General features: G+C 66.1%; 50 protein-coding genes, 3 tRNA genes and 1 riboswitch (1 of these 54 cut by a window edge). Of the genes, 33 read left to right on the top strand and 20 right to left on the bottom strand.

The window, feature by feature from the left end; translation table 11 throughout:
- The 9 genes in view from AC56LR_RS08375 to AC56LR_RS08335 are tightly spaced (at most 30 nt apart) and all read left to right on the top strand, a layout consistent with a single transcriptional unit that may run on beyond the window.
- A protein-coding gene (locus AC56LR_RS08375) for a PulJ/GspJ family protein (protein ID WP_497129403.1) crosses the window boundary here: on the top strand, positions 1–438 show its 3' portion. The gene continues 201 nt to the left of window position 1, outside the view; 438 of the gene's 639 nt are visible here — the last part of the coding sequence; its start codon lies beyond the left edge, outside the window; it ends in the stop codon at positions 436–438.
- Between the two features lie 11 nt (positions 439–449).
- On the top strand, positions 450–1,433 hold the full coding sequence (gene gspK, locus AC56LR_RS08370; protein ID WP_497129401.1) for a type II secretion system minor pseudopilin GspK: 984 nt from the start codon (positions 450–452) through the stop codon (positions 1,431–1,433).
- Positions 1,434–1,449: 16 nt separating this feature from the next.
- The gene (gene gspL / locus AC56LR_RS08365; RefSeq protein ID WP_497129400.1) at positions 1,450–2,670 is read left to right on the top strand and encodes a type II secretion system protein GspL; all 1,221 of its coding nucleotides are present in this window, start codon (positions 1,450–1,452) and stop codon (positions 2,668–2,670) included.
- On the top strand, positions 2,667–3,197 hold the full coding sequence (locus AC56LR_RS08360) for a type II secretion system protein M (RefSeq protein WP_497129398.1): 531 nt from the start codon (positions 2,667–2,669) through the stop codon (positions 3,195–3,197). Before gspL ends, AC56LR_RS08360 begins: the two co-directional genes overlap by 4 nt.
- Positions 3,194–3,967: a type II secretion system protein N gene (gene gspN / locus AC56LR_RS08355; protein ID WP_497129396.1), complete on the top strand. Its 774-nt coding sequence runs from the start codon at positions 3,194–3,196 to the stop codon at positions 3,965–3,967. Before AC56LR_RS08360 ends, gspN begins: the two co-directional genes overlap by 4 nt.
- Positions 3,967–6,288, top strand: coding sequence for a type II secretion system secretin GspD (gene gspD / locus AC56LR_RS08350; protein ID WP_497129394.1), 2,322 nt, complete (start codon positions 3,967–3,969; stop codon positions 6,286–6,288). The genes gspN and gspD overlap by 1 nt, the downstream gene beginning before the upstream one ends.
- A gap of 7 nt (positions 6,289–6,295) precedes the next feature.
- The gene (gene gspE, locus AC56LR_RS08345) at positions 6,296–7,717 is read left to right on the top strand and encodes a type II secretion system ATPase GspE (RefSeq protein ID WP_497129392.1); all 1,422 of its coding nucleotides are present in this window, start codon (positions 6,296–6,298) and stop codon (positions 7,715–7,717) included.
- 3 nt (positions 7,718–7,720) lie between these two features.
- Entirely contained in the window at positions 7,721–8,941 is a 1,221-nt protein-coding gene (gene gspF, locus AC56LR_RS08340; protein WP_497129390.1) for a type II secretion system inner membrane protein GspF, read from the top strand.
- 30 nt (positions 8,942–8,971) lie between these two features.
- Entirely contained in the window at positions 8,972–9,688 is a 717-nt protein-coding gene (locus AC56LR_RS08335; protein ID WP_497129388.1) for a hypothetical protein, read from the top strand.
- A gap of 31 nt (positions 9,689–9,719) precedes the next feature.
- Here the strand turns inward: AC56LR_RS08335 and AC56LR_RS08330 are convergent, their stop codons facing one another.
- The 11 genes from AC56LR_RS08330 to AC56LR_RS08280 form a co-directional block, all read right to left on the bottom strand.
- Positions 9,720–10,454, bottom strand: coding sequence for a helix-turn-helix domain-containing protein (locus tag AC56LR_RS08330; protein WP_497129386.1), 735 nt, complete (start codon positions 10,452–10,454; stop codon positions 9,720–9,722).
- A 207-nt stretch (positions 10,455–10,661) separates the two neighbouring features.
- Positions 10,662–10,862, bottom strand: coding sequence for a hypothetical protein (locus tag AC56LR_RS08325; RefSeq protein WP_497129384.1), 201 nt, complete (start codon positions 10,860–10,862; stop codon positions 10,662–10,664).
- A 20-nt stretch (positions 10,863–10,882) separates the two neighbouring features.
- Complete coding sequence (gene hslU / locus AC56LR_RS08320; RefSeq protein ID WP_497129707.1) at positions 10,883–12,223, bottom strand: ATP-dependent protease ATPase subunit HslU; 1,341 nt, start codon at positions 12,221–12,223, stop codon at positions 10,883–10,885.
- A gap of 14 nt (positions 12,224–12,237) precedes the next feature.
- Positions 12,238–12,774: an ATP-dependent protease subunit HslV gene (gene hslV / locus AC56LR_RS08315; RefSeq protein ID WP_497129382.1), complete on the bottom strand. Its 537-nt coding sequence runs from the start codon at positions 12,772–12,774 to the stop codon at positions 12,238–12,240.
- Between the two features lie 111 nt (positions 12,775–12,885).
- Complete coding sequence (locus tag AC56LR_RS08310; protein WP_497129380.1) at positions 12,886–14,157, bottom strand: STAS domain-containing protein; 1,272 nt, start codon at positions 14,155–14,157, stop codon at positions 12,886–12,888.
- Positions 14,158–14,367: 210 nt separating this feature from the next.
- Positions 14,368–14,820: an RNA polymerase-binding protein DksA gene (gene dksA / locus AC56LR_RS08305; protein WP_259210780.1), complete on the bottom strand. Its 453-nt coding sequence runs from the start codon at positions 14,818–14,820 to the stop codon at positions 14,368–14,370.
- Between the two features lie 220 nt (positions 14,821–15,040).
- Positions 15,041–16,099: a CobW family GTP-binding protein gene (locus AC56LR_RS08300; protein WP_497129378.1), complete on the bottom strand. Its 1,059-nt coding sequence runs from the start codon at positions 16,097–16,099 to the stop codon at positions 15,041–15,043.
- Positions 16,100–16,240: 141 nt separating this feature from the next.
- Complete coding sequence (gene xerC, locus AC56LR_RS08295; protein WP_497129376.1) at positions 16,241–17,188, bottom strand: tyrosine recombinase XerC; 948 nt, start codon at positions 17,186–17,188, stop codon at positions 16,241–16,243.
- 4 nt (positions 17,189–17,192) lie between these two features.
- Positions 17,193–17,858 (bottom strand): DUF484 family protein, encoded by a 666-nt coding sequence (locus AC56LR_RS08290; protein ID WP_497129374.1) that lies wholly within the window; start codon positions 17,856–17,858, stop codon positions 17,193–17,195.
- A gap of 113 nt (positions 17,859–17,971) precedes the next feature.
- Positions 17,972–19,249 carry a porin gene (locus AC56LR_RS08285; protein ID WP_497129372.1) on the bottom strand — a complete coding sequence of 426 codons (1,278 nt, stop codon included), beginning with the start codon at positions 19,247–19,249 and terminating at the stop codon, positions 17,972–17,974.
- A gap of 220 nt (positions 19,250–19,469) precedes the next feature.
- Positions 19,470–20,519, bottom strand: a complete 1,050-nt coding sequence (locus AC56LR_RS08280) for a porin (protein ID WP_497129370.1) — start codon at positions 20,517–20,519, stop codon at positions 19,470–19,472.
- Between the two features lie 269 nt (positions 20,520–20,788).
- Here AC56LR_RS08280 and AC56LR_RS08275 point away from each other — a divergent pair, with 269 nt between their 5' ends.
- Together AC56LR_RS08275 and AC56LR_RS08270 are read left to right on the top strand one after the other, a co-directional pair.
- The gene (locus AC56LR_RS08275) at positions 20,789–20,956 is read left to right on the top strand and encodes a hypothetical protein (RefSeq protein WP_497129368.1); all 168 of its coding nucleotides are present in this window, start codon (positions 20,789–20,791) and stop codon (positions 20,954–20,956) included.
- Between the two features lie 9 nt (positions 20,957–20,965).
- On the top strand, positions 20,966–22,588 hold the full coding sequence (locus tag AC56LR_RS08270; protein WP_497129366.1) for a tetratricopeptide repeat protein: 1,623 nt from the start codon (positions 20,966–20,968) through the stop codon (positions 22,586–22,588).
- An 18-nt stretch (positions 22,589–22,606) separates the two neighbouring features.
- Here AC56LR_RS08270 and dapF read toward each other — a convergent pair whose 3' ends face one another.
- Genes dapF through AC56LR_RS08255 form a run of 3 tightly spaced genes read right to left on the bottom strand, consistent with a single transcriptional unit; the run spans position 22,607 to position 25,228 of the window.
- Entirely contained in the window at positions 22,607–23,467 is an 861-nt protein-coding gene (gene dapF / locus AC56LR_RS08265) for a diaminopimelate epimerase (protein ID WP_497129364.1), read from the bottom strand.
- 55 nt (positions 23,468–23,522) lie between these two features.
- Positions 23,523–24,386 carry an LpxL/LpxP family acyltransferase gene (locus AC56LR_RS08260; protein WP_497129362.1) on the bottom strand — a complete coding sequence of 288 codons (864 nt, stop codon included), beginning with the start codon at positions 24,384–24,386 and terminating at the stop codon, positions 23,523–23,525.
- Complete coding sequence (locus tag AC56LR_RS08255) at positions 24,383–25,228, bottom strand: lysophospholipid acyltransferase family protein (RefSeq protein ID WP_497129360.1); 846 nt, start codon at positions 25,226–25,228, stop codon at positions 24,383–24,385. Before AC56LR_RS08255 ends, AC56LR_RS08260 begins: the two co-directional genes overlap by 4 nt.
- Before the next feature lie 191 nt (positions 25,229–25,419).
- On the opposite strand from AC56LR_RS08255, the gene metK reads away from it, so the two are divergent.
- From metK to metF, 5 genes are all read left to right on the top strand, one after another.
- On the top strand, positions 25,420–26,586 hold the full coding sequence (metK, locus tag AC56LR_RS08250) for a methionine adenosyltransferase (RefSeq protein WP_489875165.1): 1,167 nt from the start codon (positions 25,420–25,422) through the stop codon (positions 26,584–26,586).
- 212 nt (positions 26,587–26,798) lie between these two features.
- The gene (locus tag AC56LR_RS08245) at positions 26,799–28,169 is read left to right on the top strand and encodes an ATP-binding protein (protein WP_497129358.1); all 1,371 of its coding nucleotides are present in this window, start codon (positions 26,799–26,801) and stop codon (positions 28,167–28,169) included.
- A 17-nt stretch (positions 28,170–28,186) separates the two neighbouring features.
- Positions 28,187–28,258, top strand: a riboswitch (S-adenosyl-L-homocysteine riboswitch).
- Positions 28,259–28,287: 29 nt separating this feature from the next.
- On the top strand, positions 28,288–29,700 hold the full coding sequence (gene ahcY, locus AC56LR_RS08240; RefSeq protein ID WP_497129357.1) for an adenosylhomocysteinase: 1,413 nt from the start codon (positions 28,288–28,290) through the stop codon (positions 29,698–29,700).
- 71 nt (positions 29,701–29,771) lie between these two features.
- Positions 29,772–30,128, top strand: coding sequence for a phage holin family protein (locus tag AC56LR_RS08235; protein ID WP_489875162.1), 357 nt, complete (start codon positions 29,772–29,774; stop codon positions 30,126–30,128).
- Positions 30,115–30,945: a methylenetetrahydrofolate reductase [NAD(P)H] gene (gene metF, locus AC56LR_RS08230; RefSeq protein WP_497129356.1), complete on the top strand. Its 831-nt coding sequence runs from the start codon at positions 30,115–30,117 to the stop codon at positions 30,943–30,945. The genes AC56LR_RS08235 and metF overlap by 14 nt, the downstream gene beginning before the upstream one ends.
- A gap of 38 nt (positions 30,946–30,983) precedes the next feature.
- On the opposite strand, the gene AC56LR_RS08225 is transcribed toward metF, so the two are convergent.
- A complete protein-coding gene (locus AC56LR_RS08225) occupies positions 30,984–31,583 on the bottom strand; it encodes a 5-formyltetrahydrofolate cyclo-ligase (protein WP_497129355.1) in 600 nt (199 codons plus the stop codon).
- Positions 31,584–31,615: 32 nt separating this feature from the next.
- Between AC56LR_RS08225 and AC56LR_RS08220 the strand changes: the two genes are divergently transcribed.
- From AC56LR_RS08220 to AC56LR_RS08195, 6 genes are all read left to right on the top strand, one after another.
- Complete coding sequence (locus tag AC56LR_RS08220; protein WP_497129354.1) at positions 31,616–33,604, top strand: lytic transglycosylase domain-containing protein; 1,989 nt, start codon at positions 31,616–31,618, stop codon at positions 33,602–33,604.
- Positions 33,605–33,614: 10 nt separating this feature from the next.
- Positions 33,615–34,577 carry a complex I NDUFA9 subunit family protein gene (locus AC56LR_RS08215; RefSeq protein WP_497129353.1) on the top strand — a complete coding sequence of 321 codons (963 nt, stop codon included), beginning with the start codon at positions 33,615–33,617 and terminating at the stop codon, positions 34,575–34,577.
- Between the two features lie 43 nt (positions 34,578–34,620).
- The gene (locus AC56LR_RS08210; RefSeq protein WP_497129352.1) at positions 34,621–35,340 is read left to right on the top strand and encodes a glutathione S-transferase family protein; all 720 of its coding nucleotides are present in this window, start codon (positions 34,621–34,623) and stop codon (positions 35,338–35,340) included.
- Between the two features lie 2 nt (positions 35,341–35,342).
- Positions 35,343–36,530 (top strand): multifunctional CCA addition/repair protein, encoded by a 1,188-nt coding sequence (locus AC56LR_RS08205; protein WP_497129351.1) that lies wholly within the window; start codon positions 35,343–35,345, stop codon positions 36,528–36,530.
- A 76-nt stretch (positions 36,531–36,606) separates the two neighbouring features.
- Positions 36,607–38,139 carry a DAHL domain-containing protein gene (locus AC56LR_RS08200; RefSeq protein WP_497129350.1) on the top strand — a complete coding sequence of 511 codons (1,533 nt, stop codon included), beginning with the start codon at positions 36,607–36,609 and terminating at the stop codon, positions 38,137–38,139.
- Positions 38,140–38,213: 74 nt separating this feature from the next.
- A complete protein-coding gene (locus tag AC56LR_RS08195; RefSeq protein WP_497129349.1) occupies positions 38,214–38,858 on the top strand; it encodes a GNAT family N-acetyltransferase in 645 nt (214 codons plus the stop codon).
- A gap of 108 nt (positions 38,859–38,966) precedes the next feature.
- Here AC56LR_RS08195 and AC56LR_RS08190 read toward each other — a convergent pair whose 3' ends face one another.
- Positions 38,967–39,482, bottom strand: a complete 516-nt coding sequence (locus tag AC56LR_RS08190; protein WP_497129348.1) for an Lrp/AsnC family transcriptional regulator — start codon at positions 39,480–39,482, stop codon at positions 38,967–38,969.
- 212 nt (positions 39,483–39,694) lie between these two features.
- Between AC56LR_RS08190 and AC56LR_RS08185 the strand changes: the two genes are divergently transcribed.
- The 3 genes from AC56LR_RS08185 (at position 39,695) to AC56LR_RS08175 (ending at position 46,889) form a co-directional block, all read left to right on the top strand.
- Complete coding sequence (locus tag AC56LR_RS08185; protein ID WP_497129347.1) at positions 39,695–43,258, top strand: indolepyruvate ferredoxin oxidoreductase family protein; 3,564 nt, start codon at positions 39,695–39,697, stop codon at positions 43,256–43,258.
- Positions 43,259–43,401: 143 nt separating this feature from the next.
- On the top strand, positions 43,402–45,012 hold the full coding sequence (locus tag AC56LR_RS08180) for a S41 family peptidase (protein ID WP_497129346.1): 1,611 nt from the start codon (positions 43,402–43,404) through the stop codon (positions 45,010–45,012).
- A gap of 116 nt (positions 45,013–45,128) precedes the next feature.
- Positions 45,129–46,889, top strand: a complete 1,761-nt coding sequence (locus AC56LR_RS08175) for a M14 family metallopeptidase (protein WP_497129345.1) — start codon at positions 45,129–45,131, stop codon at positions 46,887–46,889.
- 9 nt (positions 46,890–46,898) lie between these two features.
- Here the strand turns inward: AC56LR_RS08175 and AC56LR_RS08170 are convergent, their stop codons facing one another.
- The 4 genes from AC56LR_RS08170 to AC56LR_RS08155 form a co-directional block, all read right to left on the bottom strand.
- On the bottom strand, positions 46,899–47,399 hold the full coding sequence (locus tag AC56LR_RS08170) for a SixA phosphatase family protein (RefSeq protein WP_497129344.1): 501 nt from the start codon (positions 47,397–47,399) through the stop codon (positions 46,899–46,901).
- A gap of 82 nt (positions 47,400–47,481) precedes the next feature.
- Entirely contained in the window at positions 47,482–48,399 is a 918-nt protein-coding gene (gene ttcA, locus AC56LR_RS08165) for a tRNA 2-thiocytidine(32) synthetase TtcA (protein ID WP_497129343.1), read from the bottom strand.
- Entirely contained in the window at positions 48,396–48,794 is a 399-nt protein-coding gene (locus AC56LR_RS08160; protein WP_489875145.1) for a dihydroneopterin aldolase, read from the bottom strand. The genes ttcA and AC56LR_RS08160 overlap by 4 nt, the downstream gene beginning before the upstream one ends.
- 13 nt (positions 48,795–48,807) lie before the next feature.
- Complete coding sequence (locus AC56LR_RS08155; RefSeq protein WP_497129342.1) at positions 48,808–49,602, bottom strand: SDR family oxidoreductase; 795 nt, start codon at positions 49,600–49,602, stop codon at positions 48,808–48,810.
- Positions 49,603–49,660: 58 nt separating this feature from the next.
- Here AC56LR_RS08155 and AC56LR_RS08150 point away from each other — a divergent pair, with 58 nt between their 5' ends.
- The 8 genes from AC56LR_RS08150 to AC56LR_RS08115 all read left to right on the top strand — a co-directional run.
- Positions 49,661–50,809, top strand: a complete 1,149-nt coding sequence (locus tag AC56LR_RS08150; RefSeq protein ID WP_497129341.1) for a class I SAM-dependent methyltransferase — start codon at positions 49,661–49,663, stop codon at positions 50,807–50,809.
- Positions 50,810–50,925: 116 nt separating this feature from the next.
- The gene (locus AC56LR_RS08145) at positions 50,926–51,906 is read left to right on the top strand and encodes a J domain-containing protein (RefSeq protein ID WP_497129340.1); all 981 of its coding nucleotides are present in this window, start codon (positions 50,926–50,928) and stop codon (positions 51,904–51,906) included.
- A 163-nt stretch (positions 51,907–52,069) separates the two neighbouring features.
- Positions 52,070–53,728: a response regulator gene (locus AC56LR_RS08140; RefSeq protein WP_497129339.1), complete on the top strand. Its 1,659-nt coding sequence runs from the start codon at positions 52,070–52,072 to the stop codon at positions 53,726–53,728.
- 3 nt (positions 53,729–53,731) lie between these two features.
- On the top strand, positions 53,732–55,273 hold the full coding sequence (locus tag AC56LR_RS08135) for an HDOD domain-containing protein (protein ID WP_497129338.1): 1,542 nt from the start codon (positions 53,732–53,734) through the stop codon (positions 55,271–55,273).
- Positions 55,274–55,476: 203 nt separating this feature from the next.
- A tRNA-Tyr gene (locus AC56LR_RS08130) sits at positions 55,477–55,561 on the top strand.
- A gap of 38 nt (positions 55,562–55,599) precedes the next feature.
- Positions 55,600–55,673: transfer RNA gene (locus AC56LR_RS08125), tRNA-Gly, on the top strand.
- 35 nt (positions 55,674–55,708) lie between these two features.
- Positions 55,709–55,783 (top strand) — tRNA-Thr (locus AC56LR_RS08120).
- Positions 55,784–55,861: 78 nt separating this feature from the next.
- The coding region (locus AC56LR_RS08115; protein ID WP_497129337.1) for an elongation factor Tu at positions 55,862–56,572 on the top strand (711 nt) is incomplete at its 3' end.

The raw sequence follows: 56,572 nt of genomic DNA, 5'->3' as shown, positions 1-56,572 counted from the left end.
AGCGACGGCGAACACCTGGCCGAACGCGCCATCGTCGGCCGCCGCCCCAACTTGCAATGGGAAGACAACCGGCTCACGCTGGTGCGCAAGGTCTACAACGAGAACGAGCCCTCGCAGCTGGCCGTGGTGTCCTACCGCATCGTCAACGGCGCCCTGGTGCGGCGCGAATCGCGCGGCACGCGCGACCTGTCCCAGCTCGACGCGCTGTGGCAGGCCGCCGCCAGCGATGCGCCTTCCGAATCGGCGCCGCCGGTCACGCTGCAGACCGGCCTGGCCGCGATGCAGGTCCAGTCCTGGCAGAACAATGCCTGGCACAAGGAGCCGGTGCCGGTGACCGAAGGCGCCCAGCTCGAGGACGCGCGCGGCATCCAGGTCGCGCTCACTTCGCAGGGGCTGGCCGGGCCGATGGTCAAGTACTTCCTGCTCGGGGGCACCTGATGGCGCGCCCGATGCCTCCTTCGCTGCGCCAGCGCGGCGTCGCCGTGGTCACCGCCTTGCTGCTGACCACGCTGGCCATCTCGATCGTCGCCAGCCTGTTCTGGCAGCAGCAGGTGCAAGTGCGCTCGATGGAAAACCAGCGCCTGCAACTGCAGACCCAGTGGATCCTGCGCGGCGCGCTCGACTGGGCCAGCCTGGTGCTGCGCCAGGACAGCTATACCTCCACCTACACCTCGCTCGACCAGGTCTGGGCCACGCCGCTGGCCGAAACCCGGCTCGACCAGTACATCGAACGCGAACGGGTCGAAGGAGAGAGCTTCGATGCCTCGCTGTCGGGTAATATCGTTGATGCCACGTCGCGTTACAATCTGGCCAACCTGGCGCAGAACCGGCAGCGCGTGAAGGCGCAGGAAGATATTTTCAAGCGGCTGCTGACGCAATTGCGCCTGGATGCGCGGCTGGCCGAGCGTATCGGGATTTTTGTTGCACAGGGGCAGCAGGTGCCAATGCAAGACCAGCCGCCGCCAACGCCGGAGACGGGCACGCCGCTGGTGGTGCCGCCGGCCAGCGGCGTGCCGATCCCGGTGCTGCAGGTGGACGACCTGCTCGCGGTGCAGGGCGTCACGCCGGAAGTGCTGGCAACGCTGCGGCCCTATCTGATCGTGCTGCCGTCGGCGCCGACGTCGCTGAACGTGAATACGGTGCCTGCCGAGCTGCTGGCGGCGCTGGTGCCGAACATGTCGCTATCCGAGGCCAACAGGCTGGTCGAGGGCCGCAAGCGACTACCCTGGAACCAGCTGGCGCTGTTCAAGTCGCAGGTCAAGCTCGCGGAGGACTTGCCGGACGAGCTTGCCAGCGTAAAAAGTAACTGGTTCCTGGTGCAGAGCCGGATCCGCCTGGATCGCGCCGCCCTGAACGCCGAGTCGCTCATCGAGCGCAAAGAAGGCGTGATCGGCGGCGGCGGCACCAATGTAATCTGGACCCGCCAAAACTAGAAGAAAGCGAGACAGTTTGACTACACTTTATATCCGGCACCCGGCGCGGGCCGCAGGCGAGGGCGCACTGTGCCGCTTCGCCCTGGTATCCGACACCGGCGCCATCGAGCAGCAGGGCGAAGGCGCGCTGCACAACCTGGGCGACGTGATCGCGGCCTGCCGCCGCGTCGTGCTGTTGCTGGCCGGCGCCGACGTCACCATGCTCGCGGTCCAGGCCCCACCCCTGAGCGCCGCACGCCTGCGCGCGGCGCTGCCGGGCCTGGTCGAAGAACAGATCCTGGGCGATCCGCTCGACTGCGTGCTGGTCGCCGGTCCTGCCTTGCCCGACGGCCGCCGCGCGGTCGGCGTGGTCCACCGCAGCTGGCTCGAGCAGATGGTGAAAGCCCTGCTCGGCATGGGCGCGCGCGCCGTCGCCGCCATCCCGTCGCAGCTGTGCCTGCCGTTGCTGCCGGGCAGCGTCAGTGCTGCCATCGGCCATGGCGAATTGCTGCTGCGCCAGGGCCAGTACGAAGGCATCGGACTGGAGCTCGACGGCAACCCTCAAATGGCGCTACAGACGGCGCGCGCACTGTCGGGCGACGCGCCGATGGTGTTGTACGTGCCGCCTGAGCAGCTGGGGGAATACCAGGCGCTGCTGCTCGAGGCCGGTCCTGGCGTCACGCTGGAGGCCGATGCGTGGGAGCACTGGATCGCCGGATCAAAAACCTCGACCCTCGATCTGGTGCCGGGCCTGGGCACCGCCGGCGTCGCCCAGCGCGACTGGAGCCGCTGGCGCTGGCCGATCCGCCTGGCGCTGGCCGCGGTCGTGGTCAATATCATCGGGGTCAACATCGAATGGCTGCGCCTGAAGCGCGAAGCCGATGCGGTGCGCCAGGAAATGGCCCAGACCTTCCGCAGCGCCTATCCGAACCAGCCGGTCATCGATCCGGTGGCGCAGATGCGCCAGAACATTGCACGCGCCAAGCTGGCCGGTGGCCAGATCGGCCCCGACGAGTTCGGCTGGATCGCGGGCGTGTTCGGCGAAGCGGTACGCGGTCTTGGTCGCCCGCCCGGCATTGCGTCAATGGAGTTCCGGGAACGCGCGCTGACCGTGCGCGTCAAACCCGAAACGGTTGATCCTGCCTCAAGTGGGCAGTTGCGCGCAGCGCTCGGGGCGCGCAATATGACTCTGGAAGAGACCGCACCCGCAACCTGGGTGATCCGCAGTACGGCACCGGTTACAGGAGGTCCGCAATGAAGGCTGCAGCAAACATCGGCGCCAAATTTGGCGCCGTGCGCGAACGCGCGCTGACCTACTGGCTGGCCCGCACCGAACAAGAGCGCAAGTTCCTGGCGATCGGCGCCGCCGTCGTCCTGGTCGCGCTGGTCTATGCGCTGCTGCTGGCCCCGGCCATCGAAGGGCGCGACACCCTGCGCCGCTCGCTGCCGGCGCTGCGCCAGCAGGCCGCCCAGCTGCAGACCCTGGCCGCCGAAGCCTCCACCGTGGCCGCCAACCCGGCGCCGCCCGCGCCACCCATGACGCGCGAAGCCCTGCTCGCCAGCATGGGCCAGCGCGGCCTCACGGCCGGCTCCATCACCATGACCGGCGAATATGCCAAGGTCCAGTTCAATGGCGTGTCCTTCGCCAACCTGGTGTCCTGGTTGGATGCCCAGCGGCGCGAGAACCGGGTGCAGGTGCAGGATGGCGCCTTCACGGCCCTGGCTGCCGTGGGGCAGGTCGATGCCACGCTGACGCTACGCCAGAACAATGGCGCAGCCCAATGAAGCGTTTCTTCCTGTGGCTGGTGCCGACGGCGCTGGCCGTGCTGGTCACGGTGCTCGCCTTCCTCCCCGCCTCGTGGCTGGGGCCGGTCGTCGAACAGCAGACCGGCGGCCGTTTGACTCTGGGAGATGCGCAAGGTACGCTCTGGAACGGCTCGGCTTTCGTGGGCGGGGCGCCGGGCCAGGGCGGGGCGGTTACGCCGCTGCTGCCGGGACGCTTTGCCTGGACCCTGTCGCCGCTGGTGCTGTTCGGCCAGGTCAGCATGACACTGGAAAACCCGCAGGCGCTGGTGCGCCCGGTACGCATCGAAGGCAGCTGGTCGCAATGGCAGGTGAGCAGCGGTGAATTGCTGCTGCCGGCCGAAGGCCTGGCCGGGCTCGGGGCGCCGCTCAATACGCTGGCGCTCTCCGGCACCATCCGGCTGGTATGGAATACGCTCGACCTGCTGCGCCAGGGCAATGCGGTGGCGATCCAGGGCCGCACCGTGCTGACCCTGTCGGACATGGGCTCGCGCATGTCGTCGGTCAAGCCGCTGGGCAGCTATGAAATGGCATTCAACTGGCGCGGCAATGCAGCCGACCTGAATTTGCGTACCGTGCGCGGTGCGCTTTTACTGTCGGGCTCCGGTATGCTGCAAAACGGCCGCCTGCGCTTTTCCGGCCAGGCCTCGGCCGCCGAAGGATACGAAGCGACGCTGGGCAATATGCTCAACCTGCTGGGCCAGCGTCGTATGGTGAACGGTAAAAATATAATCGCACTCGAGTTCAGATAATGAAAACAACTATCCGCACCACCTTCCGTTTCCCTGCGCTGCGCCGCCTGGCAGCCGGCGCCATGTTGTGCTGCGCCTCGGCTGCCGTGCTGCCGCCGGCGCCGGCCTGGGCACAGGAGAGTGCGAACGCCGCGGCGCTGAGCTTCGTCAACGCCGACATCGAATCGGTGATCAAGGCCATCGGCCACTACACCGGCATGACCTTCATCATCGACCCGCGCGTGAAGGGCACGATCACCCTGGTGTCGGAAAAATCGCTCAGTAAAACCCAGGCCTTCGGCCTGCTGACCTCGACGCTGCGCCTGCAGGGCTTTGCCGTGGTCACCAGCGGCGACGGCTATGCCAAGGTGGTGCCTGAAGCCGAAGCCAAGGCCCAGTCCTCGCCGACCCAGGTCGGCGGCGTGCGCGCCAGCAAGGCAACCGGCGACCAGATCGCGACCCAGGTGTTCTACCTGTCGTACGAGTCGGCCGCCAACCTGACCGCCGTGCTGCGCCCGCTGATTTCGCCCAACAATTCCATCATGGCGAACCCGGGCAACAACACCCTGGTCATCACCGACTACGCCGACAACCTGCGTCGCCTGGCCAAGATCATCGGCGCGCTCGACACCCCGGTGGCGGCCGACCTCGACGTCATCCCGATCCGCAATGCGATTGCCAGCGACATCGCCGCGCTCGTCACCCGCCTGATGGAACCGGCGGCCGGCGGCGATTCGGGGCGCGTAAGCGTGCTGGCCGATCCGCGCACCAATTCGGTGGTGGTGCGTGCGCCTTCGCAGGCGCGCGCCAACCTGGCCAAGGCCCTGATCGCCCGCCTCGATGCGCAAACCTCGTCGCAAGGCAACATCCACGTCGTCTACCTGAAGAACGCCGAAGCCAGCCGCGTCGCGCAGACCCTGCGCGCCGTCGTGTCGCAGGATACCTCGGCCTTGCCGCAGCAACAGCAGGGCACATCGGGCGGCTCGATCCAGGCCGGCAGCACCACCGGCGGCCAGGGCGGACAGGGCGGCCTCGGCGGCCAGCAGGGCCAGCAGAGCAGCGCCGGCATGGGCGGCAGCGGCAACAGCTTCGGCCAGCAGGGCCAGCAGACCGCGGGCGGCGCCGGCGGGGCCCAGGGCTCGGGCTTCATCCAGGCCGATGTCTCGACCAACAGCCTGATCATCACCGCGCCGGACGCGATCTACCGCAACCTGCGCAGCGTGATCGACATGCTCGACGTGCGCCGCGCCCAGGTCTACATCGAGGCGCTGGTGGTCGAGGTCACCTCCAACAAGGCCTCCGAATTCGGCGTGCAGTGGGTCGGCGCCAGCGGCGACTCCGACAGCAAATACCGCATCGGCGGCCTGCAGTCCTTCGCCACCAACGGCAACAGCAACATCGTCAACCTGGCCGCGGCCGCCACCACCGGCCTGTCCGGCGACTCGATCCCGAGCCTGCCGGGCGGCCTGTCGATCGGCCTGTTCCGCCAGGTGGCCGGCAACCTCGGCCTGGGCGCGGTGGCGCGCTTCCTCGAGAACGACGGCAATGCCAACATCCTGTCGACGCCGAACATGATCACGCTCGACAACGAACTGGCGACCATCAAGGTCGGCCAGAACGTGCCGATCATCACCGGCTCGTTCACCACCGGCACCAGCGGCAGCTCGAATCCCTTCCAGACCATCGACCGCAAGGACGTCGGCCTGCTGCTCAAGGTGCGCCCGCAGATCTCGGAAGGGGGTACCATCAAGATGGCGATCTACCACGAGAATTCGAGCGTCGACACGTCCACCCGCACCCTGGCCTCGGGCGTGACCACCAACGTGCGTGCGATCGAAACCAATGTGCTGGCCGACGATGGCCAGATCGTCGTGCTCGGCGGCCTCATCGAAGACACCGAGGGCGATGGCGAAGAGAAAGTGCGCGGGCTGGGCGACATCCCGATCCTGGGCAATTTGTTCAAGTACCGCAGCCGCAACCGGACCAAGACCAACCTGATGGTGTTCCTGCGTCCTGTGGTGGTGCGCAGCAAGGAAGCCTCGGCTTCCCTGGCAATGGACCGTTACGAATACATGCGCGGCGTCGGCGCCGCCGGCCAGACGCAACAGGAATCGGTCCTGATGCGCGACCTCGGCGCGCCGCTGCTGCCGCCGCTGACCAATGGCCAGCCGCCGACCGGCGGCGCGATGGCGACCACGCCGGTGCAGACCGCCCCGGCGGTGGGTAGCGCGCCGGGTGCGGCCAGCGGCCAGCCGGTTCCGCAGGGCCAGCAGGCACAGCCGCAGCAACAGCAGCGTCCTGGCTCGCAGTTCCGTCCGGTCACGCCATCGAACCAGAAATAAAGCGACCATGAACAATCTGTTGCCTTACGCCTTTGCCCGTGACCACGGCGTGCTGGCGCGCAGCGGCGACGACGCAGGCCAGGCCATCGAAGTGCTGGTCTCCGGCGCCACCGCCCCCGCCGCCATTGCGGAGGTCTCGCGCCGCTTTGGGCGCATCGCCCTGCGCCGCCTCGACCGCGACGAGCTCGACGACGCCATCGCCAAGGCCTATGCCGGCGCCGGCGGCGACGCCTCGCAGGTGGCGGACGAGTTCGATGCCGACCTCGACCTCACCAAACTGCTGCAGGACGTTCCCGCCATCGAAGACCTGCTCGAATCCTCCGACGACGCGCCCGTGATCCGCATGATCAATGCGCTGCTCACCCAGTCGCTGCGCGAAGGCGCGTCCGACATCCACATCGAGCCCTTCGAGCAGACCTCGGTCGTGCGCTTTCGCGTCGACGGTGCGCTGCGCGACATCGTGCGCCCGAAGAAAGCCATCCACGCCTCGCTCATTTCGCGTATCAAGATCATGTCGCAGCTCGACATCGCCGAGAAGCGCCTGCCGCAGGACGGCCGCATCACGCTGCGCATCGGCGGTAAACCGGTCGACGTGCGCGTCTCGACCCTGCCGACCGGCCACGGCGAGCGCGCCGTGCTGCGTCTGCTGGATAAAGAAGCCGGGCGCCTCGATTTAAGCCACCTCGGCATGGCGCCGGACATGCTGCCGCAGTTCGACCGCCTGATCAACCAGCCGCACGGCATCGTGCTGGTCACCGGCCCGACCGGTTCGGGCAAGACCACCACGCTGTACGCCGCGCTGTCGCGCCTGAACGCCGCGACCACCAACATCATGACGGTGGAAGACCCGATCGAGTACGACCTAAACGGCGTCGGCCAGACCCAGGTCAATGCCCGCATCGACATGACCTTCGCCAAGGCGCTGCGCGCGATCCTGCGCCAGGACCCGGACGTGATCATGATCGGCGAGATCCGCGACCTGGAAACCGCCCAGATCGCGGTGCAGGCTTCGCTCACCGGCCACCTGGTGCTGGCGACCCTGCACACGAACGATGCCGCCTCGGCAGTCACCCGCCTGCTGGACATGGGCATCGAACCCTTCCTGCTGTCCTCGTCCCTGCTCGGCGTGATGGCCCAGCGCCTGGTGCGCAAACTCTGCTCGCAGTGCAAGGTGCAGGATGCGACCGGCTGGCATGCGGTCGGGTGCGAGCGCTGCGGCCACACCGGCTACCACGGCCGGGTCGGCGTCTACGAGCTGCTGGAGACCACCGAAGAAATCCGCGCACAGATCCACAACCAGGCTTCCGAAGCCGACATCCGCGCCGCCGCCCAGAAGACCGGCATGAAGATGATGCGCGAGGATGGCGAGCGCTGGCTGGCGGACGGCACCACGACACGCGCCGAGCTGGTGCGCGTGACCAAGGACTGACGGATGCCCGCCTTCCGCTACGAGGCCGTCGATGCCGCCGGCAGCACCCGCAAGGGCGTGGTCAACGCCGACAACCCGCGCTCGGCGCGCTCTGACCTGCGCACGCAAGGCCTCACACCCCTGAGCGTCGAGCAGATCGCCGCCCAGCTCGACGATGCCGGCGTGGCCAAGTCGCGCGGCTTCGGCGAGCGCCTGTCGCAGGTCGAGCTGGCGCTGTTCACGCGCCAGCTGGCCAGCCTGCTCGAAGCCGGCCTGCCGCTGGAACAGGCGTTTACCGCCCTGCTGGAGCAGGCCGAGCGTCCGTATGTGCGCGACCTGATCGCCTCGATCCGCTCCGAAGTCATCGGCGGCTCGGCCTTCTCCAGCGCACTGTCGCGCCACCCGCGCGACTTCGCCGAAATCTACCGCGCGCTGGTGTCGTCGGGCGAGCAGATCGGCCAGCTCTCGCGCGTGCTCTCGCGCCTGGCCGACTACATCGAGCGCCGCAACGCGCTGGTGCAGAAGGTGCGCCTGGCCTTCACCTATCCGGCCATCGTCACCGTGGTGGCCTTTGCCATCGTCATCTTCCTGCTCACCTATGTGGTGCCGCAGATCGTTTCGGTGTTCGCCAACACCAAGCAAAAGCTGCCGCTTCTCACCACGATGATGCTGGCGGTGTCGGACTTCGTGCGCGACTATGGCATCTATGTCGGCATCCTGCTGGTGGGCGCGTTCTGGATGTGGCGGCGCGCGCTGCGCAACCCCGACCTGAAGCGCCGCTGGCATACCTGGCTGCTCACCGCGCCCGTCTATGGCAAGTTCGAGCGCAGCCTGAACACCGCGCGTTTTGCCAGCACCCTGGCGATCACCACCGGCTCGGGCGTGCCGATCCTGCGCGCGCTGGAAACCAGCCGCGACACGCTCTCGAACGTGGCGATGGCCGAACTGGTCGAGCAGGCGACGGCCAGCGTGCGCGAAGGCGTGAGCCTGGCGCGCGCCCTGTCGGCCCAGAAGCTGTTCCCGCCGATGCTGGTGCACATGATCCGCGCCGGCGAAATCACCGGCGAGCTGCCGGCCATGCTCGAGCGCGCGGCCAATTCGCAGCAGGCCGACCTCGAGCGCCGCACCCTGACCATTGCCGGCCTGCTGGAGCCGGTGCTGATCCTGGCGATGGGCCTGGTGGTGCTGCTGATCGTGCTGGCGGTGCTGATGCCGATCATCGAAATCAATCAATTGGTCCAATAGGCTGAGCCGGAAAAACAAGCAAGGAACCTGATGAACAAGCGTTTGCCCTTACTCTTTACCCTGCTCGCGCTGATCCTGCTGGCGGTGTCGATCGCCTACTGGTTCCTGCAGCTGTACAAGCCTGCACAGCGCCCGCTGGCCCCGCCACCTGTGGTGGCCCAGGCCGAGCCGAGCCCGGACGCGGCCGCCACCCTGTTTGGCGGCCAGCCGACCGTGGTGGCCGTGTCCAGCTACCAGCTGACCGGCGTCGTCTCGGCCGGGCGCGACAGCGCCGTGATCCTGGTGGCCGAGGGCTCGCCGCCGAAAGCCGTGCGCATCGGCCGCGAAATCGTACCGGGCGTGACGGTGGCGGAAGTGCATCCGCGCTATGTGATGCTGTCCGAAGGCGGCATCATGAAGCGCGTCGAGCTGGCCCAGGCCGCCGGCGCCTCGCAAGGCGGCGGCGCCATCATGCCGCCCCCGCAGCAGCCGGTGGCGGTGGCGCCGCCCCCGGGCGTCGAGCCGCAAACCTCGCCGGGCGCCGTGTCCGCGCCGCCGGGCATGGCAGCCGGAGCGCCGGTCGGCCGCGGCGCCGGTCCACCGCTGCCCGACACCCCCGCGCCACCCGATCCTGCCGACTCGGCCAACGCCACTCCCGATGCCCCGCCCCAGGGCGCGCAGCAGCCGCCGCCACCGAACCAGGTGCAGATGCCGCCGCCGACCCGCTCGGTCAACAGCCCGGTGGGACAGCCCTCGCAGGTGCAGTAAATGCCAACGCCGCAGGCAATGGCTGAACAGCTTACCCGCGCCGCAGCGCTGTAAAGGCCGCGAATTCCCAGGACCTGAAACCCAGCAGCAGCGTGAACCCCTCGCGCTCGCCAGGCGGCAGGCGCCGGTCGTTGCGATGCAGGCGCGCCAGTTCCCCGGCCAGCTGTTCGATCTTCTGCCCCAGCTCCTGGGCGCTCGCCGCCGACAGCCGCGCCGGCAGGCACATCAGGGCTTCGCCGGGCCGGTCGAACCTGCCCGCGAAATAATCTTCCACCACATGCTCGCGGAAATAACGCTGCACCGGCCCGTCCGGCAGCCAACGGAAGGCGTTCGAGACGCGCAGGCTGTAGCGGTTCAGGGGTTTCAGTTCGATCAGCCCGAGGCGGTCGAGCTGGGTCAGCAGCGTGATGCATTCCGGCTCGGTCAGGCGGTAGGTTTCGATCACCTGTTCCAGGCTCCAGTGCCCGAGGCAGCAGATCGCCATGAGCAGCAGGCGCGGGTTGGCCACCAGCGAGGTCTCCTGCGGCAGGGTGAGGGCGTCCGCCTGCGACCGCGCATCGGCCGCGCGCCGCAGCACGTCTTCCAGCGCGATGCCGGTCACCTGGCAGATCTGCGCCAGCCGCGACAAGGCCATGTCCTTCTGCCCGAACAGGCGCTTGACGCTCGATTCGCTCACGCCGATGCGGGTGGCCAGTTCCTTGTACGTGATGCTGGCCGCGCGCAGTTCCGCGCGCAGCACGTCGAGTACCAGCTCGGGTGAACTCATGGCTGTCCTGTAATGGATGGGTGACGGCTGACTGTAACCGCGAATTGTGCGCCAGGCAATACCGTAAGGTAGTCAGATTCCGCCCACGCGTCGCAGGGTCATCCCGCCCGCACCCTGCAACAGCAAAAAACAAAACCGGAGACATAAAAAAGGCGGGCACGCATGCGCGGCCCGCCAAGGGGAATCAGTCAGCAGGGAGGATGCGGGTCAGTCGTCGTCCGCCACCAGCTTGGCCTGCTTGAGCGCGCGCTTGGCCTGCTGGCGCTCGCTCGACAGGGGCTTGGCGTGCGCACCGGCCGACCTGGCCTTGGCCAGCGCCGCGATCGGGTTGCGCGGCTTGAGTGCTTGTTGGGAAGGCTCGATCCGCAGCCGCATCTTCTGCCGCGTCGCCAATGCCTTGTTTGCCATCGCCGTCTCCTCTCCTGAAATTACAGCACGTAGCGCGACAGGTCCTCGTTCACCGCGAGCTTGTCGAGCCGGTCGTTGACATAGGCCGCGTCGATCGTCACCAGCTGCGCCTGTTCGGCGCCGGCACTGAACGAGACTTCCTCGAGCAGCTTTTCCATCACCGTGTACAGGCGGCGCGCGCCGATGTTCTCGGTGCGTTCGTTGACCGAGAACGCGATCTCGGCCAGGCGGTGGATGCCCTCGCTCGTGAAGTCGACCGTCACGCCTTCGGTGGCCAGCAGCGCCTCGTACTGCTTGGTCAGGCTGGCATCGGTCGAGGTCAGGATGCTCTTGAAGTCTTCGATCGACAGCGATTCGAGTTCGACCCGGATCGGGAAGCGGCCCTGCAGTTCCGGGATCAGGTCGGACGGCTTGGCCAGGTGGAAGGCGCCCGAGGCGATGAACAGGATGTGGTCGGTCTTGATCATGCCGTACTTGGTGTTCACCGTGGTGCCCTCGACCAGCGGCAGCAGGTCGCGCTGCACGCCGGCGCGCGAGACGTCGGCGCCGCCGTGTTCGGAACGAGTGGCGATCTTGTCGATCTCGTCGAGGAAGACGATGCCGTTCTGCTCGACATTGGCGATCGCCTTCTGCTTGAGCTCATCCTCGTTGACCAGCTTGGCGGCTTCTTCATCCACCAGCAGCTTCATCGCATCCTTGATCTTCATCTTGCGCGGCTTCTTGCGGGCGCTGCCCACGCCCGCGAACATCGACTTGATCTGCTCGGTCATTTCTTCCATGCCCGGCGGCGCCATGATTTCCATCTGCGGCGCCACCTCGGCCACGTCGATCTCGATCTCGCGGTCGTCGAGCGAGCCTTCGCGCAGGCGCTTGCGGAAGGTCTGGCGGGTGGTGTCGCCTTCCTTGCCGTCGGTGCCCGGGGCAGGCGTGTTGAAACCGAAGTCGCGCGCCGGCGGCACCAGGATGTCGATCACGCGGTCTTCGGCGGCGTCTTCGGCGCGCTGGCGCACCTTCTTCTGCTCGCTGGCGCGGGTCTGCTTGACGCCGATGTCGATCAGGTCGCGGATGATGGTGTCGACGTCGCGGCCGACATAGCCGACCTCGGTGAACTTGGTGGCCTCGATCTTGATGAAGGGCGCGTCGGCCAGCTTGGCCAGGCGGCGCGCGATCTCGGTCTTGCCCACGCCGGTCGGGCCGATCATGAGGATGTTCTTCGGCGTGATCTCGTGGCGCAGCGGCTCGGCCACCTGCTGGCGGCGCCAGCGGTTACGCAGCGCGATCGCGACCGCGCGCTTGGCCTTGCCCTGGCCGACCACGTGCTTGTCCAGTTCCGAGACGATCTCGGGTGGCGTCATGTTCATGATGGGGGACTGGTTCATTCCAGGGTCTCGATGATGTGGGACATGTTGGTGTAGATGCACAGCTCACCGGCAATGGTCAGCGCTTTCTTCACGACCTCGCCCGGCGGCATGTCGGTATTCTCGAACAAGGCTTTGGCGGCGGACTGGGCGTACACGCCGCCCGAACCGATCGCGCCGAGGCCGTCTTCGGGCTCGAGCACGTCGCCATTGCCGGTAATGATCAGGGTGACTTCGCGGTCGGCCACCAGCAGCATTGCTTCCAACTTGCTCAGCATGCGGTCAGTGCGCCAGTCCTTGGCCAGTTCGACCGAGGCGCGCAGCAGGTTGCCCTGGTGCTTTTCCAGCTTGCCTTCGAAGCGGTCGAGCAGGGTGAAGGCGTCGGCGGTGGCGCCGGCGAAGCCACACAAGACCTTGCCCTGATAGAGCGTACGCACCTTGCGCGCCGAGCCCTTCATGACGACGCTGCCCAGCGTGACCTGGCCATCGCCGCCGAGCGCGACCTGGCTGCCGCGCCGTACGCTGACGATGGTGGTGCCGTGAAATTGTTCCATTTTTAGCCTCGTGGTTGTCTAGCATCCCGCAGATGGGGTGGCTGCATAAAATTGCAAGACAATCGCCGTCCAAAAACTGTCGGGCAGGAAAAACGGTGCGGTAAAAATTGCTCAGTAGCGGTGCGGATACAGCCGGATACCACCGCTGTCGCCATAGCCGAGCAGGCGCAGCAGGGCAGCCGCCAGGTGGTTCAGTTCGCGCAGTTCGACGCGGCGGCCTTGCACGGTGTGGGGGCGCAGGCGGCCCTGCAGCGCGGTTGCGCAGGCGTAATCCATGCGCGCCAGCCGCGAGCAGTCCAGCACCAGCAGCTCGCGCCCCTCGGCATAGGCGTCGATCGCCTCGAACAGGGGCGCGCAATTGCCGGCGGCGAGCGGCGGCAGCAGGAAGCGGTCGCCGGCCGCCGGCGCCGGGGCGGCGGTGGTCACGTGTTGCGGCGTCTCAAAGGAGGGCGGCGACACCTCGAAGGTGACGCAATAATCCATCGCCGATTCCTCGAAATCCTTTTCGCGCCCCAGAAGCAGGAGCAGCTCGAGCAGCAGCAGCCAGGGTGCTTCGCCCGCGCTGCGCTCGCCGACGGCCAGCATCGGACGCAGCACCGCCAGCAGGGTGTCGGCGCCGGCCAGCACCAGCTCGCGTCCATTCCGGCGCAGCGTTTGCAGGGCCGCCAGCAGCAGGGCGCAGCCTTCGGCATCGCTGCTGCGCACGGCGCCGACGTCGATGCGCACCAGCGGCGAGTTCGACGCGAGCAGGCGTTGCAGGCGCGGGTCGATGCTGCCGTCGAGCACGGGGCCGAAGGATTCCGAGGCGGCGATGCCCGCCACCTGGGCCGGGATGGAGGCCGGCGTCAAGGGCTGCCAGGCCGGAGGCGAGGTCTCGAAATGGCTGGCGTAGTCGATGGCGATGCTCTCGAACTCGGCTTCGCGCCCGGTCGCCTGGTAGAGGTCGAACAGCATCCACCAGGGCAGGCGTTCGGTTTGCCCGAAGCCTTCCAGGCTCTCGCGCAGCACTTGTTCGGCGAGCGCAGCCTGGCCGTTGGCATACAGGATGGCGCTTTCCTCGACGGCGGGCGCGCTGGCCGGCAGGGCCGCGGCCTCGGGCGCCTCGTCGGCCGTGGCCGGCTCCGGCGTGTCGGGGGAAGCGGCGGCCGGACGGCGCACGGCGCTGCCCCAGGCCGGCTCGTCATTGAAGATGTCGGAGGCCATCGCCAGCTCGATCTCGTCGATCTTGGCGGCGGTGGCGCGCGCGATCTCGCGCTGGCGTTCGCGCTCGGCTTCGCTGTGCAGGCGCGAGGGCTCGCCGGCACGCAGGCGCGTATCGGGTGTGGCAAGGAAGCCCTCGCCAGGCGCGTCGTTCTTTTTCTTCAGGAAGGAGAACAGGCCCATCGGATCGCCAGTGGTTAAATGAACAAGTCCAGAACGTGCATGACGGTAGCACGGCTGCGCCCGGCGTGTGCTGTGCGCACGCTGCGTTGGACCCTACGCACGCTAGTGTATCCGATGGGAAATGTAAATGAAGCACCCGAGACCCGGGTCACATAAAAGAAAAAAGCATGCGCCTTGCGGAGCATGCTTTTTCGGTAGGGAAGGGGCGGATCAGTCGCCGTAGAGCTTTTGCTTGAGTTCGCGGCGCTGCTGGGCTTCCAGCGACAGCGTCGCGGTCGGGCGGGCGATCAGGCGCGGGATGCCGATCGGTTCGCCGGTTTCTTCGCACCAGCCGTATTCGCCCGAGTCGATCGATTGCAGCGACTGCTGGACCTTCTTGAGCAGCTTGCGCTCGCGGTCGCGGGTACGCAGTTCGAGTGCGTGCTCTTCTTCGATGGTCGCACGGTCGGCCGGGTCGGGGACCAGGACGGTTTCGCGCAGGTGCTCGGTGGTTTCTCCGGCGTTTTTCAGCAGTTCCTTTTCCAGCTCCTGGAGCCGGTTGCGGAAGAACGCCAGCTGGGCCGGATTCATGTAGTCGTCGTCGCCCATCGCCCGAATTTCATCTTCCGTCAGAAGGCGTTCTTCGAGCTGCGCGGCGGTATTCGGTTTCGTTGTTTTAGTCATGATGCCTTCGATACGACAGAGGTTTTCATTTTAGCAGCAAACTCAGCATTAACACCTTGCAACACGGTGACCGTGAGGCTGCTGCCCGGACGGCGACCGCCGTCCTTCGCTGCCTGTCCCGACCCTGAAATAGTGAGGATGGGACGGATGCCCGGCCTGCCAGACATCGTCGTGGCAGGTCGCCAGGCGGGCCCGGGCCTGCCCGCAAAACTGATGTAGTTTATACCAAACACTGTTCGAGTCCGCGGATAAATACGTCTTTTGGTAAATTTTTACCAATAAATACCATTTTGCTGCAACGGGTTTCATCCTCGCCCCACTTTGCGCCGAGGTCACTGCCCATGATTTGATGCACGCCTTGGAAAACCACCTTGCGCTCGGCGCCGGCCATCGACAGCACGCCCTTGTAGCGCAGCATTTGCGGGCCGAAGACCTGCACCATGCTGCCCAAGAATTGATCAAGGCGCTCCGGGTCGAAGGCGCGCTCGTTCTTGAACACGAAGGCGGCGATGTCGTCGGTATGGTGGCTGTGATGATGGTCTTGGGTCGCGCAGGCGTCGCTGTGGACGTGATCGTGGCCGCAGGCTTCGCCGTGCTCATGGTCGTGATCATGCGCGTCTTCCGTGCGCAGGAAGTCCGGATCCAGTTCGAGCTTGTCGTTCAGGTTGAAGCCGCGCAGGTCGAGCACGTCCGCAATCGGCGCACGGCCGAAGTCGCTCGTCGTGATCGGCGCGCGCGGGTTGATGCGGCGCAGGCGGGCTTTTAACGCATCGACCGCGGCGGCATCGACCAGGTCTGTTTTCGAGAGCAGGATCTTGTCGGCAAAACCGACCTGGCGCTGCGCTTCTTCGTGCTGGTCGAGCTGATCCATCGCATGGCGCGCGTCGACCACGGTGACCACGGCATCCAGCATGTAGTTAGCGCCCACTTCTTCGTCCACGAAGAAGGTCTGCGCCACCGGCCCCGGGTTGGCCAGGCCGGTGGTTTCGATTACCACGCGGTCGAAACTGATCTCGCCCGCGGCGCGTTTCTGCGCCAGATTGTTCAGCGCCACGATCAGGTCGCCGCGCACGGTGCAGCAGATGCAGCCATTGTTCATCTCGACGATCTGCTCGCCGGTGTCGCGCACCAGGATTTCGTTGTCGATGTTTTCCTGGCCGAATTCGTTTTCGATGACGGCGATGCGCAGGCCATGGTCCTCGTGCAGGATGCGGTTGAGGAGGGTGGTCTTGCCGGCGCCGAGGAAGCCGGTGAGGATGGTGCTGGGAATCGGTTCCATGTTTGCCACATATCTGGTTGGGCCCGCATCGGGGCCGAGAATCGGGCGATTATGCCGGATTTCGTGTCACATCACCATCAACCGTGCTGCGTCTTGACGCAGCTCATATCGAAACGCCGAAGCTGAACAGTTCGGTGAAGCTTATTTGCTTTTTGCACGCGGATGGGCGCGGTCGTACACGGCGGCCAGGTGCTGGAAGTCGAGCGAGGTATACACCTGGGTCGAGGTGATGCTGGCGTGCCCGAGCAGTTCTTGCACCGCGCGCAGGTCGCCCGATGATTGCAACAGGTGCGAGGCGAACGAATGGCGCAGTACGTGCGGATGGACGTTCACCGGCGTGCCGGCGCGCAGGGCATGCCCCTTCAGGCGGTTCTGCACCACGCGCGGCGTGATGCGGCTTGCGCGCGCGGACAGGAAGAGCGCGGCGCTGCCGTCGCGCGCGGCGGGACGCACCGCCAGCCAGGCCGCCAGCGCAGCACGCGCCTGGGCGCCGACCGGCACCCGCCGCATGCGGCGGCCCTTGCCGGTGACCACGACTTCGCCGGCCGCCAGGTCGAGCCAGCCGAGCGAGGCGGGCTCGCCGTTGCCGCCTTCCTGATAGACCATGTCGAGGCTGGCAAGTTCCGACACGCGCAGGCCGCTCGAATACAGCAGTTCGAACATGGCGCGGTCGCACAGTTCGGCCGGCTCGGGATGGCCGTGGGCGTTGGCTTCCATCAGTTGCACGGCATCGTCGACCGACAGTGCCTTGGGCAGGGTCTTCGGGCGGCGCGGCGCGCGCACGCCGTCGACCGGGTTGGCCGCCAGTGCAAGCTGGCGCGCCAGCCATTCATAAAAGCCGCGCCAGCCGGAGAGCTTGCGCGCGATCGAGCGCGCCGACTGGCCGCCGGCATGCAGTTTGGCGGCGAAGCGGCGGATGTCGTGGTGGGTCAGGCGCGGCCAGTCGTGGTGGCCGGCAAGGGTGGCGAGCTCGAGCAGGTCGCGCCGGTAGGCGGCGACCGTGTGCGGCGAGAGCTGGCGCTGGGTGGCCAGCTCGCCCAGGTAGCGGGCTGGCCAGTCGTTCGGCGACTGCTCTGGCGCCGCAGTCATGGCGTCAGGCGCGCAGCGGCGCCAGCGCGGTGCTGGCGGTAGCGGCGATGTGGGCCAGGAAATCGGTCGCCATGGTCGCGGTGAAGCGGTCGGCGTCGGGGGCGCCCAGCACCAGCAGGCCGAAGCACTTGCCGCCGGTGCTCAGGGGCAGCAGCACGGTCGAGCGCACGGCAAGCGGGTCGTCGAGCCAGCGCACCGCTTCGAAGTCGTTGTTCAGGCCGCAGTAGGGCGCGCGCAGGCCGGCGGAGAACAGGCGTGCATCGCTCGATACGCCCTGGGCGAACCAGGCGTCGGCATGCTCGGGCGCCAGGTCCCACAGGCGCAGGGTGACTTGCGGCACCATGAATTCGGTGCGCAGCGCGTCGGCCAGGTCGCGCGCCATCGCGGCGCCGCCATCCGAACCCAGCAGGGCCTGGTTCCAGGCGTGAAAGCGGTTGGCGATCGCATGGTTTTCTTCGGCGTGGCGGGTCAGCTCGGCCAGGCGCAGTTCCAGCACGCGGTATTTGCCGCGCATGACTTCCATCTGGCGCTCCTGCAGCGACACGGCGCGGCCGGTCAGCGGACTCGACAGTTTGACTTCGCCCAGCAGGCCGGCATGCTCCTCGAAGAACTGCGGATGATCGAGCAGGTATTGGACAACGGCGTTGGCGTCGAGCGTGTCAGTGGTCATGAATGAGGTCGAAGGTAAAGGAATCCGGCGGTCATTTTACCTGAGGCCAGGGAGCCGACGGACATAAAAAAAGACGCCCCGGGGGGCGTCCTTTTTGCCAAGAGTAAAAACTCTTAGAAGCGGTGGCGGATGCCGATCTGCAGGGCGCGGCCGTCTTCGCCAGGACGCTTGGTGAAGCCGCCCGGATTGCCCGAGGTGCCCGGCGAGTACTGGCCGTCGTTCTGGTTGCGGATGACGGCGGCGACGGTGTACAGGTCGGTGCGCTTCGACAGGAAGTGGTCGTAGCCCAGTGCGAACAGGTCGGCGTCGCTGTTCGAGGCCAGGCGGTCGTTCTGGTGCGCGTACGATGCCATGATGCGGCCGCCGCCCAGGTTGTAGTGCGCGCCGATCTGGTAGCTCTTGGCGTCGATCTGGGTGTTGCGGGTGATGTTGGTGACGAAGATGTTGCGCAGCGCCGCCTGGTTAGCCGCCGGTACGCCTTGCTGGGTCAGGACCGGGGTCACGCCGGCATCCCAGCCGCCGATGTAGTCGGCCAGCAGGGCCGAGTTGGTGTTGCGCTGGCTGTGGAAACCGGCGAAGAACTTGAACTGGTTCATCGTGTACGAACCGCCCACGGTGGTGGTGCGCAGGCTCGGACGGTTTTGCTGGTCGTAGCCGTGGTTGTAGCCGACGCCGACGTCGAAGCCGTTGGCCTGGTAGGTCAGCGCGCCGGCGCGGAACTTGTTGTAGCGGCCGAGGTAGCCCGAACCCTTCGGACCGTACATCAGCGAGCCGCCGATGCCGTTCGGCAGGGCGATGCGGTACTGGACCGCTTCCTGCGAGCGGATGTCGGCGCCCAGCGCGGTGAAGCCGGCGGTGCCGCCGGTGATGTGGCCCCAGGTGCCGGCGGTGCCGGACTCGAAGGCGTCAGCCTTGTTGAAGACTTCGTAGCCAGGGGTGTACATGCGGCCGAGCAGGACTGCGCCGACCGGGGTGATCAGGCCAACCATCGCGGTACGGTCGAACAGTGCGCGTTCCTGGTTGACGGCAGGGCCACCTGCCGGCTGGAGCAGCGACTGCAGGCGCGAGCGGATCGTGACCGGGATCGCATCCATGCCCTTGAGCAGGTAGACGCCAGGATTGTCGTTCATCAGGGTCGGCTGCTGGGTGCCGGTGTCGAGTTCGACGCGCGCTTCCAGGTTGAAGATGGCCTTGTAGCCGTTGCCGATGTCTTCGGTGCCCTTGAAACCAATGCGCGAGCCGTCGGCGCCGCCGCTAAAGATCTTGGTCGGTCCGCCCTTCTGGAACATCACGCCTGCGTCGGCGATGCCGTAGATTTGCACGCTGGACTGCGCGAATGCCGAGGTTGCGAAACAGGTGCCGAGCAGCGCGGCCAGAATACTCTTCTTCATTGCATCTCCAATGTTATTTTGCGAACGAGCGTTTAGTTACTCGCCTTGGCAATATGCCATTGCTACGGCGCACTGTACAGACTCAGGGCACAGGTCATGCATGCGCAGTTGCTGGCGTTGCTTAAAAACTACAAATTTGCTGTATTTCCCGCTGATGTGACAGGGGCGGGCATGGTTGCCCATGTCCGCCCCGTGATTCCGGGCCGTAGCCCGATTCAGCTTAGAACGAGTGGTTCACGCCGACGTCGTAGTGGTTGACGGTCGACTGCACGGCACTGATGCCCTTCTTGCGCGACGCGTCCACGTACAGATAGGTGCGCTTCGACAGGCTGTACTCGTAGCCCAGCGACAGCTGCTTGACCTTCTGCAGGCCGTCGGTGTCCTTCTGGCCATAGCCAGCCAGCACCTTGCCCGGGCCCATCGTGTAGTTCGCGCCCAGCACCCACGCCTTGGTATTGGCGTTGGCGATGCGGTTGTGCTCCTGGTCCTGCTTGGAATAGGTGCCCATCAGCTTGAGTTCCGGGGTGGCGGCGAACGACGCGCCGACCGACCAGACCTTCGATTCGATGGCGTTGCGCTCGTAGCCGGCCATGAAGGCGGCCGGACCGTTGTTGTAGGTGCCGCTGATCGAGAACGGGTTGGCCGATGCTTCGGCGCCGACCGGGTATTGCGGGTTGGTCGCGGTGCCGCGGCCGACGACGGCCGGGCCGCCGCCGCTTTCCTTGGTGGCGATCGCGGTGTTCAGCTGGAAGCCGCTGATGATCGGCGAGTTGTACCAGGCCGCGTTCGAGAAGCGGTTGTTCGAATAGCCGACGACGTCGAGTGGCTGCGAGGTGTAGCCGGCGACGGTGAGGTCGGTCCAGAAACCGGCCGGGCTCGGCGACGCGTGGTACGGATCGAAGGCGCCGATGGTTTCGTGGTACGGGGTCAGGCCGCGGCCGATACGGACGATACCGAAGTCGCCCTGCAGGCCGACGCGGGACTGGCCCTGGAACAGCGGACGCTGGGTGCCGTTGCCGCCGATTTCAATGGTGCCGGTGTCCGGCTCGTAACGCATTTCCAGTTGGAACAGTGCCTTGAGGCCATTGCCCAGATCTTCGGTCCCTTTGAAGCCGAGGGTATTGGAAGCACGCTTGCCGATGTTCAGGGTCTGGCCGCTACGCTTGATGACGCCAGCGTCGACGGTGCCGTAGATCTGGACAGCGGTTTGTGCGTGTGCCGCGCCGGCGAATGCGCCGAACAGTGCGACGGCCATGAGGGAGTGCTTCATTGTTTCAATTCCTTTTATTAATAAATCTCGGTCATCCATGGCATCGAGACGCAAATGCGGAATGCCCGGATAACCTGCACCTTAGTTGCTTGAGTGTTCAAGGTTATCGGTTTGGTCAATTATGACGGCGGCACTTGGTGGAAAGCCAATAAATCCAATCGTGCTGTTGTATTTTTGAAACGCGTAGAAATCCGGATGTAACAATTCCCGCCGTGATACAGACCAGCCCGCTAACTCGGCGGTTTGCGCCTCCTCAAGGAAGCCCGGGATTGAATCGGATCGATGCCGGAGGCGGCTTAGACTCTGCTCACATTCAGTGCGTGGCGATTGAAAAGCATGATTTATTGTATATTGGCAACTTTTTACGGATGGGCTGCCTGCCCTCCGGCGATGGCTGCCTCGCCGTTTTCGCCGCGCTGGCCGACATCCATCCATGAAACGTAACAATGGCTAACCGCGAAGAACTGGCGATCATCCGCAACGCACGCGCCGGGCAGGCCGCCGCTCAGCTCGAGCTGGGCACGCTCTACCTGTTCGGCAGTGCCGGTTTGCCGCAGAGCCTGCCCACCGCGCTGCACTGGCTCGAGCGCGCTGCCCGGCAAGACTGCCAACAGGCCTGGCAATTGATCGGCAACCACATCCCCCTCGAACTGGCCCAGCCCGGCGCGCAGGCATTGATGCCCTGGTACGAGCGCGCCTACGACGACGGCAGCGTGCATGCCGGGCTGGTGTTCGCCCAGCTGGTGTTCAATGGGTCGGCAGGAGTGGCCGCGCCCGACCGCGCCAAGGCGCTGCGCGCCCTTGAAGACGCGGCGCGCGCCGGATTTCCCGAAGCCCAATGGCTGCTGGCGCGCCAACATGCAGCCCCGGTGCAGGCTGTTGCTCCAGGTTCCGGCGCCGCGGCAGGGCAGGCCCCGTCCCAGGGCTGGCTCAAGCGCGCCGCCGACAACGGCGTAGCCGCAGCCCGGTACGCAGTGCTCGACCAGGCCTGGAAAACCGGCCAGCACGGCGATTACCTCGTCCGTGCGCTGCCGCTGGCGCGCGCGCTCGTGCGGGCCGCCGCCGCCCAGCACGGCGTGCAGCGCCTGGCGCCGGGCGACATCGTCCTGCTGTCGCGGGTGGCGCGCCTGCAGGGCGGTGGCGAATTCGGCATCGGCGTGGCTGCCCAATCCAGCGTCATGCTCGAGGCTGGCGAGCCGCTGTGCTTCTGGGAGCTCGCCGCGGCCGAGCACGACCGCCATGCCCAGCTGGCGATGGGACTGCGTTGCGCCCGCATGGACATCGACGGCCGCCGCATTACCGGCAGCGGCAGCGGCGCGGCCAACTTCAAGAAGGCGATCCGCTGGCTGACCCTGGCGGGCGAGCAGGGGCTGGCCCAGGCCTGGTATGCGCTGTCGCGCATCTATATCAAGCCCGAGTTCTCGCAGCGTAACGTGGGCGACGCCCAGCGCTACCTCGAGCGCGCCGCCGACATGGGCTACCGCGAAGCCCAGCTCGAATGCGGCAACATCGCCTGGCGCGCGCGCCGCGAGAACGAAAACAACGATGTGCGCGCCGTGTTCTGGCTGCAGAAGGCAGCTGCCCAGGGCAGCGCCGAGGCCGAGGCGTTGCTGGGGAAGATCGCACCGCGCTTATCCAGCCCGGCCTATCTCGAGACCGGCAAGCTGCTGGCCCGCAACCCTGACCTGGACCGCTCGCATCCGCTGCTGGCGGCGCGGCTGGAGCTGGCCGAGGTATTCAGCCTGTCGCGCGCCGAAGCCTTGCTGCTCGACGTTCCGGCGGCCGACCACGGGCATTGCCTGGTGATCGACATCCGCGCCAGCTATGGCCGCAGCAAGCGCCGGCTGGTGCTGGTCGACACGGCGCAGGAGCGCCATGTGCTCGACCGGATCGGGCGGCTGTTTGAGGGGATTGATTGTGGGCCGTCCGGGCCTGAGGGAAATTACCGGCAGCGCTTGTATCGACTGCGCACCTTGCTGGGGGCGCAGGATGACGAGCCAGGTATGCAGGAAGGAGAGGAGTCGGAAAAGGATCAGCAGGGGCCGGCCGATCTGGGGCTGGCTGCCTGAGATACGTACGAGGTTTTGTCAGGCATTTCCAATCTCAATCTCACCTTCAAACACCGTCACCGCCGGCCCGCTGAGATACACCGGCTGGCCATCCCCCGCCCACGCAATGCTCAGCTCCCCGCCACGCGCAGATACGCGCACCGGCGAATCGAGCAGTCCACGGCGAATGCCGGCGACGACCGCAGCGCAGGCGCCGGTGCCGCAGGCCAGCGTCTCGCCCGCGCCGCGCTCGTAGACCCGCAGGCGGATGTGCTGGCGGTCCACCACCTGCATATACCCGGCGTTGACCCGCTTCGGGAAGCGCGGATGCATTTCGATCAGCGGGCCGGTCTGCTCGACCGGCGCGCGGTCGACGTCGTCGACCACCTGCACGGCGTGCGGGTTGCCCATCGATACCACCGACACGAAGACCGTCTTGCCGTTCACCGGCAGCGGCCAGGCGGTGTCCTCGCCCTCTGCCCAGCCGCCCAGGCCGGCGCTGTCGAAGGGAACGGCGCTTGGTTCCAGCACCGGCGCGCCCATGTCCACCGTCACGCTGCCATCCTCCTCGAGCCGGGGCGCGATGATGCCCTTCATGGTCTCGACACGGATGCTGCGCTCGTTCGACAATCCCTTGTCGCTGACGAAACGGGCAAAGGCGCGTGCGCCATTGCCGCACTGCTCGACTTCGCTGCCGTCGCTATTAAAGATGCGGTAGCGGAAGTCGCAGCCTGCGCTGGTCGGCCGCTCGACGATCAGGATCTGGTCGGCGCCGATGCCGAAGCGGCGATCGGCCAGCCGGCGCCATTGCTCGGTGCTCAGCGACACGTTCTGGTGGATGGCGTCGACGACGATGAAGTCGTTGCCCGCGCCGTGCATCTTGGTGAATTTCAGTTTCATGGCGATCAGCCCAGTTCAGTTCAGCTTAACTAATTTCAATTCGATTAAGTCCAACTTACTCGTAGACCGAGGCCTCGCCCGGCGGCCGGGTCTTGAAGCGCTTATGCGTCCAGAAGTATTCTGCCGGCGTCTCGCGTGCCCGCTCTTCGATGAAGGCGTTCATGCGGCGGGTCGCCTCGACCATGTCGTCGCCCGGGTAATTCTCCCACGCCGGATAGAAGCGCACGCGCCAGCCCTGGTAATTCGGCAGGTAGGTGGCGACTACCGGAATCACCTTGGCGCCGGTGGTCGCTGCGATCCGGCCCAGCGCGGTCAGCGTGGCGGCGGGGATGCCGAAGAAAGGCACGAACTCGGCATCCTTCGCGCCGAAGTCCATGTCCGGCAGCATGAAATAGGGCAGGCCGTCGCGCAGCGCGCGCAGGATCGGCTTGATGCCTTCCTTGCGCGTCACCAGCCGCACCGGACCGTAGCGTTCGCGGCCGTGGCGCAGCAGCGCATCAAAAGCGGCATTCTTCTGCGGCACATACATGCTGCACACCGGGATCACGCGCGAAGCCACGCCGGCCACGTCCAGGCAGACGAAGTGCGGGCACAGCAGGATGGTCGGGCCGTCTTCCATCGCGGCCTGCGGCACCGCCGGTTCGACGTGGATGAGGCTGCGCACGCGCGCTTCCGGCGCCCACCACAGGATCGAGCGCTCGAAGATGCTGCGCGCGTAGGCCCGGAAATGCTGCTTCGCGATCGCGTGGCGCTCGCCCTCGGATTTCTCCGGGAAGCACAGGCGCAAATTGGTCAGGGCGATCCGTCGGCGCTTGCCCATGATCAGGAACATCAGGCTGCCGACCGTTTCGCCGAGGCGGCCCAGGATGGGCAGCGGCAGGAAGTGCAGCAGCCACATAAAGCCGAGCAAGACCCTCATACCGCAGCCTCCGGCCCGGCCACGCCATCGGGCTGCTTGTAGCGGTTATAGCTCCAGAAATACTGGGCGGGGGCGCGTGCGATCAGCTGCTCCATGGCGCGGTTGACCTGCGCCGCTTGTTCCGCGGCAGTGCCCGACAGATCGCCCTCGAAAGGCACGAAGCGCACGACATAACCCTTGCCGCGCGGCAGGCGCTCGGCATAGACCAGCAGGATGTCGGCCTTGCCCAGCTGCGCCAGTTTCGACGGCAGCGTCATCGTATAAGCGGTGCGGCCGAACCACGGCGCCCACACGCCTTCGCCTTCCTGCGGCACCTGGTCGGGCAGCAGGCCGATCGGCTGGCCGCTTTTCAGGGTCTTGGCCAGGATGCGCACGCCGCTCAAGGTAGCCGGCGCCAGGTGCAGATTGTGGCGGGCGCGAGCGCCTTCGACCAGGGGTTTCAGTGCGCTCTTGCGCGGCGGGCGGTACATGACGGTCAGCGCGGTCTTCAGGGCAATCTGCTGGGCCGTCATTTCGAAGCAGCCCAAGTGCGGGGTCAGGAACACGATGCCGCGGCCGGCATCGAGGCGCTCCTGCACCAGGTTCCAGTTCTCGACCCGCGCATGGCGCGCCACGCGCTCGGGTTTCGCGCACCACACAAACGCCAGCTCGATGATGGCCTTGCCGGCTTCGGCCACAGCCGCGTTCAGCTGGCCTTCATAGCCGGCTTGCTTCAGGTTGGCGCGCAGCCTGCGGCGGTAAGAAGACGATAAGGAATACACGAGCCAGCCGAGGCCGGATCCGAGGGCATGCAAAAACGGCAATGGAAATACCGATAGTGCACGGAACAAAATAACTAACATGCGATTGACCAGAATTGAATGGAACGAGACTTGCTACAGCAAAATTCTCGAAGGAAGCGTAAAATACCACTTTATGCAGGATCCGCCGAGTTAATAGACAACTTGCGAAGCGGAATATAAATGTCGCTAAAGCGTCGCAGGCACCTGTTGCTGCGGCACGTATACATCTACAACCCGTAACCGGAGCCTTCATGTCCAACGACTATCTCTTCACTTCCGAATCCGTCTCGGAAGGCCATCCCGACAAGGTCGCCGACCAGATCTCCGACGCCATCCTCGACGCCATCCTGGAGCAGGATCCGCGCGCGCGCGTCGCTGCCGAAACCCTGTGCAACACCGGTCTCGTCGTGCTGGCAGGCGAAATCACCACCCACGCCAACGTCGACTACATCCAGGTGGCGCGCAACACCATCAAGCGCATCGGCTACGACAACACCGATTTCGGCATCGACTACAAAGGTTGCGCCGTGATGGTCTGCTACGACAAGCAGTCGCCGGACATTGCCCAGGGCGTGGACGAAGGCGCGGGCCTCGATCTCGACCAGGGCGCGGGCGACCAGGGCCTGATGTTCGGCTATGCCTGCGACGAGACCCCGGAACTGATGCCGGCCGCTATTTATTACGCACACCGCCTGGTCGAGCGCCAGTCGCAGCTGCGCAAGGACGGCCGCCTGCAGTGGCTGCGCCCGGACGCCAAGTCGCAGGTCACCCTGCGCTACGTCAACGGCCGCCCGGTGTCGGTCGACACCGTCGTGCTGTCCACCCAGCACCACCCGGACGTCACGCACTCGCAGATCGAAGAAGCGGTCATCGAAGAAATCATCAAGCCGACCCTGCCGCGTGAATGGCTGGAAGGCACGAAATACCTGGTCAACCCGACCGGCCGCTTCGTCATCGGCGGCCCGCAGGGCGACTGCGGCCTGACCGGCCGCAAGATCATCGTCGACACCTACGGCGGCGCAGCTCCGCACGGCGGCGGCGCCTTCTCGGGCAAGGATCCTACCAAGGTCGACCGTTCGGCCGCCTATGCCGCGCGCTATGTCGCCAAGAACGTGGTGGCCGCCGGCCTGGCGCGCCAGTGCCAGGTGCAGGTGAGCTACGCGATCGGCGTGGCCCGCCCGATCAACATCACCGTGTATACCGAAGGCACCGGCGTGATCCCGGACGACAAGATCGCCCAGCTGGTCATGGAACACTTCGACTTGCGCCCGAAAGGCATCGTGCAAATGCTCGACCTGCTGCGCCCGATCTACGCCAAGACGGCCGCCTATGGCCACTTCGGCCGCGAAGAGCCGGAGTTCACCTGGGAGCGCACCGACAAGGCAGCCGCCCTGCGCGCAGCCGCCGGCCTGTCGTAATCGCGTCACCGCGCGGGTGGGGCAGCAGCCCCGCCTGCGCAGCAAGCTCCCGCCAGTCCCACGCCATTGTGGCGCGCCCCCGCTATTTCCTTTATCGACCGCAATAAACTTTCCGAGTTTGTTGCATAATCCGTCAAGTTTGATTGTTACATTACAGCATCATCAGCCTCGTGGCGTGGCCCGATGCTTGCTCCTCTCTGTCGGAAAGGCACATGCAACACCCTATCCTCACCAGCACCATCGGTCTCGAACTGGACGTCATCGCCTCGCGGCAACGTGCACGCCAGATTGCGGCCCGTTGCGGTTTCGGTTCGCACGACCAGGCGCGTATCGCCAGTGCGGTGTCGGAACTGGCGCGCAATGTGTTCAGTTATGCCGGTGAAGGCAAGGTCGCATTTTCCCTGCTGGGTTCCACCGGACGCCAGGCGCTGATGGTCGTGATCGAGGACGCGGGGCCGGGCATCAAGGGTCTCGAGGCCCTGCTGGCGCAAGACGACGCGGCGCCACAGGCAGCCGGGACCGGCCTGTTGGCGGCACGCCGTTTCATGGATACCTGCGAGATCACGACCGGCAGCAGCGGCACGCGCATTGTCCTGACCAAGCTGATGCCGGTGCACGCCCAGGCCTTGTCGGCCGGCGACATCGCGCGCGACGTGGCCGGCGTCTCCCTGCCGAGCAATGTGGCGCTGTCCGAAGCCCACCACCAGAACCGCGAACTGACCGATGCGCTGGCCGCTCTCCAGGAGCGCCAGGACCAGCTGGTGGAGGTCTCGCGCCGCCTCGAGCAGACCAACGGGCGGGTCGAGGAACTGAACCGCTTGCTCAATGAACAAGCGGCCTCGCTGATGTCGGCGGACCGCCAGAAAAACGAATTCCTGTCGATGCTGAGCCACGAACTGCGCGGCCCCTTGTCCGCCGCCTCGATGGCGGCCCAGCTGCTGAGGAAAAATCCGGAGAAGGCCGTCCAGACCTCGAGCCTGAGCGAGCTGATCAGCCGGCAAGTCGGCCACATGAACCGCCTGGTGGAAGACCTGCTCGACGTCTCGCGTATCAGCCGCGGCCTGATCTCGATCGTCAAGACCGAGGTCGACATGCGCGACGTGGTGGCCGCCGCCATCGAACAGATCATGCCGGCCGCCCAGCGCAAGGGCCAGCGGGTCGAGCTGGCGCTGCCACCGGCGCCCTGCCTGGTCGAAGGCGATGCGACGCGCCTGGTCCAGGTCATCGGCAACCTGCTCGGCAATGCCACCCGCTATACCGGCCCCGGTGGCCTGATCGCGCTGAACCTGGAAGAGCAGGGCGGGCGCTGCGCGCTGCGCGTGGCCGACAACGGCCAGGGCATCGCCGCCGAACTCCTGCCGCATCTGTTCGACCTGTATGTGCAGGCCGAAACTTCGTCCGAGCGCCAGCATGGCGGCCTCGGGCTGGGCCTGGCGCTGGTCAAGAGCCTGATCGAACTGCATGGTGGCACGGTCCGGGCGGCCAGCGGAGGCGTGGGCCTGGGCAGCCGCTTCGATATCGACCTGCCATTGGCCATTTCCTCCCAGACAACACCTCTGCCGGACAGCTGCACAGCGGCCTGAGTCGTGGTAAACTAGCTCGTTCCGAGGAGCGTTGCGACGAAGAGATTCCTCTTCGCCAGGCTCGGATATCAACACCGCGCTCACGTTAACTTTTTTCAACCATTGAAAGGAGCGCGTGATGAGCGCCGTACTCAAAGACCTCAAAGATTTCCACATCGCCGACATCTCCCTGGCATCCTGGGGCGAGAAGGAAATCCGTATTGCAGAAACCGAAATGCCGGGCCTGATGGCGATCCGCGAGGAATACGCCGCCGCCCAGCCCCTGAAGGGCGCGCGCATCGCCGGTTCGCTGCACATGACCATCCAGACCGCGGTCCTGATCCGCACCCTGGAAGCCCTGGGCGCCGACGTGCGCTGGGCATCGTGCAACATCTATTCGACGCAAGACCACGCTGCCGCCGCGATCGCCGCGGTCGGCACCCCGGTGTTCGCCGTCAAGGGCGAGACCCTGGACGAATACTGGGAATACACCCACCGCATCTTCGAATGGCCGGGTGACAAGCACGCCAACATGATCCTCGACGACGGCGGCGACGCAACCCTGCTGCTGCACCTGGGCGTGCGCGCCGAGAAGGACATCTCGGTACTGGACAAGCCGGGCTCGGAAGAAGAAATCTGCCTGTTCAACTCGATCAAGGGCCGCCTCGCGCGCGATCCGCAGTGGTACTCCAAGCGCCTGCCATGCATCCTTGGCGTGACCGAAGAAACCACCACCGGCGTGCACCGCCTGTACCAGATGCACCTGGAAGGCAAGCTGGCTTTCCCGGCCATCAACGTCAACGATTCGGTCACCAAGTCGAAGTTCGACAACCTGTACGGCTGCCGCGAATCGCTGGTCGACGGCATCAAGCGCGCCACCGACGTCATGATCGCCGGCAAGGTCGCCGTGATCGCCGGTTACGGCGACGTGGGCAAGGGCTCGGCCCAGGCCATGCGCGCGCTGTCGGCGCAAGTCTGGGTCACCGAAATCGACCCGATCTGCGCACTGCAGGCGGCGATGGAAGGCTACCGCGTCGTGACCATGGATTACGCAGCCGAGCACGGCGACATTTTTGTTACCTGCACCGGCAACTACCACGTCATCACCGAGCAGCACATGCTCAAGATGAAGGACCAGGCGATCGTCTGCAACATCGGCCACTTCGACAACGAAATCGAAGTCGCGGCGCTCAAGAAGTACGAGTGGGAAAACATCAAGCCGCAGGTCGACCACGTCATCTTCCCTGATGGCAAGCGCATCATCCTGCTGGCCGAAGGCCGCCTGGTGAACCTGGGCTGCGGCACCGGTCACCCGTCGTACGTGATGAGCTCGTCGTTCGCGAACCAGACCATCGCCCAGATCGAGCTGTTCGCCAACACCGCCCAGTACCCGGTCGGCGTCTACACGCTGCCGAAGCACCTGGACGAGAAGGTCGCGCGCCTGCAGCTGAAAAAGCTCAATGCGCAGCTGACCGTGCTGACCGAAGAGCAGGCCGCCTACATCTCGGTGAGCCAGGCCGGACCGTACAAACCGGACCACTACCGTTATTAATCGGTAGCTGACTGACGCGGGCGCTGTTGACAGCGCCCGTTTTTTCAACGCGACCCACGAAAGTCGATGCAATGCGCCTGCTCGTCACCTGGCTGATCAATGCCGCCGCCCTGATGGCCCTGCCGTACCTGATGTCTTCCGTTTCAATGTCGAATTTCACGACCGCGCTGATCGCCGCGCTCGTGCTCGGACTGGTCAATACCCTGATCCGCCCGCTCCTGGTCATCCTGACCCTGCCCGTCACCGTGGTCTCGCTCGGCCTGTTCATCCTCGTGATCAACGCCTTCCTGTTCTGGCTGGTCGCACGCTACATCGACGGCTTCGACGTCGGCGGCTTCGGATCGGCCTTCATTGCCGCCATCCTGTACAGCATCATTTCGTGGGCGCTTGCTACCTTGCTCCTCAGAGATAAAGATGGAAACGCATAATTTCAGTATCGAGTTCTTTCCGCCCAAGACGGAAGAGGGCGCGGAAAAACTGCGCGCCGTGCGCCAGAAGCTGGCGGTCTTGGCGCCGAAGTATTTCTCGGTGACTTTTGGCGCCGGCGGCACCACCCAGCAGGGCACGCTGCAGACCGTACTCGAGATCAAGTCCGAAGGCATGGATGCCGCGCCCCACCTGTCGTGCATCGGCGGCACCCGCGACTCGCTGCGCGCCAACCTGCAGCAATTCCAGGACGCCGGCATCCGCCGCCTGGTGGCGCTGCGCGGCGACCTGCCCAGCGGCTACGGCGGCGCCGGCGAGTTCCGCTATGCCAGCGAGCTGGTCGAGTTCATCCGCAAGGAAACCGGCGACTGGTTCCACATCGAAGTGGCGGCTTACCCGGAAATGCACCCGCAGGCCCGTTCGCCGCAAGACGATTTGCAAGCCTTCGCGCGCAAGATCCAGGCCGGCGCGAATGCCGCGATCACGCAGTATTTTTATAACGCGGACGCTTACTTCGAATTCGTCGACAATGCCCGCAAGCTGGGCGTGGACGTGCCGATCGTGGCGGGCATCATGCCGATCACGAACTATACGCAGCTGATGCGCTTCTCGGACATGTGCGGCGCCGAGATCCCGCGCTGGGTGCGCGTGAAGCTGGCCAGCTTCGGCGACGATTCGGCCTCGATCAAGGCCTTCGGGCTGGACGTGGTGACCAGCCTGTGCGAACGCCTGCTGGCGGGCGGCGCGCCGGGGCTGCATTTCTACAGCATGAACCAGGCGGTGGCGACGACGGCGATCTGGCAGCGGCTGGTGAAGTAATTGGTGGTAACGGCCGCGGCGTTCGATTTGCCGCGGTCCTACGATTCCGTAATGATCTCGTCTAACGGGATGTCATACTCGTTCAACCCGAACTCCGCCAGCTGGCAGGCATACGCCACCCCCAGCGTCCTGGGCCGAGGCTCCTCCGCCAGCGTCCTGTCGTAAAACCCCCCGCCATACCCCAATCGATAACCCTGCGCATCGAACCCGAGGCAGGGAATCAGCAAAGCAGCAGGCCGTTCCACCATCCTCAATTCCGCCGGCACCGCCACCCCCATGCTGTCCGCCACCGTCGCCTCGCCCGGCTGCCACTGCGCGAACCCGAGCGCCGCGTCGCGCTCCACCACGACAGGCAAGGCCAGCCGTACGCCTTGCTCGGCCAATTCCGCGTAGGCTGCAAGCAAGTCCGGTTCGCCCGCCAGCGGCCAGTACACGGCCAGCGAGTCGACCGGCTTGGCCCGCCACCATGCCAGCACCCGCGCCCCGATGCGCGCGTCCCAGGCCCGTTTGACCTCGGGCGGAATGGCGAGGCGCCGTTCCTTGAGGGTCCGGCGCAGCAGCGGTTTGTCGGGTGTTGCGCTTGCGCCAGTCTCTGGCAGGAGCGCATTGGCGCGTGGTATTCTTGATTCGCCGGTCATGGTTTGAATGCAGCGTAGAGTGAGAGTTGTGGATGTTTCAATCGAGATTGACAGCCGGCTCCTTGCCGGCAGCCCTTGTCCTTGTGTTTGCTTCGTGGACGATTCCTTCCGGCATAGTCCACGCCCAGGGCGCGCCCTCGGTTCCCGGCGCGGCCAACGGCGCCCTGGATAACCGTGCCAACGACGACACCTTCCTGCTGCTGCGCGAAGCGGCGCGCCAGGACGATGCGGCGCGCACCAATGCACTGGCCTCGCGCCTGCCGAACTACCTGCTCGCTTCCTACGTCGACTATTATCGTCTGAAACCCCGGCTGCGCGACGCCACGGCCGAGGAAATCCGCGAGGTGCTGCGCCGCCACGAGGGCAGTGCGGTCGCTGATCGCCTGCGCAGCGACTGGCTGCTCGAACTGGGCCGGCGCCGCGACTGGGCCGGCTTCGAGCGCGAAGCGGGCCAGCTCGCGGGCGGCGGCGAGCTGCAGATTCGCTGCTATGGCCTCTTGATGCGCGCCGGCCGCGGCGAACAGGCGGCCCCGGAAGCACGCGCCTTGCTGCTCAACCCGGACAACTACGGCGAAGGCTGCGCCGCCCTGATCGCCCAGCTCTACCAGGGCGGCCAATTCAGCCAGGACGATCTGCTGTGGCAGCTGCGCCTGTCCGGCGAGGCGGACGCCACCGGGCCGGCGCGCCGCACGGCAAGCCTGCTCGGCGCCTCCGACACCCGCGCGGCCCAGGCGGTGGATGTGCCGGCCGTGGCCATGGCGCGCGGCATCGGCAGCACCCGCGCCGAGCGGGCGATCTACCTGGTGGCGCTTGCCCGCATGGCGCGCACCAGCCTGAAGCTGGCCACCGTCGCCCTGGACAAGAACAGCCCCAACCTCAGCCCTGAAGAACGCGCGATCGGCTGGGCCGGCATCGCGCACGCCGCCTCGATCATGCTCTCGCCCGACGCCGCCCTGTACTGGCAGCGCGCGGTCGGCGTACCCCTCACCAGCGAACAATTGCAGTGGAAAACCCGCATCGCCCTGCGCCGCGGCGACTGGAAGACCGTACGCGCCACCATCGAGGCCATGCCGGCCTGGCTGCGCGCCGATGGCGCCTGGATCTACTGGCTGGGCCGCGCCGACAAGCACGAAGGCAAGATGGTGGAAGCGAACGCCCTGTTCGAGCGGATCGCGGTTCCCCACCATTTCTATGGCCAGCTCGCCATGGAAGAACTCGGCCGCCAGGTCGCGGCGCCGCCGCCGGTCCAGCCGGTCAGTGTCGACGAACTGGCCCAGGCCGGCGCCAACCCGAGCCTGCAGCGTGCCCTGAAGTTCTACGGTTTGCGCCTGCGCGCGGAGGGCAACCGCGAATGGAACTGGGCGCTGCGCAGCATGTCTGAACGTCAGTTGCTGGCCGCCGGCGAACTCGCTCGCCGCAACGACCTGCTCGATCGCATGGTCGAGACCTCGCTGCGCACGCGCACCGAACTCGACTACGCACAGCGTTTCCCGGCGCCGCACCTCGACGTCCTGCACCCGACCGCGCAGGGCCTGGGCCTGGACAAAGCCTGGGTCTATGGCCTGATCCGCCAGGAATCGCGCTTCATCACCGATGCGCGTTCCGGCGTCGGCGCCTCGGGCCTGATGCAGGTGATGCCCACCACCGGTAAATGGGTGGCGGCCAAAATTGGCATGGATAATTTTGTACATGGCATGCTTAACGACTTGCGCACCAATATCACGCTCGGCGCCAACTACATGAATATGGTGCTGAACAATTTCGAGGGCAACCAGATCCTGGCCACGGCCGCCTACAATGCCGGGCCATCGCGCGCGCGCACCTGGCGCGGCGTGCTCGAACAACCCATGGAAGGGGCGGTGTTCGTCGAAAGCATTCCGTTCGCGGAGACCCGCGGCTATGTGCGCAACGTGATGGCCAATGCCACCAACTACGCCGCCGTGTTCGAGCAAAAACCGCAGTCCCTGAAGGCGCGCCTGGGCTACGTACAACCGAGAGAGCGCGCATCCATTCTCCCCTGAAGGAACGATCATGCGCGACCTGAACGTGGTGGTGTTCGGCGCCACCGGCTTCATCGGCGGCCATCTGCTGGCGCGCCTGGCCGAAGACGGCGTCAACATGCTGGTGCCCACGCGCCACTACGAAAGCGCCAAGCACCTCACCACCTTGCCCTACCTCGACCTGGAAGTGGCCGACATCCACGACGACGCGACCCTGCACCGCCTGCTCGAGGGGCGCGACGCGGCGATCAACCTGGTCGGCGTGCTGCACGGCGGCCATGGCACGCCCTACGGCCCGGGCTTTCGCAAGCTGCACGTCGACCTGCCGCGCCGCATCGCCGCCGCCTGCGCGCAAGTCGGCGTGCCGCGCTACCTGCACATGAGCGCCCTCGGCGCGAACAGCGCCGGCCCCTCGATGTACCAGCGTTCCAAGGGCGACGGCGAGCTGGCCGCGCGCAGCCAGCCGCAGGTAGCGGCCACCATCTTCCGGCCCTCCGTCGTGTTCGGCCCGGGCGACCATTTCCTGGCCATGTTCGCACAGCTCCAGCGCTATCTGCCGCTGGTGCCGCTGGCCGGCAGCGGCGCGCGCTTCCAGCCGGTCTACGTGGGCGATGTCGCCGCCGCCTTTTCGATCGCCTTGCGCGACCTGCACACGCGCGGCGCGACCATCGAGCTGGGCGGCCCCCAGGTCTATACCCTGGCCGAACTGGTGAGGCTGAGCGGACGCTTCGCCGGCCACGAGCGCCACGTGCTGGGCTTGCCCGACTGGGTGGCGCGCGCGCAGGCGCGGGTGTTCGAGTTGCTGCCGGGCGACCCGGTCATCAGCCGCGACAACCTCGATTCGATGAAAACCGACAATGTGGTCGGAAAGCAAACAGGAGTCTTGACAGCCGAGGCGCTGGGAATCAAGCTCACATCGATCGAGGCCGTCGCGCCGCACTACCTGGCCAAAGCCGGGGGCCTCGACGATTACCGGACGCGCGCCGGGCGCTGATGCCCGGGCACGGCTTTCACCACCGCTTCGACCACAGGAAACCATGCAGACCATCGACCTCGACCCGACCCTGTCCACCACCCTCGACCAGGCGCGCCAGCCCGGCCTGACCCTCGTCATCGGCAACAAGAACGTGTCGTCGTGGTCGATGCGGCCGTGGGTGGCAGCCGTTGCGTTCGGGATCCCGTTCACCGAAGTGCGCGTCCTGCTCGACAAGCCCGACACCTCCGCCAACATCGCGCGCTATTCGCACGCGGGCCGGGTGCCGGTGCTGCTGGCCGGCGAGATCACGATCTGGGACAGCCTGGCGATCGTCGAATACCTGGCCGAGCAGTTCCAGGAAAAGCACATGTGGCCGCAGGACGTCGCCGCGCGCGCGATGGCGCGCTCGGTCGTGGCCGAGATGCATTCGGGCTTCGGCGAATTGCGCCACGCCATGTCGATGAACATCCAGGCGCGCCTGCCGGGGCGCGGGCGCACCCCGGGCGCCCAGGCCGACATCGGCCGCATCTGCGAGATCTGGGAAGACTGCCTGTCGCGCTTCGGCCACCACCGCTTCCTGTTCGGCGAGTTCTCGATCGCCGATGCCTTCTATGCACCGGTGGTCTGCCGCTTCAAGACCTATGGCGTGGCGCTGGCGCCGGCCCTGCAGGCCTATTGCGAGCGCGTGCTGGCCCACCCGGCCGTGGCGCGCTGGGTCGACGAGGCCATGCGGGAAAGCGATCCGACCCCACAGCACGACCTGGACCTGCCGCAGGCGTGACGATGCGCAGCTATGTCGTCGGCGGCGCCGTGCGCGACGAGCTGCTCGGGCGGCCCGTCACCGACCGCGACCACGTCGTGGTCGGCGCCAAGCCCGAAGACATGCTGGCCCAGGGCTTTCGCCCGGTCGGCAAGGACTTTCCGGTCTTCCTGCATCCGCACACGCACGAGGAATACGCGCTGGCCCGCACCGAGCGCAAGACCGCGCCCGGCTACCACGGCTTCCTGTTCCACGCGGCGCCCGAGGTCACGCTCGAAGAAGACCTGGTGCGGCGCGACCTGACCATCAATGCGATGGCGCGCGCCGACGACGGCAGCATCGTCGATCCGCATGACGGGCAGGGCGACCTGGAAAAGCGCCTCTTCCGCCACGTCTCCGGCGCCTTTGCCGAAGACCCGGTGCGCATCCTGCGCGTGGCGCGCTTCGCCGCGCGCTTCCCGGACTTCACGGTGCATGCTTCCACCAACACGCTGATGCGATCCATGGTCGACGCCGGCGAAGTCGACGCCCTGGTGGCGGAACGGGTCTGGCAGGAGCTCGCCCGCGGCCTGATGGAAGAGCGGCCGTCGCGCATGTTCGAGGTGCTGCGCGACTGCGGCGCATTGGGCCGCATCCTGCCCGAACTCGATGTGCTGTGGGGCGTGCCGCAGCCCCCGGGGCCCCATCCGGAAGTCGACACCGGCGTGCACGTCATGCTGGTGGTCGACTATGCAGCGGAGCAGGGCTATCCGCTGGAAGTGCGCTTCGCGGCCTTGACGCACGACCTGGGCAAGGGCCTCACGCCGCTGGAAGCGGTGTGCAAGCGCCTGAAGGTGCCCAACGAATGCCGCGACCTGGCCCTGATGACGGCGCGCGAGCACGGCAACGTCAGCCGCGCGCTGGAGCTGCGCGCCAACACCATCGTCACCCTGTTCGAGCGCTGCGACGCCTTCCGCAAACCGGGACGCTTCGCCCAGATGCTGCTGGCCTCCGAGTGCGATGCGCGCGGCCGCGGGCACGAGGCGCACCCGATGCGCCACCAGGACTATCCGCAGCGGCCACGCCTGGAGCAGGCGCTCGGCGCCGCGCGCGCCGTGAATGCCGGCGAGGTCGCGGCGCGCTTCCCTGAGGACCGCGCGAAGATCCCCGAAGCCGTGCATGCGGCCCGGGTGTCGGCGGTCAAGGCCGCGCTGCGCGAGAGCGGGGACTGAGTGCCACTGGGGTGCGCGACTGATCCGCAAGCATGCGTTATCCTCTGGGCATAACACCTGAAGTAACGGAGGAATAATGATTGCCGTGCTGGCGCAGCGCGTAGCGAGCTTGAGCCTGCGTCGCCGCCTGCAAGTCGCCGGCGTGGCGGTGCTGGTGCTGGCCATGCTGCTTGCCTTCCTGTATATCCGGTCCGAAACGACCGATCCCGAGATCCGCAACGACGTCATGCTCAAGTTGCGCGAGCTGGAAAAGCTCGACGCCGAGTGGGATGCCAATATCCTGCGCGCCCATATCGGCCGCGCGCCGGCGGCCGCGCAGCTCACCACCGGGCTGCCGCGCATGCGCGACCTGCTGGCGCGCCTGGCCGAAGCAGTGCCGCAGGCGGCCAGTCCCGCCGTCAACGATGCCTACACCCAGTTGCGCGACGCGGTCCAGCGCAAGGAACTGCTGGCCGGCCAGTTCGCCCGCCACAACCCGCCCCTGCGCGAGGCCCTGCTGTTCCTGCCGCCGGCCGTGGCCGACCTCAAGACCGAGCTGGGCGGGATCGAAGGCGCGCTGGTGCCGGCCCAGGTCGTGGTGCGGCTCGACGCCTCGCTCAATACCCTGCTGACCGACATCCTGCGCTACAACGGCGCCCCGTCGCCCGTGCTGGCGGCGCGCATCGAGGACACCCTGGGCGACATCGGCGCCCAGCAGGTCGCCTTCTCGCCGGCCGTCGTCCAGAAGATGGATGCCCTGATCAAGGCCGCGCGCACCATCCTGGAAAAGCGCCCGCTCGAGAATCGCCTGGAAACGCAGATCGCCGCCACCGGCACCGGCGCCGCGCTCGACCGCCTGGGACGCGAGTTCGACCGTTCCTTCGACACCGTGCTGCTCGAGCGCGAGCGCTACCGCAGCTTCCTGTTCGTGTATTCGAGCCTGCTGCTCCTGCTGCTGGTGTATGCAGCGGTGCGGCTGCGGCGCAGCTACCGCATCATCGGCGAGGTCAACCACCGCCTGCAGGCGGCCAACGAGAACCTCGAGCACCGCGTGGCCGAGCGCACCGCCGAACTCGAGGCGCAGTCCAAGCAGCTCGAGCGCCTGGCCCAGCACGACAGCCTGACGGGCCTGATCAACTACCGCCAACTGACCCGCCTGCTGGAACGGGCGCTGGCGCGCGCCAACCGGCGCGATTCGGTGGTGGTCATCATGTTCATCGACCTCGACGGCTTCAAGGCGGTCAACGACACCTGGGGCCATGCCACGGGCGACCTGGTGCTGCAAATGGTGGCGCGCCGCGTCGAGCACAAGCTGCGCGCCGAAGATGCCCTGGCGCGGCTCGGCGGCGACGAATTCGTCATCATGCTGGAGGAAGTCGCCTCGCGCGAAGGCGCGCTGCGCGTGGCCCAGCTGGCGCTCGACGAGATCCGCTCCGTCACCGAGGCCGACGGCCATCCGGTGACGATTTCGGCGTCCATCGGCATTTCCAGCGCCCGCGGCCACGCCGGGTCGGCGCGCGGCTCGGCAGCGCTGCTGGCCGAAGCCGACAAGGCCATGTACGAGGCCAAGAGCTCGGGCAAGGGCGTCTTCGTCGTCAGCCCGGCGGCGCAATGGAGGACGCCCGGCTGAGGGGTGGGTCCCGGCATGCAATGACAGAATCCGCTACAATCGCGGCATTGTTGCACTGCACAAAAGGACTCACCATGCTGGACAATCCGTTGGGCCGCTGGCTGCGCGGCCTCAAGGGCAAGCCCGGCCGACCAACCGTGCTCGTCAAGGAACTGAGCGAGCGCGACCGCCGCCGCATCCTGCGCCATTTCCTCGCGCTCGACCCGAACGACCGCCTGCTGCGCTTCGGCAGCATGATCCCGGACGAGGCGATCGCCGCCTACGTCGACAAGCTCGACTTCAAGCGCGACATCGTGTTCGGGGTCGTGAACCGGGTGTTCCAGCTGGTCGGCGTCGGCCACCTGGCGTTCGCCAAAGCCGACGGCGCCAGGCGCACGACCAAGGAAAAGGTGGCGGAACTGGGCGTATCGGTATCGAAATCGGCACGCGGCCAGGGCGTCGGCTCGCGCCTGTTCGACCGCGCCGCGATCCACTGCCGCAATTCGGACGTGGACACCCTCTACATGCAATGCCTGTCCTCGAACCAGACCATGATGCATATCGCCCGCAAGGCCGGCATGCAGATCAAGCGCGAGTTCGGCGAGGCGGATGCATATCTGCAAATCCCGCCGGCCAGCCCGGGCAGCGTGATGGCCGAGGCGCTGGAAGAGCAGTGGGCGGTGATCGATTACAACTTCAAGGCCAATGCGCGGGCGGCGGCGAAGTGGTTTTCCAAGTAGGGTGGGCGGCTTCGCCGCCCGCGCGGTGATAGTTGGGATTTGAAGCGCCGCGCAGGCTGCATCGCCGTGATTTGAACGCGCGGGCGGGAAACCCGCCCACCCTACGAATCAATTAGCCACTGGCAACGCCGTCGTCTCCTTGATCCTCTGCAACGCAAAACTCGACTTCACATCCAGCACCGCCGGATGCTTGAGCAGCGTTCCCATCATGAAGCGCGAGAAGTGGTCCATGTCCTCGACATGCACCCGCAGCAGGAAATCCATCTCCCCCGTCATCGCATAGCAGGCCACCACTTCCGGCCAGGTGCCGACCGACACCGCGAAATCATTGCGCGGCGAGGTCGCCGGCAAGCCCGGCGTGCCGCGTGCGCCGCCCGCCACTTCGCTGTGCTTTTCCAGCCGTACGTTGACATAGGCCAGCAGCCCGAGGCCGATCTTGTCCGGGTCGACCAGCGCCACGTACTGGCGGATCACGCCGGCCTCTTCCAGGCGCTTGATGCGGCGCAGGCAGGGGGAGGGCGACAGGTTGACGCGCTCGGCCACGTCCTGGTTGGACAGGCGCCCGTCCGTCTGCAGGACCGCCAGGATTTTGCGGTCGGTCTTGTCGAGCTCGATTTTTGACATGATTTCCTCGGTGAATTCGCGAACCCGGCAATTTTATTGCGCAAATCATCTGGCGGGGTGAATTGTTTGGAATTTAATGCCGGAAGGGCAGGACTATACTGTGCGCCATACGGGAGGAGGCTGGCCCAGCCCAGCCGCGCGTGCCACGACGACCACCAAGAGTCCTCGGCAAGCGTCCTGAAGCCCCTAGCGAAAAAATACGGAGACACCGCATGAACGCACCCATCGACCGCGCCAATTTTGCGCAGCCGCAGCACGACATCACCCTTGACGACAAGTGGACGCTCGAGCGCGGCCGTGCCTTCATGACGGGTACCCAGGCGCTGATCCGCCTGCCAATGCTGCAGCGCGAGCGCGACCTGAAAGCCGGCCTGAATACCGCCGGCTACATCACCGGCTACCGCGGCTCGCCGGTCACCGCCGTCGACCAGACCGCGATGAAGGCGAAGAAGCACCTCGACGCCCACCACGTCAAGTTCCACCCGGGCATGAACGAAGACCTGGCGGCGACCGCCGTCTGGGGCACCCAGCAGACCAACCTGTACAAGGACGCGCTGTACGACGGCGTGTTCGCCATGTGGTACGGCAAGGGTCCGGGCGTGGACCGCTGCGGCGACGTCTTCAAGCACGGCAATAACGCGGGTTCGGCCAAGAACGGCGGCGTGCTGGTGCTGGCCGGCGACGACCATGCGGCGAAATCCTCGTCGACCGCGCACCAGTCCGACCACATCCTGACCCACTGCGGCATCCCGGTGCTGTACCCGTCGTCGGTCCAGGAATACATCGACTACGGCCTGCACGCCTGGGCCATGAGCCGCTACACCGGCCTGTGGGTGTCGATGAAATGCGTCACCGACATCATCGAATCGGGCGCCGTGGTCGACCTCGACCCGGACCGCGTCCAGATCCAGCTGCCGACCGACTTCGAACTGCCGCAGGGCGGCCTGAACATCCGCTGGCCCGACGCCGTGCTGGACCAGGAAGTCCGCATGAGCAACTTCAAGTGGTATGCGGCGCTGGCCTATGCCCGTGCCAACAAGCTCAACAAAATTATCTGGGACGCCCCGCAGGCGAAAATCGGCATCATCACCGCCGGCAAGAGCTATGTCGACACGCGCCAGGCGCTGGCCGACCTCGGCATCGACGAGCAGGCTGCGCGCGATATCGGCCTGCGCCTGTACAAGGTCGGCATGACCTGGCCGCTCGAATCCGAAGGCGTGCACGAATTCGCGCGCGGCCTCGACGAGATCCTGGTGGTCGAAGAAAAGCGCCAGGTGATGGAATACGCGCTGAAGGAAGCCCTGTACAACCTCCCGGACGCCCAGCGTCCGCGCGTGGTCGGCAAGTTCGACGACACCGGCGAGTGGAGCAATAAAGACCGCATGGGCCACGGCGACTGGCTGCTGCCGGCCACCTACGAGCTGAACCCGGCCCAGATCGCCCGCGCCATCGCCTCGCGCATCTCGCACTATTGCGCCGGCCACCCGGTCGAGCAGCGCGTGAAAGAGCGCATCGCCTTCCTCGAAAACAAAGAGCTGGTGCTGAAGAACATCCCGGCCAAGGCCAATCCGGAAACCGACCGCATCCCGTACTTCTGCTCGGGCTGCCCGCACAACAGCTCGACCAAGGTGCCGGAAGGCTCGCGCGCCATGGCCGGCATCGGCTGCCACTACATGGTGCTGTGGATGGACCGCGAAACGTCCACCTTCACCCACATGGGCGCCGAAGGCACGACCTGGATCGGCCAGTCGCCGTTCACGAGTGAAAAGCACGTGTTCGTCAACCTCGGTGACGGCACCTATTTCCACTCGGGCATCCTGGCGATCCGCGCGGCCGTGGCCGCGAAGGTGAACATCACCTACAAGATCCTGTACAACGACGCGGTTGCGATGACCGGCGGCCAGAACGTCGACGGCCCGCTCGACCCGGGCATGATCACGCGCCAGATCGCCGCCGAAGGCGTGGGCCCGATCATCGTCGTCACCGACGAACCTGAAAAATACCCGGACGATTACGCCTGGGCCGAAGGCGTCACCGTGCGCCACCGTTCGGAACTGATGGACGTCCAGCGCGAGCTGCGCGAACTGCCGGGCGTGACCGCCGTCATCTACGACCAGACCTGTGCGTCCGAAAAGCGCCGCCGCCGGAAAAAAGGCGAATTCCCCGACCCGGCCAAGCGCGCCGTGATCAACGAAGCGGTCTGCGAAGGCTGCGGCGACTGCTCGGTGCAGTCGAACTGCCTGTCGGTCGAGCCGCTGGAAACGGAACTGGGCCGCAAGCGCCAGATCAACCAGTCTTCGTGCAACAAGGACTTCTCGTGCGTGTCGGGCTTCTGCCCGAGCTTCGTGACCGTTGAAGGCGGCGGCCTGAAGAAGCCGAAGAAAGCCGCTACCAACGAAGCGGCCCCGCCCGTGCTGCCTGAGCCGATCGTCCCGCAGATCGCCGCGCCGTTCGGCATCCTGGTGGCCGGCGTCGGCGGCACCGGCGTGGTCACCGTCGGCCAGATCCTGGCCGTGGCGGCCCACGTCGAAGGCAAGGGCGCGATCGTGCTCGACCAATCCGGCCTGGCCCAGAAGGGCGGCCCGGTGATGTCGCACGTACGCCTGGCGCAGCAGCAGGAAGACCTGCACTCGACCCGCGTCGGCACCGGCAGCGCCGACCTCGTGATCGGCTGCGACCAGATCGTCGCCGCCAGCCGCGATGCCCTGAGCCGCATGGGCGAAGGCCGCACCTGGGCCGCCGTCAACGCCACCACCTCGACCACCGCCGCATTCGTCAAGAACCCGGACTGGCAGTTCCCGGGCGAAGGCTCGCGCGGTGCGATCCAGATGGCCTGCGGCGCGCAAAACGTGGAGTTCGTCGACGCCGGCCAGATCGCCACCGCCCTGATGGGCGACTCGATCGCGACCAATATGTTCATGCTGGGCTACGCCTTCCAGAAAGGCCGTGTGCCGCTGCTGGAATCGTCGCTGATGAAGGCAATCGAACTCAATGGCGTGTCGGTGCCGTTCAACAAGGCCGCGTTCAACTGGGGCCGCACCGCCGCCCACGACCTGGCCTCGGTCAAGAAGCTGGCCACTCCGGCCCAGGTGATCGAGTTCAAGCGCACCCAGAGCCTCGACGACATCGTCAACCGCCGCGTCGAACTGCTGACCGCCTACCAGAACGCCGCCTACGCCGCGCAGTACAAGGCCTTCGTCGACCAGGTACGCGCTGCAGAAGCCAAGCTTGAGGGTGGCAACCGCGGCACCCGCCTGGCCGAAGCCGTGGCGCGCTACTTCTACAAGCTGATGGCCTACAAGGACGAGTACGAAGTCGCCCGCCTGCATACCGATCCGGCCTTCAAGGAAAAGATCGCCAACATGTTCGAAGGCGACATCAAGATCAAGTACCACCTGGCGCCGCCGCTGCTGGCCAAGCACGACAAGCAAGGCCGCGCGATCAAGCAGGAATTCGGTTCGTGGATGATGGGCGCGTTCGGCGTGCTGGCCAAGCTCAAGGGCCTCCGCGGCACCCCGTTCGACATCTTCGGCTACACCGCCGAGCGCCGCACCGAGCGTGCGCTGATCGGTGAATACCGCAAGACCGTCGAAGCGCTGCTGCCGAAGCTCACCGCCGATAACCTCGCGCAGGCGGTGGCGATCGCCAGCATCCCGGAAGACATCCGCGGCTATGGCCACGTGAAGGAGCGTCACCTGGTGACGGCCAAGCAGAAGGAAGCGGCGCTGCTGGCCGCCTTCCACGCACCGCTTGGCGCCGCCCCGCGCGCAGCTTGACGGCGCTTTGATGACAGCTTGATACGGCCGGCCCGCCCGATCATATCAAGCTGTCATTTTCCTTAGCATTTCTTGTTGTGCCGCAGCCCCGACTGTTACAGTTGGTTGCACTCCGCCCGGGCAGGCGCGTCTATAATCGGCGCATGACATCGCCATCCGCCCCTGGTCGCGTGACGACCGCACCCCGCCTGATTGCTTCCCTGTTCGCTGCAAGCGTCGTTCTCGCCGGTTGCGGCGGTGGCGGGGGCTCGCCTGGTGTCGGTGCCCGACCCGAGCCGATTGCGCAGGAACCGCCTCCCACCACGAACCCGGTCACGCCGCCTCCAGGTACCGGTACCGTGGGGCAGACCGCGGCCGACATCGACGCCGGCACGCTGGGCGATCCTTTCCAGTACTGGAACAAGTGCGCCGCCCCGCGCACCGGCCTGGATTTCGAGGGCGTGCCCTTCCCGGACAAGCAGGGCACCCTGCTCGACGAGCTGAAGTTCCTGCGCGCCTGGACCCACCGTTTCTACCTCTGGTACAACGAAGTCCCGAACACCTACAAGATGGCCGACTTCACCAGCGCCATCGATTATTTCAACGTGCTCAAGACCCCGGCCCTGACCGAATCGGGCGCGGCCAAGGACCGCTATCACTTCACCTACGCCACCGAGGAATGGGAGAAGATGACCACGGCGGGCCTGGACCTGGGCTATGGCCTCACCTTCAAGCGCAACACCGGCGCCAACATCCCGCGCACCTGGCTGGTCACGCTGGTCGAGCCGGGCTCGCCCGGAGCGGCCGCCGGGCTGCAGCGCGGCGACATGCTGACCCGCGTGGACGGGATCGATTTCGTCAACGCCGGCGACACCGATTCGGTCCGCCGCATCAACGAAGGCCTGTTCCCGACGGCGGTGGGCACGCCGCACAACTTCAGCTTCCAGCGCGGCGGCATCACGTTCGACGTGACGATGACGGCGACGGAAGTAAGCGTCCAGCCGGTGAAGAACGTGAAGGTGCTCGACACCCCGACCGGCAAGGTCGGCTACCTCAGTTTCGAGACCTTCAACGGGGTGTCGGAACGCCAGCTGGTCGATGCCTTCACCACCCTCAAGGCCTCGGCCGTGACCGACCTGGTGCTCGATCTGCGCTACAACGGCGGCGGCCTGCTGTACGTCGCCAGCGAACTGTCGTACATGATCGCCGGACCGGATGCGACCCGCGGCAAGGTCTTCGAGCGCCAGCAGTTCAACGACAAGACGGCGCCCCAGGATCCGATTCCCTTCCGCACCACCGCCTACGGCTTCAGTTCGCCCAACCCGGTGCGTGCGGGCACCGCGCTGCCGACCCTCGGCCTGAAGCGCGTGACCATCCTGACCACCTCGGGCAGCTGCTCGGCCAGCGAATCGGTGATCAACGGCCTGCGCGGCGCCGACATCGAAGTGAACCTGATCGGCGGCCAGACTTGCGGCAAGCCGTATGGCTTCACGCCGATCCCGAACTGCGGCACGACCTATTTCTCGATCGAGTTCAAGGGCGTGAACAACAAGGGCTTCGGCGACTACGCGGACGGCCTGGCGCCGACCTGCCAGGTGGCGGACGACCTGTCGCGTCCGGTCGGCGACCCTGCCGAAGGCCTGCTGGCCGCCGCACTTGCCTACCGCCAGACCGGCACCTGCCCGACCTCGAGCAGCCGCGCCCGCAGCGTGCCGATGGAGATCGTGCGTCCGCAGGTGAAGGAAATCTCGATCTACACCAGGCCGCGCCAGTAATTTTTGCGGCCCCGGTAACCGGCCCGGCCAGCGCAAGCTGCCGGGCCGATTTCATTCTGGAAACGGGTCTATAATCGTCGGCTTTGTCACTTGAACAATTGCCGGAGCTTTCCTCGATGATCCGTCCCGCCTACCTGCTGGCCCTGCTGGCTGCCGTTCCCCTGTCCCACGCCGCCCCCAACCTGACCACTGTCTCGGAACGCTCGGGCTTCCAGGCCACCGGCCGCTACGATGAAGTCATCAAGCTGTGCGGGGACTTCCAGAAAGTTTATCCGAAGCAGGTGAAATGCACCGGGTTCGGACGCACGCCGGAAGGCCGCCCGATGATGGCGCTGGTCGCCTCGAACACGGGGGCCTTCACGCCGCAGCTTGCGAAGAAGCAGGGGCTGCCGGTCACGCTGATCCAGGGCGGCATCCACGCCGGCGAGATCGACGGCAAGGACGCCGGCTTCCTGGCGCTGCGCGCAACCCTCGAGGGCAAACTGGCAAAAGGGGCCCTGGACAAGCAGGTGCTGGTCTTCGTCCCCGTGTTCAACGTGGACGGCCACGAGCGCTTCGGCAAATGGAACCGCCCGAACCAGCGTGGCCCGGTCGAAATGGGCTGGCGCACCACGGCGCAGAACTTCAACCTCAATCGCGACTATGTCAAAGCCGACGCGCCGGAAATGCAGGCGATGCTGAAGCTCGTGAACGCCTGGGATCCGCTGACCTATGTCGACCTGCACGTGACCGACGGCGCCAAGTTCCAGCACGACGTCTCGATCCAGGTCGAGCCGGTGTATTCGGGCGACCCGGCCTTCCGCGCCGCCGGTCTGGCGCTGCGCACCAATGTCATCGCCGACATCGCCAAGCTCGGCTCGACGCCGCAGTCCTACTACATGTCATTTGCCAAGACCGACGACCCGCAATCGGGCTTCATCGACGGCGCCTCGGACCCGCGCTTCTCGACCGGCTACTTCCCGCTGCGTAACCGCATGGCGATGCTGGTCGAGACCCACGCGTGGAAGGATTACCCGACCCGCGTGCGCATCACCCACAACAGCGTGATCTCGGTGCTGGAGCAGGTGGCGCAGCACGGCAAGCAGTGGCAGCAGGCCGCGCTGGCGGCCGATGCCCGCGCTTCAAAGCTGGCCGGCACGCCGGTGGCGCTGAACTACCGCACCACCGACAAGACCACCATGGTCGACTTCCAGGGCTACGAGTACACCCGCACGCCATCCGAGGTCTCGGGCATCCTGATGACCCGCTACGACGAGACCAGGCCGCAGGTCTGGCGCGTGCCGCTGCGCGACGAAGTCGTGGCCGACCGCCAGGTCACCGCGCCGCGCGCCGGCTACATCGTGCCGGCGGCCTATGCCGACATCGTCGCGGCCAAGCTGGCGCAGCACGGCATCGCTTTCCGCAAGCTGGACAAGGCGCTTGCACAAGCGCAGGTCGAGACCTTCCGCGCCGACAAGGCGGTCTTCGGCGCCACCTCCTTCGAGTCGCACCAGCGCCTGGCAGTGGACGGCGCCTGGAAAGCCGAGCCGCGCGCTGTCCTGCGCGGCTCGCTGTTCGTGCCCGTGGCGCAGCCGAAAGCGCGCCTGGTCGTGGCGATGCTGGAACCGCAGGCGCCGGATTCGCTGCTGGCCTGGGGCTTCTTCAACAACGCCTACGAACGCAAGGAATACATGGAGGAGTACGTGGCCGAAGACGTAGCGCGCGAGCAGATGGCGGCCGACCCAGGCCTGGCTGCGCAGTTCAGGCAGAAGGTCGAGAGCGATCCGGCATTTGCCAAGAATGCGCAGGCAAGGCTGGAGTTCTTTGCCAAGCGCCACGCGTCGTGGGATGAGCGGTTCAACCTGTATCCGGTGTTGAGGACCGACGTCGCTCCGTAAGGGGTGTGCTTAAGGCATCGTGAACAGCACCGTGTTCACGGCGCCGCCGGTGCCCGGCGTCAGCTGATACAGCCGGTCATATTCGTTATCCCCAATATCCGCTCCGGGCGCTCCGCCGAACAGCCGCACCAGCTCGGGCAGGGTATTCGAATGCCCCACCACCAGCACCGCACCGCTCAAGGCCTTCACCTTTTCCACCAGCGCTTTTGGTGCGCGCGGATCGTAGACCTGCACCGTCAATCCGGTCTTCTGCGCCAGCGGCTCGGCCGTTTGGAGTGTGCGCTTGGTCGGCGTATGGAAGATGTTGGTAATGCCCACGCGGTGCAGCAGGATGCCCATGTGCTCGGCCCGCGCGCGGCCTCTCGCGCTCAGGTCCGGGTCGCCGTTCTCGCTCATCTTTTCCCCGTGGCGCACAAGGTAGATGGCGCTCGGCTCGGCCATCGCGGCGACAGGGGCGAGCAGGGCGAGGCCCAGGGACAGGTGGCGGAACAGGCGGGCGGGCAGTTTCATCGGGATCCTCTTGTCGATTGGGACGAAAAAAAAGGCAGGGTAGCATGCCCCTGCCTGTTGCTGCGACGTCGCGCCTGCGCGATTACAGCTGGGTCAGCGAAATCGTGTTCGCCGCCGGCGTCGAGCACGGCTCTTCATCAAACGCGATGTCGCCCAGCGGATTGGGCACCCCATCCGTCTTCAGGTCCATGAACCCGAACAGGTTACGGTCCTGCAGGTGCGACGGCACCACGGTCGAGAGCGACGAGAAGATGTTGTCCACGCGCCCCGGATTGGTCTTTTCCCAGCCGCGCAGCATCGCCTTGATCTGCTTGCGCTGCAGGTTTTCCTGCGAGCCGCACAAATCGCACGGGATGATCGGGAAGCCTTTTACTTCGGCATAGCGCTCGGTGTCGGCTTCCTTCACATAGGCCAGCGGGCGGATCACCATGTGCTTGCCGTCGTCCGAGACCAGTTTTGCCGGCATGCCCTTCAGCTTCCCGCCGAAGAACATGTTCAGGAAGAAGGTCTCGAGGATGTCGTCGCGGTGGTGGCCCAGCGCGATCTTGTTGCAGCCGAGTTCATCGGCCACGCGGTACAGGATGCCGCGGCGCAGGCGCGAGCACAGCGAGCAGGTGGTCTTGCCTTCCGGGATCAGGCGCTTGACGATGCTGTAGGTGTCCTGGTTTTCGATGTGGTACTCCACGCCGAGCTTGTCCAGGTAGGCCGGCAGGATGTCGGCCGGGAAGTTCGGCTGCTTCTGGTCCAGGTTCACCGCCACGATGTCGAAGTGGATCGGCGCGCGCTCGCGCAGCGTCATCAGGATGTCGAGCAGCGCGTAGCTGTCCTTGCCGCCCGACAGGCAGACCATCACCTTGTCGCCGTCTTCGATCATGTTGAAGTCGCCGATCGCCTGGCCCACCAGGCGGCACAGGCGCTTGTGCAGCTTGTTGTTCTCGTGCGCGATCTTTTCCATCGTCCTGGCGCTCACGCCCATCTGGTCGAGGTCTGCTTCGCTCATGCTTCTTCCTTCACCTGGAACACTTCGCAGCCCACGCCTTCGCAGTCCGGATAGACATCGGGCTTCATGGTCGAGACGCGCGCGGCGCGCACGCGCGGGTGGGTCAGCATGGCCTTCACCACGTCATCGCACAGGGTTTCCTGCAGGTGGATATGGCCCTTGGAAACGCGCTTGGCAATGGTGTCGCGCATGAAGTCGTAGTCGACCACTTCGGACAGCTGGTCGGCCTTCGGGGTCGATTGCTCGAGCGGGATGAACAGGTCGACGTTGATCAGCACGCGCTGTTCCGCCTTCTTTTCGAAGTCATGCACGCCGATGTTGATCATCACTTCGTAATTGCGCAGGAACAGCCGGCGGCAATCGCGCAAGCTCGGGTGGGTCAGGGCGGACAGCATAATGAAGCCTTATTTATGAATGGTTACTGTTTGGTTCGGTCAGGAACATCACGTCGCGGTGCGACGGCTGCAAGTGCTGGCCGCCGTCGACCAGCAGGGTGGTGCCGGTGAGCGCGCGCGCGCCGGCTGCATACACGACGGCGTCGGCGATGTCCTGCGGGGTCGAGGAACGGCCCAGCGGCGTCTGTTGGTGCGCCTGCATGAAGCCTTCCTCGGTCTGTTCGCCCGACACCATCGTGATGCCGGGCGCCACGCCCACCACGCGCAGCTTTGGCGCCAGCGCCTGGGCCAGCATCGTGGTGGCCGCATGCAGCGCCGCTTTCGACAGCGTGTACGACAGAAAATCCGGGTTGAGATTGTACAGTTTCTGGTCCAGCAGGTTGATCACCACGGCCTGGCTGCCCGCGGGTGTCGCGGCGTGCAGGGCCTGCGCCAGCAGCAGGGGCGCTGCGACATTCGCGCCCATATGGGTGGCCAGCAGGGCAGGCGAAAACGCGGTGGCACTGTCGTATTCGAACAACGATGCGTTGTTGACCACGCAAGTAAGCAGGCCCAGTTCCGTCGCCACGCGCCCCGGCAGGGCGCGCACCGCCGCTTCATCGAGTAGGTCGCACTGGAGGAGCGCGGCGCGCCGGCCGAGGGCGCGGATGGCCTCCATCGTCTCGCTGGCGTCGGCTTCCGAATGGCGGTAATGCACGGCCACGTCCCAGCCGCTGGCGGCCAGGCCGAGCGCGATCGCGCGGCCCAGGCGCCGGCCCGCGCCGGTCACGAGCGCGACTTTCGGGGAAGCAGGGGCGGAATCCGTCATCGTTGGTCTGTAGGGCGGCTGAATGGTTGATAAGGGCTGATTTCGCTACAATGCCGGCATGTCCATGCCCGCACCCGCTCCCGACGCACTTGCAGCGTCCCAATCCCTGCAACAACTGATCGCCGACGAGATCGAACAGCTCGGCGGGGCGATGGCGTTTTCGCGGTTCATGGAACTGGCGCTGTACGCGCCCAGGATCGGGTATTACAGCGGCGGCGCATCGAAGCTCGGCGCCAGCGGCGATTTCACGACGGCGCCGGAAATCTCGCCCCTGTTCGGGGCCAGCCTGGCGCGCGCGGCAGCCGCTATTATCGCGCAAAGCGCGCCCGACATCATCGAATTCGGCGCCGGCACCGGCAAGCTGGCGCGCGACGTGCTCACCGCACTCGCGCGCATGGGCGTGGCGGTCAATTCGTACACCATCATCGAATTGTCCGGCGAATTGCGCGCGCGCCAGCAGGAAGCCTTGAAGGATTTGCCGCAGGTGCGCTGGGTCGATGGTTTCCCGGAGAACTTCAGCGGCGTGGTGCTGGCCAACGAGGTGCTCGACGCCATGCCGGTCGAGCTGGTCATCCGCAAGGATGGTAGTTGGCAGCGCCAGATGGTGACGGTGGAGGCGGGCGAATTCGCTTTCGTGCAGCAAGCGCTGCCCGAAGACCTGGCCTTGCACGTGTTGCGCCAGATCCCCGATGCGGATCACTTACCTGAAGGCTATGTTACCGAAATCCACCCGGTGGCCGAGGGCTTCATGGCTTCGCTGGCCGGCATGATGAAGGACGGCCGCGGCGCCGCCATCCTGGTCGACTACGGCTTCCCGGCGCGCGAGTTCTATGTCGACCAGCGCACCGGCGGCACCCTGATGTGCCATTACCGCCACCACGCGCATCCGGACCCCTTCTATCTGCCGGGCCTGCAGGACATCACCGCCCACGTCGATTTCACGGCCATGGCGCTCGCTTCCCAGGATGCCGGCCTGCCGGTGCTGGCCTACATGAACCAGGCGTCCTTCCTGCTGGCCTGCGGCATCGGCGACCTGCTGCTCGAGACCGATCCGCAGGATGCGCTGCGCTACCTGCCGCAGGCGAGGGCGATGCAGAAGCTGGTGTCGCCGGCCGAAATGGGCGAGCTGTTCAAGGTGCTGGTGGTCGGGCAGGGCGTCGACTTGCCGGACGCAGTCGCGCAGGCAGACCGTACCCATCGCCTGTAGGATTGTTGACATCTTGCGCTCCGGATACAAATCCGGCTAAGCTGTACCACCAGCTGCAGAGGCGGCAGGGATCGGCTGTAGAATCGACGGCGAGAACAGCAGGCACACGAGACACCATGGCCAAGATCCACACCCACTATGACAACCTGAAGGTCGCGCGCGGCGCGCCGGGGGAAGTCGTGCGTGCGGCATACAAGGCCCTCAGCCAGAAATACCATCCCGACAAGAACCCGGGCGACGAGAAGGCCGCGCGCATCATGGCGATCGTCAACACCGCCTACAACACCCTGTCCGATCCGGTGCGCCGCAAGGAGCATGACGAGTGGATCGCGTCCGAGGAGTGGGAAGTCGAGTGGCTGGAAAGCAGCGGCGCCGAGGAAGGCGCCCCGCGCACCCGGCCCGACAGCTGGGAGCCCCGCGCGCCGGAAGCGCGTTCGCGTGCCCGCCTGCTGCGCGATCCGCGCTGGTGGCTGGGCCTGGCGACCTGCTTCGTGGCCGGCGCCGCCGCGGCCGTCTTCCTGGTGGAGCCGCCGCGCGCCAGGCTGCCGGCGGCGCTGGCCTGGGCCGGCAAGCCCGATCCGGTGGCGGTCGAGCGTCCCGAGCGCACGGACCGTCCCGACGAGCTCGGCACCGACGCCAGCACCGAAGGCTGGGCGCGCCGCTTTGGCGGCGAGGGATCGGCGCCGCCGCCCGAGATCAAGGCGCTGGCCGTGACCCAGCTGGTGGTGCCGGCCCACGCCCCCGATTGCGGGACCGATTTGCAGACCCTGAGCGCTCCGAGCGGCGATCCTTGGCCGGCCGAGTCCGGCTACCTGCCGGGCTACCCCTACGGCAATGGCGGCACCGAGATGCAAATCGTGGTCGACAACAGCGCGAATGCCTCGCCCATCTTCGTCAAGCTCTACGACCTCGACCGCCGCTCGAACGTGCGCCACGCCTACGTGCTGCCGGGCGCGACTTTCCTGATCGACAAGCTGGCCGCAGGCAAATACGAAGTCCGTTACCAGAACATCATCATCGGCGGGGCCAAGTCGGAGTGCCTGAACGGCGGCCGCGCACCGCTGCGCCAGGCCGCCGCCTTCGCCCCGGGCGGATAAGAACGCGCCGGGCTGTCTCTTTTCCCCCGCATTGACCGCCGGTTTGACCGGTGTCTTTACCCAATTCAACTATTTTGTTCCCCAGCCGTAATATACTGGGCCGATGCAGTCAGCCCATGCAGCGGCTGCCCCACGCCCAACGCAGGCCAACGGAAAACCTGGAATGAACGAACTGGAAGGCCTCACGGCCCTGATCATCGAGCCCCACTCGGGCATGCGTGCCAATGTGCACAGCATGCTGAACATGTGCGGCCTGACGAAAATCGAGCACGCCAGTTCGTCGAACCAGGCAGTCAAGCACCTGACCCTGCGCAGCTTCGACCTGATCCTGTGCGAATACGACCTCGAAGGCGGCCAGGACGGCCAGCAGCTGCTGGAAGACATGCGCCACCACAAGCTGATGCCGCTCGCGACCATGTTCTTCATGGTCACGGCCGAAGGCAACCACAGCAAGGTCGTCAGTGCCGCCGAGCTGGCGCCGACCGATTACGTGCTCAAGCCCTTCACCGCCGACCGCCTGCTCGAGCGCATCGCCCGCGCACTCGACAAGCGCGCCGCCTTCATGCCGGTGTACACACTGATGGAAGCGGGCGACCAGCGCGACGCGGTCGACGCCTGCATCCAGGGCCAGGCCCTGCATCCGCGCTATGCGGTCGATTTCCTGCGCCTGCGCGCCGAGCTGCACATGTTCCTGGGCGAGCCGGAGCAGGCCGAGCCGATCTACCGCCAGCTCATCGACGTCAAGGCGATCGCCTGGGCGCGCCTGGGCCTGGCCAAGACCTTGTTCCTGCGCAAGCAGTTCGACGAGGCCAAGGGCCTGCTCGAAGAGCTGGTCGACACCAACAAGAATTTCGTCGATGCCTACGACTGGCTGGCGCGCACCCATTCGGCGGTCGGCGACCTGACCAGGTCGCAGGCCGTGCTGACGGAAGCGGTGGCGGTGTCGCCCCATGCCGTGCGGCGCCTGCGCACCCTGGGCGAAACGGCGGCCGAGGCCGGCGACCTGGAAGCGGCGGAAAAAGCGCTCAAGCAGGTCATCAACAAGGCCAAGTATTCGGAATTCCGCGATCCGGAAGACCACGTGCGGCTGGTGCGCACCCTGGTGAAGAAGGGCGACCCGGTGGCCGCCGCCGCCATGGTCCGCGACCTCGACCGCTCGATGGGCGGGCGCGCCAACACCACCCTGTGCAGTGCGATCTCGTCGGCGATGCTGCACGAGTACACCGGCAACGAAGCGCGCATGAACGAGGCCTTGACGACGGCCCTGGGCGCCTGCAAGGATGCGCCGGCCCTGTCGCCCGACCTGAAGCTGGAGCTGGCGCGCACCTGCCTGGAAAACAACATGGAAGAGGGCGGCGCCGAGCTGGTGCGCGAAGTCATGCGCAATGCCTCGAACGATGCCGGCATGGCGCGCGCCATGGGCGTGCTGGAAAAGGCCGGCTTCCCGGACCTGGCGCGCACGCTGGCGCAGGAAAGCCGCCAGCACGTGGTCGACCTGGTGGCCGACGGCGCCGCGCGCGCCCGCAGCGGCGACTTCCGGGGCGCCGTCACCATGATGCTGGAAGCGACCACCAAGCTGCCGAACAACCCCTCGGTGGCCTTCAATGCCGCGCTGGCGGCCCTGCGCTGCATCGAGCACGACGGCTGGGACGACAAGCTCGGCCAGCAGGTGAGCGGCCTGATCGGCAACGTGCGCAAGCTCGATCCGGGCAACCCGAAGCTGGGCGCGCTGGCGGCGCTGCACCACCAGCTGCTGAAGAAATACGAGCGCAATGCGCAGGGCCGCGTGGTCAAGGCCGCACCCGGCAAGACGGCGGGCTGATCGATGCACGACCCTGCACTGCCGCCGGAAGGCGTGACCCGCCGCGTGCGCGCCGCCCTGATGCACAAGGTCTGCGGCGACGAAGAAATGTTCGCGCTCGGCGCCTCGATCGCGCGCGTGGTCGAAATGGCCTCGAGCGACGACCAGGGCACCCACGACCTGGCGTATTACGTGGTGTCCGACCCGGCGCTGACCCAGCGCATCCTGCGCCTGTCCAATACCATCCAGTACCGCACCATTTCCGGCACGGCGGTGACGACGATCTCGCGCGCGATCTCGCTGCTGGGCTTCGACAACGTCAAGACCACCGCGCTGGCGATGCTGCTGGTCGACGCCCTCGACAGCTCCGAGCACGCGGGCAGCGTGCGCATCGAGCTCGAAGCGGCGCTGTGCGCCAGCCTGGTGGGCCGCGAGATGGCGCGCCACAGCTTCTTCCAGGGCGCCGAGGAAGCGGCCATCTGCGCGCTGTTCAAGAACATCGGTCCGCTGCTGGTGGCCAGCCACGAGCACGACCGCTACCGCGAGATCGGCGCCCTGGTCCAGGGCGGCAAGCACACGGTCGGCCAGGCCTCGCAGATGATCCTGGGCGCCAGCTACGACATGCTGTCCCAGGCCGTGCTGGCCGAATGGAAGATCCCGGACGTCATCGTGCGCGCCCAGGCGGCCCTGCCGCACACCGCGGTGCGGGTGGCGGCCAACCGCGGCGAATGGATGCGCCAGGTCGCCTCCTTCGGCCTGGATGTGGCGCGCCTGCTGGCCAAGACCCACGAGCCGGCCGGCTCGCCCGACGCCGCGGCGCTGCTGGGCCGCTATGGCGCCGCGCTCGACCTGGACAAGGCGCGCATGGAAACGCTGCTGGTGGCGGTGCAGGAAGGCATGCGCGGCCTGATGGAGAGCATGAACCTGCAGCCAGCGCCCAAGACCGAGGTGCAGGACGCGAAGGGCGGCCTGCCCAATGTGCTGCTGCTGGCCACGCTGGACGCGGGCGAGGAAGAGCAGGGCGGCTTCCACCCGAGCGGCAAGCCAAAGAACGCGCGCGACCTGCTGCTGGCCGGCGTGCAGGACGTGACGCAATTGCGCGCCTCGGGCCAGGGCACGCTCAACGACGTGGTGCTGGCCGTGCTCGAGACCTTGTTCGGCGCGCTGGGTTTCCGCTTTGCCACCGTCTGCCTGAAGGATGCGCGTAGCGGCCAGTTCCGCGCCCGGGTGGCGCTGGGCGAAGACAGCACCCGCCTGCAGGCCGGCTTTGCCTTTCCTGTCGCAACCGGCCGCGACCTGTTCCACCTGGCCATGGACAACGACGCCGACCTGATGATCTCAGACGCCGCCAGCCCCAAGATCCGCGACCTGCTGCCCGACTGGCACCGCAAGCTGCTGCCCGACGCCAAAAGCTTCATCGTGCTGCCGCTGGTCGTGGGCAAGGCCCAACTGGGCATGTTCTATGCCGACCGCACGATGGAGGCGCCCGAGGGCGTGCCGCCGGACGAGACCGCGCTGATCAAGGCGCTCAAGGGTCAGGTGCTGGCGGCGTTGGGGCAGGGGTAAACCCGGCACGCCGCCGGCCCCGTTCCGCGGCAAATCATTATTTTTCAGGCTGCCCTGCAATTCCCACCAAATCACCCTTGTGGTTTTACACCGCGACCGTTACAATCACGCCCCGAAGCAACGCTGCTATGCGATGCAGACAAAGTCTGTGGAAACATAGTTGACACTACGTTGAGCTTGCTTCATACTCTGCGGTTCTTCGCGGTGGGGTGGCCGAGTGGTTAAAGGCAGCAGACTGTAAATCTGCCCTCTCTGAGTACGCTGGTTCGAATCCAGCCCCCACCACCAAAAGAAGAGTCGTGAAGACGAATTGAAAGTTGTACCTCGCGGGTGTAGCTCAATGGTAGAGCAGAAGCCTTCCAAGCTTACGACGAGGGTTCGATTCCCTTCACCCGCTCCAGTGTTCGCGGTGCAAGTAGAAAACCGCAAAAACAAGCCCTTTTAGCTCAGTGGTAGAGCACTCCCTTGGTAAGGGAGAGGCCACGTGTTCAATCCACGTAAAGGGCACCAGAATTCAAAAAACGGCAGTGCGTCGTACTGCCCGTCAGGTGTGCCTGGTAATTCTCAAAATATCGTTAGGAGTCTCAAATGGCAAAAGGTAAATTCGAACGGACCAAGCCGCACGTCAACGTCGGCACCATCGGTCACGTTGATCACGGCAAAACCACCCTGACGGCAGCAATCGCAACCGTCCTGTCGAAGAAATTCGGCGGCGAAGCAAAAGCATACGACCAGATCGATGCGGCTCCAGAAGAAAAAGCACGCGGCATCACCATCAACACCGCGCACGTCGAGTACGAGACCGAAAACCGTCACTACGCGCACGTTGACTGCCCAGGCCACGCCGACTACATCAAGAACATGATTACCGGTGCCGCGCAGATGGACGGCGCGATCCTGGTGTGCTCGGCCGCCGACGGCCCAATGCCACAGACCCGCGAGCACATCCTGCTGGCGCGTCAGGTCGGCGTTCCGTACATCATCGTGTTCCTGAACAAGTGCGACCTGGTCGACGACGCAGAACTGCTGGAACTGGTCGAAATGGAAGTCCGTGAGCTTCTGTCGAAGTACGAGTTCCCAGGCGACGACCTGCCAATCATCAAGGGTTCGGCACGTATGGCCCTCGAAGGCAAGCCGGGCGAAATGGGCGAAGACTGCATCATCGCCCTGGCCAACGCCCTGGACACCTACATCCCAACGCCAGAGCGCGCTGTTGACGGCGCCTTCCTGATGCCAGTGGAAGACGTGTTCTCGATCTCGGGTCGCGGCACCGTTGTTACCGGTCGCGTCGAGCGCGGT

The sequence above is a fragment of the Telluria sp. ZT3P39 genome (assembly GCF_059685935.1).
Note: the sequence above shows the minus strand (reverse complement) of the source record. Positions and strands in the feature narration are given on the sequence as shown.

Excerpts from the sequence above, each read along its gene's own strand:
- AC56LR_RS08285 (WP_497129372.1), bottom strand. The coding sequence starts at position 19,249 with ATGAAGAAGAGTATTCTGGCCGCGCTGCTCGGCACCTGTTTCGCAACC.
- dksA (WP_259210780.1), bottom strand. The coding sequence starts at position 14,820 with ATGACTAAAACAACGAAACCGAATACCGCCGCGCAGCTCGAAGAACGC.
- AC56LR_RS08170 (WP_497129344.1), bottom strand. The coding sequence starts at position 47,399 with ATGAAACTGCCCGCCCGCCTGTTCCGCCACCTGTCCCTGGGCCTCGCC.
- AC56LR_RS08150 (WP_497129341.1), top strand. The coding sequence starts at position 49,661 with ATGTCCATGCCCGCACCCGCTCCCGACGCACTTGCAGCGTCCCAATCC.
- AC56LR_RS08155 (WP_497129342.1), bottom strand. The coding sequence starts at position 49,602 with ATGACGGATTCCGCCCCTGCTTCCCCGAAAGTCGCGCTCGTGACCGGC.
- AC56LR_RS08335 (WP_497129388.1), top strand. The coding sequence starts at position 8,972 with ATGAACAAGCGTTTGCCCTTACTCTTTACCCTGCTCGCGCTGATCCTG.
- AC56LR_RS08180 (WP_497129346.1), top strand. The coding sequence starts at position 43,402 with ATGACATCGCCATCCGCCCCTGGTCGCGTGACGACCGCACCCCGCCTG.
- AC56LR_RS08290 (WP_497129374.1), bottom strand. The coding sequence starts at position 17,858 with ATGACCACTGACACGCTCGACGCCAACGCCGTTGTCCAATACCTGCTC.
- gspD (WP_497129394.1), top strand. The coding sequence starts at position 3,967 with ATGAAAACAACTATCCGCACCACCTTCCGTTTCCCTGCGCTGCGCCGC.
- AC56LR_RS08160 (WP_489875145.1), bottom strand. The coding sequence starts at position 48,794 with ATGCTGTCCGCCCTGACCCACCCGAGCTTGCGCGATTGCCGCCGGCTG.
- AC56LR_RS08145 (WP_497129340.1), top strand. The coding sequence starts at position 50,926 with ATGGCCAAGATCCACACCCACTATGACAACCTGAAGGTCGCGCGCGGC.
- gspK (WP_497129401.1), top strand. The coding sequence starts at position 450 with ATGCCTCCTTCGCTGCGCCAGCGCGGCGTCGCCGTGGTCACCGCCTTG.
- AC56LR_RS08225 (WP_497129355.1), bottom strand. The coding sequence starts at position 31,583 with ATGACCGGCGAATCAAGAATACCACGCGCCAATGCGCTCCTGCCAGAG.
- metK (WP_489875165.1), top strand. The coding sequence starts at position 25,420 with ATGTCCAACGACTATCTCTTCACTTCCGAATCCGTCTCGGAAGGCCAT.
- AC56LR_RS08255 (WP_497129360.1), bottom strand. The coding sequence starts at position 25,228 with ATGTTAGTTATTTTGTTCCGTGCACTATCGGTATTTCCATTGCCGTTT.
- AC56LR_RS08135 (WP_497129338.1), top strand. The coding sequence starts at position 53,732 with ATGCACGACCCTGCACTGCCGCCGGAAGGCGTGACCCGCCGCGTGCGC.
- hslV (WP_497129382.1), bottom strand. The coding sequence starts at position 12,774 with ATGGAACAATTTCACGGCACCACCATCGTCAGCGTACGGCGCGGCAGC.
- AC56LR_RS08325 (WP_497129384.1), bottom strand. The coding sequence starts at position 10,862 with ATGGCAAACAAGGCATTGGCGACGCGGCAGAAGATGCGGCTGCGGATC.
- metF (WP_497129356.1), top strand. The coding sequence starts at position 30,115 with ATGGAAACGCATAATTTCAGTATCGAGTTCTTTCCGCCCAAGACGGAA.
- AC56LR_RS08140 (WP_497129339.1), top strand. The coding sequence starts at position 52,070 with ATGAACGAACTGGAAGGCCTCACGGCCCTGATCATCGAGCCCCACTCG.
- AC56LR_RS08245 (WP_497129358.1), top strand. The coding sequence starts at position 26,799 with ATGCAACACCCTATCCTCACCAGCACCATCGGTCTCGAACTGGACGTC.
- hslU (WP_497129707.1), bottom strand. The coding sequence starts at position 12,223 with ATGAACATGACGCCACCCGAGATCGTCTCGGAACTGGACAAGCACGTG.
- ahcY (WP_497129357.1), top strand. The coding sequence starts at position 28,288 with ATGAGCGCCGTACTCAAAGACCTCAAAGATTTCCACATCGCCGACATC.
- dapF (WP_497129364.1), bottom strand. The coding sequence starts at position 23,467 with ATGAAACTGAAATTCACCAAGATGCACGGCGCGGGCAACGACTTCATC.
- AC56LR_RS08190 (WP_497129348.1), bottom strand. The coding sequence starts at position 39,482 with ATGTCAAAAATCGAGCTCGACAAGACCGACCGCAAAATCCTGGCGGTC.
- AC56LR_RS08210 (WP_497129352.1), top strand. The coding sequence starts at position 34,621 with ATGCAGACCATCGACCTCGACCCGACCCTGTCCACCACCCTCGACCAG.
- gspN (WP_497129396.1), top strand. The coding sequence starts at position 3,194 with ATGAAGCGTTTCTTCCTGTGGCTGGTGCCGACGGCGCTGGCCGTGCTG.
- AC56LR_RS08260 (WP_497129362.1), bottom strand. The coding sequence starts at position 24,386 with ATGAGGGTCTTGCTCGGCTTTATGTGGCTGCTGCACTTCCTGCCGCTG.
- AC56LR_RS08220 (WP_497129354.1), top strand. The coding sequence starts at position 31,616 with ATGTTTCAATCGAGATTGACAGCCGGCTCCTTGCCGGCAGCCCTTGTC.
- AC56LR_RS08310 (WP_497129380.1), bottom strand. The coding sequence starts at position 14,157 with ATGGGCCTGTTCTCCTTCCTGAAGAAAAAGAACGACGCGCCTGGCGAG.
- AC56LR_RS08215 (WP_497129353.1), top strand. The coding sequence starts at position 33,615 with ATGCGCGACCTGAACGTGGTGGTGTTCGGCGCCACCGGCTTCATCGGC.
- gspF (WP_497129390.1), top strand. The coding sequence starts at position 7,721 with ATGCCCGCCTTCCGCTACGAGGCCGTCGATGCCGCCGGCAGCACCCGC.
- xerC (WP_497129376.1), bottom strand. The coding sequence starts at position 17,188 with ATGACTGCGGCGCCAGAGCAGTCGCCGAACGACTGGCCAGCCCGCTAC.
- AC56LR_RS08200 (WP_497129350.1), top strand. The coding sequence starts at position 36,607 with ATGATTGCCGTGCTGGCGCAGCGCGTAGCGAGCTTGAGCCTGCGTCGC.
- AC56LR_RS08175 (WP_497129345.1), top strand. The coding sequence starts at position 45,129 with ATGATCCGTCCCGCCTACCTGCTGGCCCTGCTGGCTGCCGTTCCCCTG.
- AC56LR_RS08360 (WP_497129398.1), top strand. The coding sequence starts at position 2,667 with ATGAAGGCTGCAGCAAACATCGGCGCCAAATTTGGCGCCGTGCGCGAA.
- AC56LR_RS08300 (WP_497129378.1), bottom strand. The coding sequence starts at position 16,099 with ATGGAACCGATTCCCAGCACCATCCTCACCGGCTTCCTCGGCGCCGGC.
- AC56LR_RS08280 (WP_497129370.1), bottom strand. The coding sequence starts at position 20,519 with ATGAAGCACTCCCTCATGGCCGTCGCACTGTTCGGCGCATTCGCCGGC.
- AC56LR_RS08330 (WP_497129386.1), bottom strand. The coding sequence starts at position 10,454 with ATGAGTTCACCCGAGCTGGTACTCGACGTGCTGCGCGCGGAACTGCGC.
- AC56LR_RS08195 (WP_497129349.1), top strand. The coding sequence starts at position 38,214 with ATGCTGGACAATCCGTTGGGCCGCTGGCTGCGCGGCCTCAAGGGCAAG.
- AC56LR_RS08185 (WP_497129347.1), top strand. The coding sequence starts at position 39,695 with ATGAACGCACCCATCGACCGCGCCAATTTTGCGCAGCCGCAGCACGAC.
- AC56LR_RS08205 (WP_497129351.1), top strand. The coding sequence starts at position 35,343 with ATGCGCAGCTATGTCGTCGGCGGCGCCGTGCGCGACGAGCTGCTCGGG.
- ttcA (WP_497129343.1), bottom strand. The coding sequence starts at position 48,399 with ATGAGCGAAGCAGACCTCGACCAGATGGGCGTGAGCGCCAGGACGATG.
- AC56LR_RS08235 (WP_489875162.1), top strand. The coding sequence starts at position 29,772 with ATGCGCCTGCTCGTCACCTGGCTGATCAATGCCGCCGCCCTGATGGCC.
- AC56LR_RS08270 (WP_497129366.1), top strand. The coding sequence starts at position 20,966 with ATGGCTAACCGCGAAGAACTGGCGATCATCCGCAACGCACGCGCCGGG.
- gspE (WP_497129392.1), top strand. The coding sequence starts at position 6,296 with ATGAACAATCTGTTGCCTTACGCCTTTGCCCGTGACCACGGCGTGCTG.